This is a genomic window from Staphylococcus sp. MZ3 (assembly GCF_018622755.1).
Lineage (GTDB): Bacteria > Bacillota > Bacilli > Staphylococcales > Staphylococcaceae > Staphylococcus > Staphylococcus aureus.
Genome location: NZ_CP076026.1, coordinates 2,709,733 through 2,767,403, shown reverse-complemented (window position 1 = coordinate 2,767,403; position 57,671 = coordinate 2,709,733). Strand labels below are relative to the sequence as shown.

42 protein-coding genes and 2 pseudogenes (1 of these 44 running past the window's edge) are annotated in these 57,671 nt (G+C 33.5%); 33 read left to right on the top strand and 11 right to left on the bottom strand.

Annotation, left to right across the window (positions count from 1 at the left end):
- The 14 genes and pseudogenes from KI230_RS13575 to lip1 all read left to right on the top strand — a co-directional run.
- A protein-coding gene (locus KI230_RS13575) for an ECF-type riboflavin transporter substrate-binding protein (protein WP_000743714.1) crosses the window boundary here: on the top strand, positions 1-181 show its final stretch. 374 nt of this gene lie to the left of the window's left edge; only the last 181 of its 555 coding nucleotides appear in the window; the start codon falls outside the window, past its left edge; it ends in the stop codon at positions 179-181.
- Between the two features lie 52 nt (positions 182-233).
- A complete protein-coding gene (locus KI230_RS13570) occupies positions 234-1,946 on the top strand; it encodes an ABC transporter ATP-binding protein (protein ID WP_045177876.1) in 1,713 nt (570 codons plus the stop codon).
- Entirely contained in the window at positions 1,943-2,776 is an 834-nt protein-coding gene (locus KI230_RS13565) for an energy-coupling factor transporter transmembrane component T family protein (protein WP_001077829.1), read from the top strand. Before KI230_RS13570 ends, KI230_RS13565 begins: the two co-directional genes overlap by 4 nt.
- A gap of 46 nt (positions 2,777-2,822) precedes the next feature.
- Positions 2,823-3,320 carry a GNAT family N-acetyltransferase gene (locus KI230_RS13560; protein ID WP_000610979.1) on the top strand — a complete coding sequence of 166 codons (498 nt, stop codon included), beginning with the start codon at positions 2,823-2,825 and terminating at the stop codon, positions 3,318-3,320.
- Positions 3,321-3,437: 117 nt separating this feature from the next.
- Entirely contained in the window at positions 3,438-4,562 is a 1,125-nt protein-coding gene (locus tag KI230_RS13555; protein ID WP_000549232.1) for a polysaccharide deacetylase family protein, read from the top strand.
- A 303-nt stretch (positions 4,563-4,865) separates the two neighbouring features.
- The gene (locus tag KI230_RS13550) at positions 4,866-5,684 is read left to right on the top strand and encodes an ATP phosphoribosyltransferase regulatory subunit (protein WP_001065593.1); all 819 of its coding nucleotides are present in this window, start codon (positions 4,866-4,868) and stop codon (positions 5,682-5,684) included.
- 17 nt (positions 5,685-5,701) lie between these two features.
- Positions 5,702-6,316, top strand: a complete 615-nt coding sequence (hisG, locus tag KI230_RS13545; RefSeq protein WP_000944146.1) for an ATP phosphoribosyltransferase — start codon at positions 5,702-5,704, stop codon at positions 6,314-6,316.
- Positions 6,309-7,559: a histidinol dehydrogenase gene (hisD, locus tag KI230_RS13540; RefSeq protein ID WP_000930650.1), complete on the top strand. Its 1,251-nt coding sequence runs from the start codon at positions 6,309-6,311 to the stop codon at positions 7,557-7,559. Before hisG ends, hisD begins: the two co-directional genes overlap by 8 nt.
- 15 nt (positions 7,560-7,574) lie before the next feature.
- Entirely contained in the window at positions 7,575-8,588 is a 1,014-nt protein-coding gene (locus tag KI230_RS13535) for a pyridoxal phosphate-dependent aminotransferase (protein WP_000639186.1), read from the top strand.
- A complete protein-coding gene (gene hisB, locus KI230_RS13530) occupies positions 8,557-9,135 on the top strand; it encodes an imidazoleglycerol-phosphate dehydratase HisB (protein ID WP_000640266.1) in 579 nt (192 codons plus the stop codon). The genes KI230_RS13535 and hisB overlap by 32 nt, the downstream gene beginning before the upstream one ends.
- Positions 9,132-9,710: an imidazole glycerol phosphate synthase subunit HisH gene (gene hisH, locus KI230_RS13525; protein WP_000635623.1), complete on the top strand. Its 579-nt coding sequence runs from the start codon at positions 9,132-9,134 to the stop codon at positions 9,708-9,710. The genes hisB and hisH overlap by 4 nt, the downstream gene beginning before the upstream one ends.
- Complete coding sequence (gene hisA, locus KI230_RS13520) at positions 9,703-10,407, top strand: 1-(5-phosphoribosyl)-5-((5-phosphoribosylamino)methylideneamino)imidazole-4-carboxamide isomerase (protein WP_000571736.1); 705 nt, start codon at positions 9,703-9,705, stop codon at positions 10,405-10,407. The genes hisH and hisA overlap by 8 nt, the downstream gene beginning before the upstream one ends.
- A pseudogene (gene hisF, locus KI230_RS13815) lies at positions 10,404-11,791 on the top strand (imidazole glycerol phosphate synthase subunit HisF). Before hisA ends, hisF begins: the two are co-directional and overlap by 4 nt.
- A 1,083-nt stretch (positions 11,792-12,874) precedes the next feature.
- Entirely contained in the window at positions 12,875-14,917 is a 2,043-nt protein-coding gene (gene lip1 / locus KI230_RS13505; protein WP_214958287.1) for a YSIRK-targeted triacylglycerol lipase, read from the top strand.
- 250 nt (positions 14,918-15,167) lie between these two features.
- On the opposite strand, the gene icaC is transcribed toward lip1, so the two are convergent.
- From icaC to icaA, 4 genes are read right to left on the bottom strand one after another with little or no spacing between them, the layout of a single operon-like run.
- Complete coding sequence (gene icaC / locus KI230_RS13500) at positions 15,168-16,220, bottom strand: polysaccharide intercellular adhesin biosynthesis/export protein IcaC (protein WP_000723836.1); 1,053 nt, start codon at positions 16,218-16,220, stop codon at positions 15,168-15,170.
- Positions 16,207-17,079, bottom strand: a complete 873-nt coding sequence (icaB, locus tag KI230_RS13495) for an intercellular adhesin biosynthesis polysaccharide N-deacetylase (RefSeq protein ID WP_000877369.1) — start codon at positions 17,077-17,079, stop codon at positions 16,207-16,209. Before icaB ends, icaC begins: the two co-directional genes overlap by 14 nt.
- Positions 17,076-17,381, bottom strand: a complete 306-nt coding sequence (gene icaD, locus KI230_RS13490; RefSeq protein ID WP_000240580.1) for an intracellular adhesion protein IcaD — start codon at positions 17,379-17,381, stop codon at positions 17,076-17,078. The genes icaB and icaD overlap by 4 nt, the downstream gene beginning before the upstream one ends.
- On the bottom strand, positions 17,345-18,583 hold the full coding sequence (gene icaA, locus KI230_RS13485) for a poly-beta-1,6 N-acetyl-D-glucosamine synthase IcaA (protein ID WP_001159430.1): 1,239 nt from the start codon (positions 18,581-18,583) through the stop codon (positions 17,345-17,347). The genes icaD and icaA overlap by 37 nt, the downstream gene beginning before the upstream one ends.
- Before the next feature lie 163 nt (positions 18,584-18,746).
- Between icaA and icaR the strand changes: the two genes are divergently transcribed.
- The 7 genes from icaR (at position 18,747) to KI230_RS13450 (ending at position 24,195) form a co-directional block, all read left to right on the top strand.
- Positions 18,747-19,307 (top strand): ica operon transcriptional regulator IcaR, encoded by a 561-nt coding sequence (icaR, locus tag KI230_RS13480; protein ID WP_000653261.1) that lies wholly within the window; start codon positions 18,747-18,749, stop codon positions 19,305-19,307.
- 848 nt (positions 19,308-20,155) lie between these two features.
- The gene (locus KI230_RS13475) at positions 20,156-20,818 is read left to right on the top strand and encodes a YveK family protein (RefSeq protein WP_000659674.1); all 663 of its coding nucleotides are present in this window, start codon (positions 20,156-20,158) and stop codon (positions 20,816-20,818) included.
- 16 nt (positions 20,819-20,834) lie between these two features.
- A complete protein-coding gene (locus tag KI230_RS13470) occupies positions 20,835-21,527 on the top strand; it encodes a polysaccharide biosynthesis tyrosine autokinase (RefSeq protein ID WP_000185863.1) in 693 nt (230 codons plus the stop codon).
- Positions 21,524-22,291, top strand: a complete 768-nt coding sequence (locus KI230_RS13465; protein ID WP_000565310.1) for a tyrosine-protein phosphatase — start codon at positions 21,524-21,526, stop codon at positions 22,289-22,291. Before KI230_RS13470 ends, KI230_RS13465 begins: the two co-directional genes overlap by 4 nt.
- Before the next feature lie 234 nt (positions 22,292-22,525).
- Complete coding sequence (locus tag KI230_RS13460) at positions 22,526-23,026, top strand: GNAT family N-acetyltransferase (protein WP_000244278.1); 501 nt, start codon at positions 22,526-22,528, stop codon at positions 23,024-23,026.
- A 2-nt stretch (positions 23,027-23,028) separates the two neighbouring features.
- Positions 23,029-23,505 carry a peptide-methionine (S)-S-oxide reductase gene (locus KI230_RS13455; RefSeq protein WP_000301927.1) on the top strand — a complete coding sequence of 159 codons (477 nt, stop codon included), beginning with the start codon at positions 23,029-23,031 and terminating at the stop codon, positions 23,503-23,505.
- A gap of 78 nt (positions 23,506-23,583) precedes the next feature.
- Positions 23,584-24,195, top strand: a complete 612-nt coding sequence (locus tag KI230_RS13450; protein ID WP_000287923.1) for a flavin reductase family protein — start codon at positions 23,584-23,586, stop codon at positions 24,193-24,195.
- A gap of 84 nt (positions 24,196-24,279) precedes the next feature.
- On the opposite strand, the gene KI230_RS13445 is transcribed toward KI230_RS13450, so the two are convergent.
- The 3 genes and pseudogenes from KI230_RS13445 to KI230_RS13435 all read right to left on the bottom strand — a co-directional run.
- Complete coding sequence (locus KI230_RS13445; RefSeq protein WP_000603497.1) at positions 24,280-24,639, bottom strand: hypothetical protein; 360 nt, start codon at positions 24,637-24,639, stop codon at positions 24,280-24,282.
- A gap of 153 nt (positions 24,640-24,792) precedes the next feature.
- Complete coding sequence (locus tag KI230_RS13440) at positions 24,793-25,095, bottom strand: hypothetical protein (RefSeq protein ID WP_000856175.1); 303 nt, start codon at positions 25,093-25,095, stop codon at positions 24,793-24,795.
- A pseudogene (locus KI230_RS13435) lies at positions 25,082-25,539 on the bottom strand (hypothetical protein); the annotation flags it as partial. The pseudogene KI230_RS13435 and the gene KI230_RS13440, both read right to left, overlap by 14 nt.
- 235 nt (positions 25,540-25,774) lie before the next feature.
- On the opposite strand from KI230_RS13435, the gene KI230_RS13430 reads away from it, so the two are divergent.
- The 11 genes from KI230_RS13430 to KI230_RS13380 all read left to right on the top strand — a co-directional run bounded on the left by KI230_RS13430 (position 25,775) and on the right by KI230_RS13380 (position 47,199).
- Complete coding sequence (locus tag KI230_RS13430; protein WP_001109872.1) at positions 25,775-26,467, top strand: flavin reductase family protein; 693 nt, start codon at positions 25,775-25,777, stop codon at positions 26,465-26,467.
- 544 nt (positions 26,468-27,011) lie between these two features.
- The gene (gene sasA / locus KI230_RS13425; RefSeq protein ID WP_214958286.1) at positions 27,012-33,665 is read left to right on the top strand and encodes a serine-rich repeat glycoprotein adhesin SasA; all 6,654 of its coding nucleotides are present in this window, start codon (positions 27,012-27,014) and stop codon (positions 33,663-33,665) included.
- Between the two features lie 129 nt (positions 33,666-33,794).
- Positions 33,795-35,006 carry an accessory Sec system protein translocase subunit SecY2 gene (gene secY2 / locus KI230_RS13420; RefSeq protein WP_049296608.1) on the top strand — a complete coding sequence of 404 codons (1,212 nt, stop codon included), beginning with the start codon at positions 33,795-33,797 and terminating at the stop codon, positions 35,004-35,006.
- Between the two features lie 10 nt (positions 35,007-35,016).
- The gene (gene asp1 / locus KI230_RS13415; protein WP_000873198.1) at positions 35,017-36,570 is read left to right on the top strand and encodes an accessory Sec system protein Asp1; all 1,554 of its coding nucleotides are present in this window, start codon (positions 35,017-35,019) and stop codon (positions 36,568-36,570) included.
- A complete protein-coding gene (gene asp2, locus KI230_RS13410) occupies positions 36,560-38,128 on the top strand; it encodes an accessory Sec system protein Asp2 (RefSeq protein ID WP_045178222.1) in 1,569 nt (522 codons plus the stop codon). Before asp1 ends, asp2 begins: the two co-directional genes overlap by 11 nt.
- On the top strand, positions 38,106-39,065 hold the full coding sequence (gene asp3 / locus KI230_RS13405) for an accessory Sec system protein Asp3 (protein WP_045178220.1): 960 nt from the start codon (positions 38,106-38,108) through the stop codon (positions 39,063-39,065). Before asp2 ends, asp3 begins: the two co-directional genes overlap by 23 nt.
- Positions 39,055-41,445: an accessory Sec system translocase SecA2 gene (gene secA2, locus KI230_RS13400; RefSeq protein ID WP_000680947.1), complete on the top strand. Its 2,391-nt coding sequence runs from the start codon at positions 39,055-39,057 to the stop codon at positions 41,443-41,445. The genes asp3 and secA2 overlap by 11 nt, the downstream gene beginning before the upstream one ends.
- Before the next feature lie 17 nt (positions 41,446-41,462).
- Entirely contained in the window at positions 41,463-42,971 is a 1,509-nt protein-coding gene (gene gtfA, locus KI230_RS13395; RefSeq protein WP_000158427.1) for an accessory Sec system glycosyltransferase GtfA, read from the top strand.
- Positions 42,964-44,322, top strand: coding sequence for an accessory Sec system glycosylation chaperone GtfB (gene gtfB / locus KI230_RS13390; RefSeq protein WP_000593147.1), 1,359 nt, complete (start codon positions 42,964-42,966; stop codon positions 44,320-44,322). The genes gtfA and gtfB overlap by 8 nt, the downstream gene beginning before the upstream one ends.
- 240 nt (positions 44,323-44,562) lie before the next feature.
- On the top strand, positions 44,563-46,470 hold the full coding sequence (locus KI230_RS13385; protein WP_214958285.1) for a GA module-containing protein: 1,908 nt from the start codon (positions 44,563-44,565) through the stop codon (positions 46,468-46,470).
- A 168-nt stretch (positions 46,471-46,638) separates the two neighbouring features.
- The gene (locus KI230_RS13380; RefSeq protein WP_000088195.1) at positions 46,639-47,199 is read left to right on the top strand and encodes a cysteine hydrolase family protein; all 561 of its coding nucleotides are present in this window, start codon (positions 46,639-46,641) and stop codon (positions 47,197-47,199) included.
- Between the two features lie 264 nt (positions 47,200-47,463).
- Here KI230_RS13380 and KI230_RS13375 read toward each other — a convergent pair whose 3' ends face one another.
- Complete coding sequence (locus KI230_RS13375) at positions 47,464-49,323, bottom strand: amidase domain-containing protein (protein WP_001125614.1); 1,860 nt, start codon at positions 49,321-49,323, stop codon at positions 47,464-47,466.
- A 210-nt stretch (positions 49,324-49,533) separates the two neighbouring features.
- On the opposite strand from KI230_RS13375, the gene KI230_RS13370 reads away from it, so the two are divergent.
- Positions 49,534-52,515, top strand: coding sequence for a YhgE/Pip domain-containing protein (locus KI230_RS13370; RefSeq protein WP_000785094.1), 2,982 nt, complete (start codon positions 49,534-49,536; stop codon positions 52,513-52,515).
- A gap of 110 nt (positions 52,516-52,625) precedes the next feature.
- Here the strand turns inward: KI230_RS13370 and manA are convergent, their stop codons facing one another.
- The 3 genes from manA to KI230_RS13355 all read right to left on the bottom strand — a co-directional run bounded on the left by manA (position 52,626) and on the right by KI230_RS13355 (position 57,481).
- A complete protein-coding gene (gene manA, locus KI230_RS13365) occupies positions 52,626-53,564 on the bottom strand; it encodes a mannose-6-phosphate isomerase, class I (RefSeq protein ID WP_045178215.1) in 939 nt (312 codons plus the stop codon).
- Positions 53,565-53,577: 13 nt separating this feature from the next.
- Positions 53,578-55,530, bottom strand: a complete 1,953-nt coding sequence (locus tag KI230_RS13360; RefSeq protein WP_000706114.1) for a PTS fructose transporter subunit IIABC — start codon at positions 55,528-55,530, stop codon at positions 53,578-53,580.
- Positions 55,531-55,606: 76 nt separating this feature from the next.
- On the bottom strand, positions 55,607-57,481 hold the full coding sequence (locus tag KI230_RS13355; protein WP_214958284.1) for a BglG family transcription antiterminator: 1,875 nt from the start codon (positions 57,479-57,481) through the stop codon (positions 55,607-55,609).
- Positions 57,482-57,671: the final 190 nt, after the last annotated feature.

Below are 57,671 nucleotides of genomic sequence, written 5' to 3'. Positions count from 1 at the left end.
CTGGGCACTTATTGCACCAACATTAGATATTTTGATTTATAACGAACCGGCTAACAAGGTTTATACACAAGGTGTTATCTCTGCAGTATTAAATATTATTTCAGTTGGCATTATTGGGACAATATTATTAAAAGCATATGCTTCATCTCAAATAAAAAAAGGTAGTTTACGTAAAGAATAATCATTTTGTTGAATCAGATATGTAAATGAATGTAGAAAGGTAATGATATATCATGACTGAACCAATTATCTCGTTCAAAGACTTTAGTTTTCAATATCATAGTCAAGCAACACCTACATTACAGAATATAAATGTTGATATTTATCCAGGAGAAAAAGTGCTAGTAGTTGGTGCTTCAGGTAGTGGTAAATCGACTTTTGCAAATTGCATAAACGGATTAATTCCATTTAAAACTAAAGGTAACATAACCGGGGAACTATATATAAATAATCAAGATGCAACCGTTAGTTGTTTACATGATAGATCTAATGTTGTTGGTACAGTTTTACAAGATACAGATGGACAGTTCATAGGCTTAACAGCAGCTGAAGATATGGCCTTTTTATTAGAAAATAATTGTGTTGAACAAGATGATATGAAGAAAAATGTAAGTTATTGGGCTGAAAAAGTTGGCATGATAGAACATTTAAATCACCGACCGCAAGATTTATCTGGAGGTCAAAAACAACGCGTTTCATTAGGTGGTATATTAATCCATCGTACGCCTATTTTAATATTGGATGAGCCACTGGCCAATTTAGATCCTGCGACAGGACATGAAACGCTGAGATTGTTAAACAATATTCATGAAGAAACAAAGTCAACGATGATTATTGTCGAACATCGATTAGAAGAATCATTAGATGATACGTTTGATAGAGTTCTTCTTTTTAAAGATGGAAAAATCATCGCTAATACAACGCCTAGTGATTTGCTAAAATCATCTAAGCTTAAAGAAGCAGGCATACGTGAACCATTATACTGTACAGCGCTTAAATATGCAGAAGTAGATGTCGAATCCATTGATAACTTAGCGAATTTACGTGACGTTTGTATGAGTGAACATGTTAAATTTAAAGTGAAAAAATGGATAGATGAAACATCTGCAAATAATGATGATAAGTACAAATCTGAACCGCTATTAGAATTAAATGAGGTATGTGTTCAATATAGTGACTATAGTAATAGTGTACTTAATAATGTTCAATTAAATGTTTATAGAAGAGAAATGCTTAGTATAGTTGGTCACAATGGTGCCGGCAAATCAACACTTGCTAAAGCAATTTGTGGATTTTTAGATATAACAGGTAATATCCAATTTTGTAATAGGGGATTTAATCAATTGTCAATTAGCGAACGATCTGAATTCGTAGGTTATGTGATGCAAAATCCAAATCATATGATTTCCGAAAAAATGATTTACGATGAAGTAGCATTAGGGTTAAGAGCACGAGGTATGAAAGAATCAGATATAAAGATACGGGTAGAGAATGTGCTCAAAATATGCGGACTTTATGCATTTCGGAATTGGCCAATTGTAGCTTTAAGCTATGGTCAAAAAAAGAGGGTCACTATAGCATCTGTTTTAGTCTTAAATCCGGAAATAATCATATTGGATGAACCGACTGCTGGTCAAGATTTCTATCATTATAATGAGATAATGTCATTTTTAATTGAGCTAAACAGACAAGGGAAGACGATTATTATGATTACGCATGATATGCATTTATTGTCTGAGTATAGTTCAAGAACAGTTGTATTATCAAAAGGTCAAGTCGTTGCTGATACCACGCCAGTATTGGTTTTAAATGATAAAAAAATCTGTGAGATTGCATCATTGAGACAAACATCGCTATTTGAAATGGCCGAATATATAGGGATTAGCGAGCCACAGAAATTAGTACAATTATTTATTAACCATGATAGGAAGGTGAGACGCCAATGAATCAATATAATACTATAGGTTTTCACCCGGGAAATAGTCGTATTCATCAATTAAATGCGACTGTTAAACTTTTATTCTTATTAGTTGTTTCTATTTCTGCAATGGTGACTTATGACACAAGATATTTAATTTTAATTAGTGTTTCATCTATTTTATTGTTCAAATATGCTCATATTGAATGGAAACAAGTTCGTTTTGTTGTTAAATTCATTCTGTTTTTCACAATATTAAATATTATTGCCGTATACATATTTGATCCTGAATATGGTGTGAAGATTTATAATCAGCGTACAGAGTTAATCAATGGTATTGGTCGATTTACGCTAACATCACAGGAATTATTCTATCTTTTTAATCTAATATTAAAATATATTAGTACAGTTCCTTTAGCGTTAATATTTTTATTCACAACGAATCCGAGTCATTTTGCTGCAAGTTTAAATCAGCTAGGTGTGAATTATAAAATCAGTTACGCAGTCTCACTAGCATTAAGGTATATTCCAGATATTCAAGAAACATATTTTAATATTTCACAAGCGCAACAAGCAAGAGGATATGATAATTCGAAAAAGGCGAAATTTACTAGCCGTGTTAAAGGTATCAAACGCATTGTGTTACCTTTAATATTTTCTAGTATCGAAAGAATTGACACTATTAGTACTGCTATGGAGTTAAGACAATTCGGACAGTATAAAAGGAGAACCTGGTACGTCAAAAAACAATTAAAAAAAGATGATTATGTTGTTTTGTGTTTGACGTTAATACTTCTGATGTTAGTAGTTACATTATTCTTTTTAAATAATAGTCGATATTTCAACCCGTGGTATTAGCATTCATATAAATAGTCTTTAAATAGAAATAGGAGGGAGACATTTAATGATAAATACTGAAAGATTAAATTTAATGATTCCAAGTTCCTCGCATTTAATTGAACTTTATAATATTTGTAGTCATCCACAAGCAAATATATACACTCCCAAAGGTTTACATAATTCCAAATTAGACACACAACGGTGGATTGAAAAATGGCGAAACCATTGGCAACAATATCAATTTGGTTACTTTGTATTGGTAAAAAAAATAGATTGTAGTGTTATTGGTATTTGTGGATATGAATATCGACAATTAAAGCAAGAAACAGTATTAAATTTATTTTATAAATTACATCCAAGTTTTGAAGGACAAGGGTACGCATGTGAGGCTATTACAGCAATCACAAATTTTGTGAATTATATCGATCAAGAAACAGTAAAAGTTATCAGGACAAATAAGTGTAACCAACGTTCAATAAATTTAGCAGAAAGGCTTAAATTCAAGCGAGACAAAGCTATGGACGACATTATCAATCAAGGAGATATTGTGTTTTATAAATAAAATACTATGACATTATCTAAAAAATAAAATTAAAATCCCAACAGTTTCTTAAAAAGTTATGAGCCACATAATAAAAATGTTATAATTGTGCATAATAAAACATAGGGAGAATGTTTAATGCATAAAAAATATTTATTGCTATTTTTTCTGTTATTATCAGTTGCATTGCTATATAGCTGTTCCAAGCAAAATGAGAAAGCTCAAAATAAATCTGTTAATCCAAATGAGTATGCAAAGCATAAATCGAAAATGGATGAACATTGGGAAACATATCACGGACAAGTTTATCATGTGTTTTATCACCCATTAATTACAGAACCAAAAGTTGCGTTTACAGGAGATACACACCAAGCTAAGGGCAACAATGATTGGATGATTACTGTAAGTGAATTTAAAAAATCATTGAACGAATTATATAAAAATAATTACATCATCGTTAATCCACATGATGTATACGACTTATCATCTCATCATGTAAAAGCCAAAAAAATAAAATTGCCGAAAGGTAAAAAGCCACTAATCATCTCAATTGATGATATGAATTACTATAGTTACATGAGACACCATGGTTATGCTGACCGTTTAGTACTCGATAAAAATAAACATGTTGTATCTGAAACGACAGACTCAAAAGGCCATGCTACTTATTCTGATGACAATGATATCGTGCCAATTTTAAATAAATTTGTAAAAGAGCATCCAGATTTTTCTTTAAATGGTGAAAAGGGTGTTGTTGCTTTAACCGGTTATGAGGGCGTATTAGGTTATCGCACGAATGAATTAACGAGTAAAGATTATACAAAGAATAAAAAGGCAGCTGAGGAAGTTGTTCGCGCAATGAAACGGGATGGATGGTCATTTGCGAGTCATTCATATGGTCACATTAATTTTGAAAAAACATCTTTAGAAGGTATTAAACGTGATACTAAAAGATGGAAAGATGAAGTTGAACCAATTGTAGGTAAAACAGATATGTTTGTATTTCCACATGGCGCACAGGATAGACATACACAAGCGTATGATTATTTGGTAGATGAAGCAGAGTTTAAGTTTATTGCAGGTGTCGGTCCAAACAATTTTACAGATATATCAGCAACGAACGTTTACCAAGATAGGGTTGCGATTGATGGTCTAAACTTATTTGAATTTAAATATAAACTCAAACCGTTTTTTAATCCTGAAAATGTATATAGTAAACAAGATAGACAATTCTTTAAAGGTAATCGGGATTATGAAGAATAGTTAAATTTAATAAAAAGATAGAAAGAAAATAACTTTACATAATAAGGCAAGGACAATATGTGCAAGAAGTACAACTTCAATATAAAAATCTTGGTTAAGCATTTTTATAGGCACAAATGTCTTGCCTTTTTCTTTTGTAAAAATTTAAAACCAATACACCGAATTTTCTGAAAAAGGTTGTAATGTATTGCTAAAAATGATAAGTTATTAATCATATTACACTTTAGCATGGTAGAGAAGTAAAGTGAACAACGAAAATACCAAGTGATTTTAAATACAGTATTGAAAGTAAAGGGTGGTCGAGTGAATAATTCAGAACAATTAATTGCGTTAAAAGAATCGGAAACAGCATTTTTAAAATATTTTAATAAAGCGGATTATGAGTTAGTTGATTTTAGTGTGGTTGAAAAGTTGGACTGGAAACAATTGAACCATGAGGATTTGCAGCAGATGGGTGAGCGAAATTTTTGGCAACATGAGCATCAAATTTATGCACTTCGAAATGATTTTACAGATCAATTATTGCGTTATTACTCAATGTATCCAACTGCAGCAACAAAAGTGGCATACACAGGTTTAATCATTCGGAATAATGAAGCGGCTGTACAAGTGGGTTTGGAAAACTATGCACCATCATTAGCGAATGTACAACAGAGCTTAAAGCTATTTATTCAGTTTATTCAACAGCAGTTGAGAGACAACGTGCATTTTGTTGTATTGGGACATTATCAATTGCTTGATGCCTTACTCGATAAATCATTACAAACACCAGACATACTATCAATGATTGAGGAACGTAATTTATCGGGACTGGTTACATATTTGTCGACTGAACATCCAATCGTGCAAATCTTGAAAGAGAATACGCAACAACAATTAAATGTATTGGAACACTATATTCCAAATGACCATCCAGCACTCGTTGAATTAAAAATATGGAAACGTTGGTTACATACACAAGGTTATAAAGACATCCATTTAGATATTACTGCGCAGCCACCTAGATCCTATTACACAGGTTTATTTATTCAATGTCATTTTGCTGAAAATGAATCTCGAGTTTTAACAGGTGGTTATTACAAAGGAAGCATCGAAGGGTTTGGATTAGGATTAACACTTTAAGTAAGGGAGTATGCACAATGTTAAGAATCGCCATAGCCAAAGGACGTCTAATGGATAGTTTAATTAACTATTTAGATGTAATTGAATATACGAAATTATCAGAAACATTAAAAAATAGAGAACGCCAATTATTATTAAGTGTAGATAATATTGAATGCATTTTAGTAAAAGGAAGTGACGTGCCAATTTATGTGGAACAAGGAATGGCCGACATAGGCATTGTTGGTAGCGACATATTAGATGAGCGCCAATATAATGTTAATAATTTGTTGAATATGCCTTTTGGAGTATGTCATTTTGCGGTTGCAGCGAAACCTGAAACGACCAATTATCGTAAAATCGCAACGAGTTATGTTCATACTGCTGAAACATATTTTAAATCAAAAGGTATTGATGTCGAATTGATTAAATTGAATGGTTCTGTTGAATTAGCTTGTGTCGTAGATATGGTAGACGGAATTGTCGACATCGTTCAAACAGGTACTACGCTAAAAGCGAACGGACTGGTTGAAAAGCAACATATTAGTGATATCAATGCAAGATTAATAACTAATAAAGCAGCTTATTTTAAAAAATCACAATTAATAGAGCAATTTATTCGCTCTTTGGAGGTGTCTATTGCCAATGCTTAATGCACAACAATTTTTAAATCAATTTTCATTAGAAGCACCATTAGATGAGTCATTGTATCCAATTATTCGCGATATTTGTCAGGAAGTTAAAGTTCATGGAGATAAGGCTTTGAAAATGTATAATCTAACATTCGATCATACGAAAACAGATCATTTAGAAATTAGTCATGAACAAATTAAAGCAGCATTTGACACATTAGATGAAAAAACAAAACAAGCATTACAACAAAGTTATGAAAGAATTAAAGCATATCAAGAAAGTATTAAACAGACGAATCAACAGTTAGAAGAATCAGTGGAGTGTTATGAAATATACCATCCACTAGAAAGTGTGGGTATTTATGTGCCTGGTGGCAAAGCAAGTTATCCATCAACGGTTCTAATGACAGCGACTTTAGCACAAGTAGCAGGTGTAGAAAATATTGTTGTTGTGACACCACCTCAACCTAACGGAGTATCCCAAGAGGTATTAGCTGCATGTTATATTACGCAAGTTAATCAAGTGTTTCAAGTTGGTGGTGCTCAAAGTATTGCTGCATTGACTTATGGCACAGAAACGATACCTAAAGTTGATAAGATTGTAGGTCCAGGTAACCAATTTGTTGCATATGCCAAAAAATATTTATTTGGACAGGTAGGTATTGATCAAATTGCAGGACCAACAGAAATAGCACTGATTATTGACGACACCGCAGATTTAGATGCCATCGTATATGATGTATTTGCGCAAGCAGAACATGATGAATTAGCACGTACATATGTCATTAGTGAAGATGCGCAAGTCCTTAAAGATTTAGAATCACGTATTGCTAAAGCATTGCCTAATGTGGACAGATACGACATTGTTTCTAAAAGTATCGCTAATCAACACTATCTTATCCATGCTAGTAATTTTGATGAAGCATGCCATGTCATGAATACAATCGCGCCTGAACATGCGTCGATTCAAACAGTAAATCCTCAACCATATATTGAAAAAGTGAAATATGTGGGTGCATTGTTTATTGGACATTATTCGCCAGAGGTCATAGGAGATTACGTTGCAGGTCCAAGTCATGTATTACCTACAAATAGAACAGCTAGATTTACCAATGGGTTATCGGTCAATGATTTCTTAACACGGAACACGGTCATCCATTTATCAAAAGATACGTTTGAACAAATTGCTGATTCAGCACAACATATTGCTCATGTTGAAGCATTATACAATCACCAGCAGTCTATTTTAATACGTCAGTCTTAGGGGAGTGTAATTGAAATGATTTATATTGATAAAAATGAAAGTCCAGTTACGCCGTTGGATGAAAAAACAATGACGTCTATTATTAGTGCAACGCCATATAATTTATATCCTGATGCAGCATATGAACAATTCAAGGAAGCTTATGCTAAGTTTTACGGATTATCGCCTGAACAAATTATTGCAGGAAATGGATCTGATGAATTGATTCAAAAGTTAATGCTGATCATGCCAGAAGGTCCGGCATTAACGCTAAATCCTGATTTTTTTATGTATCAAGCATATGCGGCACAAGTAAATCGTGAAATTGCATTTGTAGATGCAGGATCAGATTTAACGTTTGATTTGGAAACCATTTTAACGAAAATCGATGAAGTACAACCATCATTTTTTATTATGAGTAATCCACATAACCCTTCAGGCAAGCAATTTGATACGGCATTTTTAACAGCTATTGCAGATAAGATGAAAGCATTAAACGGATACTTTGTCATTGATGAAGCATATTTAGATTATGGTACGGCATATGACGTGGAACTGGCACCACACATCTTAAGAATGCGTACATTATCAAAGGCGTTTGGAATTGCCGGCTTAAGATTAGGTGTCTTAATTAGTACTGCTGGAACGATAAAGCATATTCAAAAAATAGAACATCCATATCCATTAAATGTATTTACGCTAAATATTGCGACTTATATTTTTAGACATAGAGAAGAGACAAGAGTATTTTTAACGATGCAACGACAGTTAGCTGAGCAGTTAAAACAAATATTTGATACACATGTTGCAGATAAAATGTCAGTATTCCCATCAAATGCCAATTTTGTACTTACTAAAGGTTCAGCAGCGCAACAATTAGGACAATACGTATATGAACAAGGATTTAAACCTCGCTTTTATGGTGAGCCGGTGATGAAGGGCTATGTAAGATACTCAATTGCAACAGCATCGCAGTTAAAGCAATTAGAAGAAATTGTTAAAGAATGGAGTGCAAAATATGATTTATCAAAAACAACGAAACACAGCTGAAACACAACTAAATATTTCAATATCAGATGACCAGTCACCATCGCATATTAATACAGGTGTGGGCTTTTTAAATCATATGTTAACATTGTTTACATTTCATAGCGGTCTGTCATTAAACATTGAGGCACAAGGTGATATTGACGTAGATGATCACCATGTAACTGAAGATATCGGCATTGTCATTGGCCAATTGTTACTTGAAATGATTAAAGATAAAAAGCATTTCGTTCGTTATGGAACGATGTACATTCCAATGGATGAAACATTAGCACGTGTCGTTGTGGATATAAGTGGGCGCCCATACCTATCATTCAATGCATCATTAAGTAAAGAAAAAGTTGGTACGTTTGATACGGAGTTAGTAGAAGAATTTTTTAGAGCGGTCGTAATCAATGCAAGATTAACAACGCATATTGATTTAATTCGTGGAGGTAATACACACCATGAAATTGAAGCTATATTCAAAGCGTTTTCCCGTGCATTAGGCATAGCGCTAACTGCAACTGATGATCAGCGTGTGCCGTCATCGAAAGGTGTGATTGAATGATTGTCATCGTTGATTATGGATTAGGGAATATTAGTAATGTAAAACGCGCTATTGAACATTTAGGGTATGAGGTGGTTGTCTCAAATACCTCAAAAATAATCGATCAAGCAGAAACAATCATATTGCCCGGTGTCGGCCATTTTAAAGATGCGATGTCAGAGATAAAACGATTAAATCTCAATGCAATATTGGCTAAGAATACTGATAAGAAGATGATTGGTATTTGTTTAGGCATGCAATTAATGTATGAGCATAGTGATGAAGGCGATGCATCTGGATTAGGGTTTATCCCAGGAAATATTTCGCGTATCCAAACAGAATACCCAGTGCCACACTTAGGCTGGAATAATTTAGTGAGTAAGCACCCTATGTTAAATCAAGATGTTTATTTCGTACATTCTTATCAAGCGCCGATGTCAGAAAATGTCATTGCATATGCGCAGTATGGGGCTGATATTCCGGCAATTGTTCAATTTAACAATTATATTGGTATTCAATTCCATCCTGAAAAAAGCGGTACATATGGGTTACAAATTTTGCGTCAGGCAATACAAGGGGGATTTATAAATGATTGAATTATGGCCAGCGATTGATTTGATTGGGTCAACAAGTGTGAGGTTAACAGAGGGTAAATATGATAGTGAAGAAAAAATGTCACGCTCGGCTGAGGAAAGTATCGCTTACTATAGTCAATTTGAATGTGTGAATCGTATTCATATCGTTGACTTGATAGGTGCTAAGGCACAGCATGCCCGAGAGTTTGATTATATTAAGTCATTGAGGAGATTAACAACCAAAGATATTGAAGTAGGTGGTGGCATTCGTACGAAGTCACAAATCATGGACTACTTTGCTGCAGGAATTAATTATTGCATAGTTGGAACGAAAGGTATTCAAGATACTGATTGGCTTAAAGAGATGGCACATACATTTCCAGGTCGCATTTATTTATCTGTTGATGCCTATGGAGAAGATATTAAAGTGAACGGATGGGAAGAGGACACAGAGTTAAATTTATTTAGTTTTGTGAGACGGTTATCGGATATACCTCTTGGCGGCATTATATATACTGATATTGCTAAAGATGGCAAAATGTCCGGACCTAACTTTGAATTAACTGGTCAATTAGTAAAGGCAACGACGATTCCTGTCATTGCTTCCGGTGGTATTAGACATCAGCAAGATATTCAACGATTAGCGTCGCTAAATGTTCACGCTGCTATTATAGGAAAGGCTGCACATCAAGCATCTTTTTGGGAGGGGCTAAAATGATTAAAAAACGTATCATTCCATGTTTAGATGTCAAAGATGGTCGTGTCGTTAAAGGGATTCAATTTAAAGGATTAAGGGATATAGGGAATCCTGTTGATTTAGCAATGTATTACAATGAAGCGGGTGCTGATGAATTAGTATTTTTAGACATCTCTAAGACGGAAGAGGGTCATAGCTTAATGCTAGAAGTGATTGAACAGACAGCGTCACGCTTGTTTATCCCTCTTACTGTAGGAGGTGGGATTCAAAGTCTCGATGATATTACCCAATTGTTAAATCATGGTGCAGATAAAGTATCTTTAAATTCAAGTGCTTTAAAAAATCCACAGCTCATTAAACAAGCGAGTGATAAATTCGGTAGACAATGCATCTGTATAGCAATTGATAGCTATTATGATCCTGAAAGAAAAGCACATTATTGTTGTACGCATGGTGGTAAAAAGATGACAAATATTAAAGTATATGACTGGGTACAGCAAGTAGAACAGTTAGGTGCAGGTGAGCTCCTCGTTACAAGTATGGGACATGATGGTATGAAGCAAGGATTTGATATTGAACACCTAGCAAATATTAAGTCTCTTGTAAATATTCCAATCATTGCTTCTGGTGGTGGTGGCAATGCACAACACTTTGTAGAATTATTTGATCAGACGGATGTTTCTGCAGGTTTAGCTGCAAGTATATTACATGATCGAGAAACGACGGTTCAATCTATTAAAGAAGTGATACGGCAAGGGGGTATAGCAGTAAGATGACCAATTACAAAATTGATTTTAGCAAAGGTTTAGTGCCAGCAATTTTACAAGATAATCAAACAAAACAAGTATTGATGTTGGGTTATATGAACCAAGAAGCTTTTGATAAAACGATAGAAGATGGTGTGGTATGTTTCTATTCGCGGTCGAAACAACGGCTATGGACAAAAGGTGAAACATCTGGTCATACGCAACGTGTTAAAGATATTCATGTAGATTGCGACAATGACACTATTTTAATTGATGTCATACCAAATGGACCAACATGTCATACAGGCAGTCAAAGTTGTTTCAACACAGAAGTTCCATTTTCAGTGCAAACATTAGCGCAGACAGTTCAAGATAGTGCCCAATCCAATAATGAAAAGTCATATACAAAATATTTATTAACAGAAGGTATAGAAAAGATTACAAAAAAATACGGTGAAGAAGCTTTTGAAGTCGTAATTGAAGCAATTAAAGGTGACAAAAAAGCATTTGTAAGTGAAGTAGCAGATGAACTTTATCATTTATTTGTCTTGATGCATGCGCTAGGCGTCGATTTTTCAGAAATTGAGGCGGAATTAGCGCGTAGACATCATAAGCGCAATAACTTTAAAGGTGAACGACAAAATATCGAACAGTGGTAAAGCAAGTATGGGCTGAGATATAGAGAAAAGGATCATGGCTTATACACTTACAAATATTGTGGAAAACGTGACATTTTCAAGTTTAAAATACGACACCAACATATTTTAACTATGAATGCTGTGATGGTACTAAAGTTGCAAACGCGTTATAGATAAGTAGTGGATAATCACAATACGAAACCAAAAATAATTATGAAAAGTGAATTGAGCAACTCAGGAATAGATGTCACTGTTAAAGATGTTGAAAAGTATATGAATCGATATAATGAAGTTATGAAGGGAAAAAATGGCGAAAAAGCTAAAGAGAATTTAGTAACCTTTAATATCATAGTTGTCTTTACATTCTTTGTATTTATACTGTGAATAAAAATATATCTAGCCTGAAATAGAAATGTCATAGCCTATTTAAAAGACAATCTCCATTAGAACTAAGATGTGCATCCCGAAAGTTGGACTAAAAAACTAACTTTATGGGATGTATTTTTATGCTAATCATCATAAATTCGAGATTAAGTTAAAGGTAGTTCAAGAGTAATTAAACAATAAATTAAAAATAGTAGGATACTTACTTTGAGGGAAGAAAATTAACTGTATATATTTAGTTTAGGAACAAGTATTACGGTTTATCCTGATACAATTATTGTGGATGGGATGATATTTTTAGGTTTAAAATACGACACCAGCAAACATAATAACTGTAATAGCTCATAAATCTCCCCATATAGCTAATCTAAAAAAATAATACATCATTGGAATTAAGCCCCAAGCATGTAAATATTAAAAATCAAAAAAGATATATGTAAAAAAGTTACAATTTGCATAATTAAATTGTGTCTAATTATTGACTAATTAAATTTTGCCAAATATAATATTAATTAATAATTTGAAATGATTAGCGTATACACTTTAAATTCTCTTTGGAGAATATATTTTTTAAATACAAATGTAAACGCTTTCTCGTCAAATTAAACAATAGAAAGGATGGTCATTATGAGTGCTTGGTTAAGTAAATTATTTGAGTTTATTCCTCGAATAATTATCAATTTGTTTATCTAAAATAAAAAAATAGAGGTGCTGACAATGATGAAAAGTCAAAATAAGTATAGTATTCGTAAATTTAGTGTAGGTGCATCTTCCATTTTAATAGCTACATTACTATTTTTAAGTGGTGGACAAGCACAAGCAGCTGAGAAGCAAGTGAATATGGGAAATTCACAGGAGGATACAGTTACAGCACAATCTATTGGGGATCAACAAACTAGGGAAAATGCTAATTATCAACGTGAAAACGGTGTTGACGAACAGCAACATACTGAAAATTTAACTAAGAACTTGCATAATGATAAAACAATATCAGAAGAAAATCATCGTAAAACAGATGATTTGAATAAAGATCAACTAAAGGATGATAAAAAATCATCGCTTAATAATAAAAATATTCAACGTGATACAACAAAAAATAACAATGCTAATCCTAGCGATGTAAATCAAGGGTTAGAACAGGCTATTAATGATGGTAAACAAAGTAAAGTGGCGTCACAGCAACAGTCAAAAGAGGCAGATAATAGTCAAGATTCAAACGCTAATAACAATCTACCTTCACAAAGTCGAATAAAGGAAGCACCATCATTAAATAAGTTAGATCAAACAAGTCAACGAGAAATTGTTAATGAGACAGAAATAGAGAAAGTACAACCACAACAAAATAATCAAGCGAATGATAAAATTACTAACTACAATTTTAACAATGAACAAGAAGTGAAACCTCAAAAAGACGAAAAAACACTATCAGTTTCAGATTTAAAAAACAATCAAAAATCACCAGTAGAACCAACAAAGGACAATGACAAGAAAAATGGATTAAATTTATTAAAAAGTAGTGCAGTAGCAACGTTACCAAACAAAGGGACAAAGGAACTTACTGCAAAAGCGAAAGATGATCAAACGAATAAAGTTGCCAAACAAGGGCAGTATAAAAATCAGGATCCTATCGTTTTAGTGCATGGTTTCAATGGGTTTACAGATGATATTAATCCTTCAGTGTTAGCTCATTATTGGGGCGGTAATAAAATGAACATTCGCCAAGATTTAGAAGAAAATGGTTACAAAGCTTATGAAGCAAGTATAAGTGCTTTTGGAAGTAACTATGACCGCGCAGTTGAACTTTATTATTATATCAAAGGCGGTCGTGTAGATTATGGTGCAGCACATGCAGCAAAATATGGACATGAACGTTATGGAAAAACATACGAAGGAATTTACAAAGACTGGAAACCAGGACAGAAGGTACACCTAGTTGGACATAGTATGGGCGGTCAAACGATACGTCAACTAGAAGAATTACTGCGTAATGGTAATCGTGAAGAAATAGAGTATCAAAAGAAACATGGTGGCGAAATTTCTCCACTATCCAAAGGTAATCATGACAATATGATTTCATCAATTACTACTTTAGGAACACCACATAATGGTACACACGCATCAGATTTAGCTGGTAATGAAGCTTTAGTGAGACAAATCGTATTTGATATCGGTAAAATGTTTGGTAATAAAAATTCAAGAGTAGACTTCGGGTTGGCTCAATGGGGTCTAAAACAGAAGCCAAATGAATCATATATTGATTATGTCAAACGCGTTAAACAATCTAATTTATGGAAATCAAAAGATAATGGATTTTACGATCTGACGCGTGAGGGTGCAACAGATTTAAATCGTAAAACGTCGTTGAACCCTAACATTGTGTATAAAACATACACTGGTGAAGCAACGCACAAAGCATTAAATAGCGATAGACAAAAAGCAGACTTAAATATGTTTTTCCCATTTGTGATTACTGGTAACTTAATCGGTAAAGCTACTGAAAAAGAATGGCGAGAAAACGATGGTTTAGTATCCGTTATTTCTTCTCAACATCCATTTAATCAAGCTTATACAAAAGCGACAGATAAAATTCAAAAAGGCATTTGGCAAGTGACGCCTACAAAACATGATTGGGATCATGTTGACTTTGTAGGACAAGACAGTTCTGATACAGTGCGCACAAGAGAAGAATTACAAGATTTTTGGCATCATTTAGCAGACGATTTAGTGAAAACTGAAAAGGTGACTGATACTAAGCAAGCATAAGTTAAAAAGTAAAGGGAGGAATTAACAATGACTGCAGACTTCTTTCAATTAATCGGATCATTATTTAGAATTCTAAAAGAATTATTCAAGTAAAACATTGGCGGGGGCCCAACATAAAAGCTGGCGGAAAGTCAGCTTACAATAATGTGCAATTAGAATATATGTATAACATTATTAAACACGCGGTAAAACGAAGTCAGTCAATTCAAACTGATTTCGCCCACCGCGTGTTTTTAACATAGCTTAATAATTAATAAGCATTAATGTTCAATTTATATGGTTGTTTTCCAATAATAAACCTAAAGATATAGAATTCACGCAATATCATACCGACACCTATACATAACCCTAAAATGAATAGTAGTGATATCGCTAGAAAGACCATTGTATTATCCTCAAATATATTTGTATATGCAAACAATGAGTCTAGAATGATTGGATGTAATAAATAAATAAAGAATGAGAAAGCACTAATCATTTGAATCGTATTAAATAACATTGTTTTAAAATGCGTGCAAATACCCAAGATAACAATAAACATAATACTATTATATGGTGTTAATGAATATGAAAAGCTGGTAACGTTCCAATAGTCTCCATTTGCTAACGCAATAAACACAAAATAAGTAGCTACAGCTAATACAATCATAATAACTAAATAACGTTCTAAGAAATTTAATACACGTTCGTAGTTATAACCCATATATGCACCTAAAAAGAAATAAAAAATCCATCCGAATATTATAGTGTTTTCACTTAATGGATAATAGTGTAGCACGGTATCGTGAAACGCTGTGTTGTTCGTAAAGTAATATAAAAATGATTGCTGTAAAATAAAAGATAACAATAATAATATTTTACTGTTGAATAGGTTATAGTTAATTTTAAAAATGATATAACTCAAAATAAAGAATTGCATGATAACAACGATAAAATAGCCATACCATTGACCTAATAGGACATTTTCAATGAATTGTTTATTGAAACTTGAATCTGTTAATAATGATTCACTATAACTGTAAAACAATCCCATTAATATGTAAGGAATAAGTATATATTTTACGCGTGTAGTTAAGTATCTATAGGTGACTTTTTGGTAATTCAAGGTTGTCAGTAACTGTGACAAGATAATAAAGCAAGGTGTACCAAAAATCACAATATTACGAATGTAAAATTGTAATACTAAGGATCCTCCCTCCATATTTTCATGTTTTAAAGTAATTTGTGTAAGTAAATGTGTGATAATAATAATTGCACATATAATAGCGCGTAAATATACGAGTTCAAGTCTAATCTTTTTCATGGAATCCGTCCCATCTCTTAATTAAATGCTCAAAAGCATCATCACTAATTAATATTCTAGGGATGTAATAATCATTGGAGTTCGGAGTGACTGCTTTTTCCTCTAATGAAAAACCGTATTTTAACCCAGCTTTTTTGATTACCGGTAATTTATCGTCATTCATCAAGCCATAAGGATAGGCTATAGTTTTCTGCGACTTTTTAAAGTTTTTAGTTAGATATTTTTCACTTTTGTTTAAATCTTTTATGATTGTAGCTTCAGAAGCTTTCATTAATTTTGACTTATTATTTTTAGATAAGTTATGCAAATCGTGGGTATGTGTTTCAAATTCCCATAACCCAGTTTTATACATTTCTTTTAGTTCTTTTTTACTAATCATATCGAGGTTGTGAAAGTTTTCTTCCCCAACATGACCTGTGATAATAAACCCAGTTGCCGGTATTTTATATTTTTTTAAGATTGGATAAGCATTTTCATAAATAGTTTCATCCATATCATCAAAGTTAATCCATACACTTCGTTTTGGAAACTTACCTTTTTTCTTGTAATATAAAAATTCTTTCAAGGTTAAAAATTTAGCATCATGTGATTTTAGCCATTTTATTTGAGATTCAAATTGTGATTGACTAACACTATAATTTTTAATTTCTTTACTACTAGAAAAGAAGTAAATAAAATTATTCAGAAAATTCGCTTTTCTTACACGGTGATAATTTAATGCCAGAGCACTATTTTCTTTATATTTCAGTTTTTTAGGTGAATCGTCATCTGCATTTGCAATATGATGACCATCCAGTGTGCTTACAGGCAATATGATCAAGATACTCAACACTAAAATTATTAATTTTCTATACTTCACGATTCTCTTCCTCTCTGCCATTTTTGAATCAATATGCTAATTGTAAAAAATACAAAAATGATAATCGCGAAAATGCCCATAGTTTCAAATATATCTAAAATTTCAGTATTTTCAATGTTTAAAGCAACACGTATTGTATTGATACTTTCGTCATGAATTTCAAATATAGTACCAATATAAACGAGTAGAACAACTAAACAATATATCCAAAAGACACACGATATAGCGATAAGTGCTGTTTCTCTTACAATATTTAGCGATGATTTTAGCGTTGGGTATTCCCTCTGTCTGGGCTTGACCATGTTGCGTAACCACCTTTCTTACGTTTTAATGCTTTTGGAAATGCGACAAGAACTACTGCTGCGTTAATAATCCAGTATACTGTCGGATACCAACTTACAAATATGAGTCCAGCCATATTCTTTTTCTCGTAGCGACTATCAATAAAGAGTGCGACTGTAAATTGAATAACGTTTATAAAAGTCATAGTAAATGATGATAGTAGAAATATTGAAAAACTATATGTCATAAATGTATAGTCTAAGAAGTTTGCTGTTATGAACAAATAGCCTAAATATAGAAGCACTATATATACCCATAAAATTGAGATGATTTGCTCAAACATCAAAATATATAAAGGAAACCTTTTCGTTTTCATTGTGCTAAAAAAGTCTCGTAGTAATACTTCGTGTCCCCCTTGAGCCCATCTCACGCGTTGCTTCCAAAGACCTCCCAATGTTTCTGGAACCAACATCCAACACATGGCAAGCGGTTCATACTTAATACGATATCCACGTAAATGCAATTTCCAAGAAACTGCAATATCTTCGGTAATCATATCAGTATCCCAGTAGCCAACGTCGACAACTGCACTTTTTTTAAATAGAGTGAAGACACCCGAAATAGTATTGACTGCGCCAGCAAGTGTCTGACTTCGCTTAATACAGCCAATTAAACTTGCATATTCTATCGTTTGAATTTTACCTAAAATAGAACTCTTATTTCGAATTCTAGGATTACCTGTAACTGCACCAAGTTTTGGATCATGTTTGAAATTCTCAATCATATAATATGGTGCATCTTGATCAACGATAGTATCTGCATCCAAGCACATTACATAATCATATGAAGCCTGTTTAATGCCTTGATTGAGTGCGTTGGCTTTACCTCTGTTTTCTTGTAAATCGACGAAAATAAAGTCATTATTTTCTTTGATTTTATAGATGAGTTCTGCTGTATTATCTGAACTTCCATCATTAATGATAATAATTTCTTTCTTCTCGTATTTGAGTGCAAGAACATTAGACAACGTATCTTCAATCGTTTCACTTTCGTTATAACAGGCAAGTAAAAATGTAATGCCTTCTAATTCATCCACATTTATGTCAGGCTTCTTGTTCAATGAATATCTAATTTCTCTGGTAAAATAGAAATAAATTGAACCGACAATCCAGTAAATAGACATAAATACAGGATAAAAAAGCAAAAAGTTAAAAAATTGCAATTTCTTTACCTACCTTTCGTTAGTTAGGTTGTAAGCCATATGGTAATTGATAGTATTTTAATTTGCAATAGATTGTTGTTATAATTAAACGGAAATATTTGTAATTGCAACTTAATTTTCCTGTAACATAGTGTGATTAATTTTCAGTAGGGGGTTATAAAAATTGAAGGATAAGATTATTGATAACGCAATAACCTTATTTTCAGAGAAGGGGTATGACGGTACAACACTTGATGATATAGCTAAAAGTGTAAATATAAAGAAAGCGAGTTTATATTACCATTTTGACTCGAAAAAAAGTATTTACGAACAAAGTGTTAAATGCTGTTTTGATTACCTTAATAATATTATTATGATGAATCAAAATAAATCGAACTATTCAATTGATGCTTTATATCAATTCTTATTTGAGTTTATTTTCGACATCGAAGAAAGGTATATTAGAATGTACGTTCAATTATCTAATACGCCTGAGGAATTTTCTGGAAATATTTACGGACAAATACAAGATTTAAATCAATCATTAAGTAAAGAGATAGCAAAATTCTATGATGAATCAAAGATAAAGATGACAAAAGAAGACTTTCAGAATTTAATATTGCTGTTTCTTGAAAGTTGGTATTTGAAAGCATCCTTTTCGCAAAAATTTGGAGCAGTGGAAGAAAGTAAAAGTCAATTCAAAGATGAAGTGTATTCGCTACTAAATATATTTTTGAAGAAATAATTTTTGTTACTAGTTTGTAATAATTAACTTACTTTTGTAAAAAAAGACATGAGATTATTTTTTTAAATCTATATAAAGTTGACAATACAAATCGATATTGAGAATATTAAGATGTATATGAATTTTATAAATTAAATGCAATACATTAATATAAATATCAATTGTTGCAAAATACGATTTGTTCAATGATTTGATAATATTATTCTTTATATTTGTGAATGGTTAAGTTTGTCTTTGAACATATTATAAAAGTGTAATGTTCCCCTGAAAAGAATAAGTTGTCATCTAATTACAGGAAATCCGCATAAATTAGATGAAATGGAAAGTAATAAGTAATAATTTATTGATAAGCGCCTATGTGATGGTAAATCATGACATAGGCGCTTTTTTTTATAAGTTAAAAATGTAAATAAAAATTATATAAATTACCCACATCTTTTTAAAAGGTGTGGGCTTTATTATCATTAACCCAACTCACAGTGACGGGTTAGGCAAGGTATTGAATTACCGAGTACGGGCACGCTCGGTGTTGTAAAGAGCAAATAATCAAGTAATGATGATGCTTCTACTCGATTATAAGAAAGCCATGATAGAGTACGATGGTATCTAGTTTTATTATTAATAGGTTTGGATATTTGAAGTTGGACAATATTATACCTTATACAAAAATATAAATAAGTTATACATAACGGTAGAGAATCATGATATAATTTTAAACGATAAAATATTTATATAAATAATTAGAGAAAATGTAGTTGTGTATGTTTTGTGGTCGTTAAACTAGATATAATTGTCCGATTTATAAAACATACATAATGAATACAATGATTGATTATGTGGAGGAAACCATGAAAGAAAAGTTTGATTTAGTAAAACTATTAAATATTCTAAAGAAGAATATTAAATTATTGCTTATTTTACCGGCAATATGTCTTGTAGTAAGTGCGGCATTAACCTTTTTTGTTATGCCTGACAAATATACTGCTTCTACTCAAATACTAGTGAACATGAAAAAGTCCTCAAGTGATTTAGCGTTCCAAAATGTTCAAAGTAGTTTGCAGTCTGTTAATACATATACGGAAATTATCAAAAGTCCAAGAATTCTAGATAAAGTATCTAGAGAGTTTGATGGTCAGTATTCAACAGCTGAGTTGAATTCGTTTTTAAAAGTAACCAATCAAACAAACTCTCAGATTATTACTGTATCAGTTACAACTGAGAATAAATCTGAATCTGACAAAATTGTTAATAGAATATCTAAAGTTTTTGCTCATGACATGCCTAAAATTATGAGTGTTGATAATGTTACGATACTTTCCTCAGCACATGATAATGCTGTAAAAGTATCTCCAATAGTATCTGTCAACTTAGTGATCAGCATTATTGTTGGTATTGTTTTAGCAATATTGATTATTTTCTTAAAAGAATTATTAGATAAGCGTATTAAGACAGAAGAAGATGTTGAATCGCAACTAGGATTACCTATTTTAGGTTCAATACAAAAATTTTAATTTACGAGGAATTACCATGACGAATACACGAAGAAGTACATCAAGTTTAATTGTCCATGAACAACCAAAGTCACCTATTAGCGAGAAATTTCGAGGCATAAGATCAAATATTATGTTTGCAAATCCTGACAGTGCAGTTCAAAGCATTGTAATCACTTCAGAGGCACCAGGCGCAGGTAAGTCTACAATTGCAGCAAATTTAGCAGTTGCATATGCGCAAGCAGGTTATAAAACACTAATCGTAGACGGGGATATGCGTAAACCTACGCAGCATTATATTTTTAATTTGCCAAACAATGAAGGCCTATCAAGTTTATTGCTAAATTGGTCAACTTATCAAGACAGTATTATCTCAACTGAAATTCAAGATTTAGACGTCTTGACGTCTGGGCCAATCCCACCGAATCCGTCAGAGTTAATTACATCAAGAGCATTTGCAAATTTGTATGACACATTATTGATGAATTATAACTTTGTAATTATCGATACGCCACCAGTGAACACAGTTACAGATGCGCAATTATTTTCAAAGTTTACCGGCAATGTTGTCTACGTAGTTAATTCGGAAAATAATAATAAAGATGAAGTTAAAAAAGGAAAAGAACTTATTGAAGCAACAGGTGCTAAATTATTAGGTGTAGTCTTAAATAGAATGCCTAAAGATAAAAGTGCTAGTTACTATGCATATTATGGGACTGATGAATCATGATTGATATTCATAACCATATATTAGTTGATATAGATGATGGTCCTAAAACAATTGAAAAGAGTATTGCACTATTAAAGCAAGCTAAGGATGAAGGTGTAACAAGTATTGTAGCGACACCTCATCATTTGCATCCGAGATATGATAATACATTTCAACAAGTGCTTGTGAAATTGGCGGAGTTAAGAACGCATCCAGAAGTTCAAGCATTGGATATTAAATTATTTCCCGGGCAAGAAATTAGAATTACAGATTCGATTCTGAAAGGCTTAGATAATGGTAGTATTCAAGGTATTAATCGTTCGAAATATTTATTAATTGAATTTCCAACGGGCGAAGTACCACATTATACAAAACAATTGTTTTTTGAAATACAATCGAGAGGCTACATACCAATCATTGCACATCCTGAAAGAAATAGAAGTATCGCCAAAAATCCAGAAATATTATATGAATTGGTTGCAAATGGGGCATTGAGTCAATTAACATCGAGTTCTTTAGTTGGTGGATTTGGTAAAAACATTCAAAAGTTATCATTACAATTTATAGAATGTAATTTGGCTCATTTTGTAGCTTCAGATGCACATTCATGTGACCAAAGACCATTTTTGATGCAAGAATTATTTCACAATCATAAATTGAAGAAATATTCGAATGATATTGAAGCATTACTTCGAAATGCCAGTTCAGTAATCAATGATAATTTTGTTTATTTAGACAGACCGACTAAGCCAGGAAAAGTGAAGTCGTTTTTGAAATGGTTTTAACTAAATATATTTTTTCGAATTAGACTGGTATACATGTACCAGTCTTTTTGAGTATGCTTAAAATGAATTATAATCATGATTATTTACTAATTCGTATAATACAACTTGTCTAATTGATTAAGGCGAATGGCTTTCAATAAAAAGACTCGTTTTTTATAGTGAAGGTAGTTTGAAAATAATGAATATAAAGATGAAGGTATTACTTTTGATATATAGGGCTAAGGAAGTGTTTTTATGGTATTAAGAAAAGTAATCATGCAGGACTTAGATCAAATTATTGCACTTGAAAATATTGGTTTTTCACCGGAAGAAGCTGCAACACGAGAGGCATTGAAATTGAGAATTGAACAAATTCAAGAAACTTTTATTGTAGCTGAAAAGAATGATGAAGTAATTGGATACATCAACGGTCCAGTCATAAAAGAGCGTTACATTAGCGATGATTTATTTAAAAATGTCTCCACAAATAATAGTGAAGGTGGCTATATTAGTGTGTTAGGTCTTGTTGTAGCACCAAATTATCAAGGTCAGGGTATTGCAGGTCGCTTACTAAACTATTTTGAAACTCTTGCTAAGAATCATCATCGACATGGTGTAACGTTAACATGTCGAGAATCATTAATTTCATTTTATGAAAAATATGGGTATCGTAATGAAGGTGTATCAGAATCATGTCATGGCGGTATTAAATGGTATAACCTTGTTAAAAATATAAAAAAGGATGATGAGGTGTAAATATGGCAGTTGTTTATGTAGCAGGAGGATGTTTATGGGGTGTTGAAGCATTTTTTGCAACAATACCTGGAATTATACATACAGAAGCAGGAAGAGCAAATGGAAGAAGTTCTAAATTAGACGGTCCGTATGATGGTTATGCTGAATGTGTCAAACTTCATATCGATGATCGTATGTTAACAATTACAGACATCATGAATTATTTATTTGAAATTATTGATCCATACAGTGTGAATCGACAAGGAAATGATATTGGAGAAAAGTATCGAACGGGTTTATATAGTTGTTTAGATGACCACTTAATTGAAGCTCGTCAGTTCATTGAACGACGTAAAGACAGAGATCAAATTGCAGTGGAAGTCTTACCGCTGTCTAATTACATTAAAAGTGCTGAAGAACATCAGCAACATTTAGAAAAATATCCAGAAGATATGCATATGTGTCATATTTCAAAAGATTTGCTAAATAAATACAAGTGATTTTCAGCGGAGAATAGATGTTTAAATTAACCAAAATCGGAGAAATACCTAGATATACTAAGAAAAGAGGTAGGTATTATGTATACGTTTGATGCACAATCATTAACTGCTAGAGAAAACTATAAATTATTAATTGGTTCAATTATTCCACGACCTATAGCTTTTGTTACAACATTAAATCAAGATGCATCAGTAAATGCAGCACCATTTAGCTTTTTTAATATTGTTAATAACCATCCGCCAATGGTTGCTATTGCAGTTCAACGTGCAGGAGGTAAGAGAAAAGATACTGCCTTGAATATAGAGCGGACTGGAGACTTTGTTGTGCATATTACAGACGAAGATAACGTTCAAGATATTAATGAGACTGCAGCGCCGTTAGCATATGGTGACAGTGAGTTGAGTCGTACAGAATTATCACTTTTAACATCTACAACGATTAAGACGCCAGGAATTAAAGACGCGAAAATGAGATTCGAATGTAAACTATCGCAAATGATATTGCTTGGAGATGTATTAGATGGGGCTGATTTAATAATAGGTGAAATTGTAACTTATCATATTGATGACAGTATTTATGAGGGTGATTTTAAAATCAATCCACACGCATTACAGGCTGTTTCTCGTTTAGCCGGAAATGATTATGCTAAATTAGGGGGAATATTTACGATAAAGAGACCAGAAAAATAATAAAACACATGCTATAGCGGTGTACCGTTTATGAATTGAATCAAAAGTACACAGGTGCTAAAGTATGTGCTTCTAAAATGAAGACTATTTTTTATTACAAGAAAATGTATCTAGTAAACTTAAAGTAGCAAGACCTAATAAATCTAATGCATGTTGTGCACCTTTTTTACCTTGGCCAGCTTCAAAATGTTTGTAAACAGCTACACTTAAAATGCCTATCGTTGATAGTGAAGCAAGGCGAGAAATGTTTTTATTGATAAAGCTAGCTGAGTATAAAGCAGCAGTAGTTGCTTCTGCAATGCCGACGTATTTTACAAGTTCTTTTTGCAAGCCAAAAGTATGTTCAAACAGTTCAATCATACCCTTATCTTCTTGCAATTTAGGTTTACTGGCTTGGTATAGCTCTTTCGCAAGTTTTAAATTGGTCACGTAACGTAAAATCATATTTTATTCCTCCCAATATTTGATTTTTTGTGAAAGATGATTACTTTATCATTTTTACCCGTTTCTATAAAAATGAATCAATTATGTAACGTATGTGTAGTTTAGGAATGTTTGCTATGGAAATATAATTCTGTTCACTCAAAATGTATGAAATTAATGTGTAGTTTTGTCGAGTTGCTCTTTTAATTTGGTTAGATTGTTTTTTAGAGAAGCGGTACTATTTTTAAGTGCATCAACAGATTTACCTTCGTTTTGAGACATTGCGTTTATTACAGCACGAAGTTCTATTTCTAGCATGTCAGCGTCGCCTTTAACATTAGAACTTAATACTTTAATATCTCTTAAAAGGCTATCTGATAGTAGTGCATTTTTGCCAGTCACCAATTTCGAATTGTAATTCCAACCGCTACTTAACTCAATAGCATCTAAATCAGTTATAAGTTTATTTGTTTTCATTATACTTTCCTCCTTCGATGGAAATTACATTAGTATCCGATTTTAAACGGCCATTTCCATCTACCATTGACGGGGAAACATCATCTTTATAAAACTGTACAAATTTTGTGCTAGGATATGATTGCATAATGTCATTTATAGATTTTTGAAGGTTCCAAGCATAGTTTTTTACTGTTTCTCTATTTTTTCTTTATCATAATAAGCAATGAACTCTGATTTCATATTTTTTTGTATTTGTGGATATTTGTTAATCAAAGATTGTAACTGTTGATTGAATGCATCACCTTTTAAGTGCATAACAGGTTTGAATTCTTTTTTGAACTTATCCAGATCATCGATACTATCTGTTCTGAAATTCAAGTATTGCCTTGTAACGCCGTTAAATTCTTGTTTTACTTGAAGTTTTTCGCTCATCGCATAATAGCTGTCTTTTTCAATTTCACTTTATTATTATAAACTAATCATGATTGAAGTAACTATAATTAATTAAATTTACAAAAGATATCATAAATATTAATTGTATAAATCCTTATCTGAATTTTTCGAATCAAGAACGCAAATTATAAGCAACCACGTCATATATAGTTTCTACTTATAAATAAATTGTTTATTTATATTAGACGCTTATGTAAAGAGGGCGTAACCTTAAATGTAATTACTTATAAGGGGTGAAGATAGTATGAATTATTCGCCAAAACAAGGTGTAAGAAGTCATGGTTTACCGCACGACCCATTTAAAAGTAGTACAGTACCACGTCCAATAGGGTGGATCTCTACTGTATCGAAAGATGGGAAAGATAATTTAGCGCCTTATAGTCAGTATCAAAACTTAACTTGGGATCCGCCTATGGTTATGTTCGCAGCAAATCAATCTGTTCTTGGTGATCATGAGCGTAAAGATACAGTAAAAAATGCAGAAGAGACAGGGTGGTTTGTATGGAACATGGCCACGTATGATTTAAGAGAAGCTGTTAATTTATCGTCGAAGGCACTACCACCTGAAGAGGATGAATTTGAATATGCAGGTGTGACGAAAGAAGCATGTATAGAAGCACCAGGTTATCGAGTCAAAGAATCGCCAGTACATTTTGAATGTGAGTACGTTCAAACGATTCGTATTCCGACAGGAGACCCAGTATCTACCGTAGATATTGTTATAGGAAGAGTTGCCCAAGTTCATATTGACGATAAGGTTATTCTTGATAATGGTAAATTGGACATTAAGTCGATTAAACCTATTGCCAGATTAGGATATTACGATTACACAGTAGTGAATGAGATATTTGAAATGAAAGCACCTGCAGCTTCTAAAGAAGAGTTAGCAGGTTTAGAAGGAAGAAATTTCGATAATCAATCAGATGAAAAGATATAAGTAATTTAATCATTTTAGTGAATTCAATGCATCCTTACTAAACATTCAACTTAGTAGCGATGCATTTTTTCGCTTTATAAATGAAAATGTTAAAGCAATATGTCGTGGTATTTATATTTTTAAAGAAGAATCTTTTAGAATTACACATATATTACACTAGGTTTATTGAAAAAATATTGGTATTACTTTAATATTAAAGATGTATTTTGCATATAATATTTATCGTTTAGTTGTAAATTAACTATTTATAAATAAAAGGTGGATGATATAGATATATTAATACAATAATTATTTTAAAAACGAAACAATTATAATGATTAAACATAAAGCCAATTAGCCAAATTTATATAAAAAAAGATTATACGCATAAACGAGAAAAAGTAATTTCAAAAATATGAAAACGATTACATATAGACGAATAAAAATGAATTTTTACAAATTTTAACAGAATGAGTATTTTTGTATCAAAAAAGAGTTGTATTAAATTGAATAGTGGCATATATTATAATCTAATGAATGTAAAGATAATACAAGGAGTTATTACATGAGTAAAAGACAGAAAGAATTTCATGACAGCTTAGCAAACGAAAAAACAAGAGTAAGACTTTATAAATCTGGAAAAAATTGGGTAAAATCCGGAATTAAAGAAATAGAAATGTTCAAAATTATGGGGCTACCATTTATTAGTCATAGTTTAGTGAGTCAAGATAATCAAAGCATTAGTAAAAAAATGACGGGATACGGACTGAAAACTACGGCGGTTATTGGTGGTGCATTCACGGTAAATATGTTGCATGACCAGCAAGCTTTTGCGGCTTCTGATGCACCATTAACTTCTGAATTAAACACACAAAGTGAAACAGTAGGTAATCAAAACTCAACGACAATCGAAGCATCAACATCAACAGCCGATTCCACAAGCGTAACAAAAAATAGCAGTTCGGTACAAACGTCGAATAGTGACACAGTCTCAAGTGAAAAGTCTGAAAAGGTCACTTCGACAACTAATAGTACAAGCAATCAACAAGAAAAATTGACATCTACATCAGAATCAATATCCTCAAAGAATACTACATCAAGTTCTGATACTAAATCTGTAGCTTCAACTTCAAGTACAGAACAACCAATTAATACATCAACAAATCAAAGTACTGCATCAAATAACACTTCACAAAGCACAACGCCATCTTCGGTCAACTTAAACAAAACTAGCACAACGTCAACTAGCACCGCACCAGTAAAACTTCGAACTTTCAGTCGCTTAGCTATGTCAACATTTGCGTCAGCAGCGACGACAACCGCAGTAACTGCTAATACAATTACAGTTAATAAAGATAACTTAAAACAATATATGACAACGTCAGGTAATGCTACCTATGATCAAAGTACCGGTATTGTGACGTTAACACAGGATGCATACAGCCAAAAAGGTGCTATTACATTAGGAACACGTATTGACTCTAATAAGAGTTTTCATTTTTCTGGAAAAGTAAATTTAGGTAACAAATATGAAGGGCATGGAAATGGTGGAGATGGTATCGGTTTTGCCTTTTCACCAGGTGTATTAGGTGAAACAGGGTTAAACGGTGCCGCAGTAGGTATTGGTGGCTTAAGTAACGCATTTGGCTTCAAATTGGATACGTATCACAATACATCTAAACCAAATTCAGCTGCAAAGGCGAATGCTGACCCATCTAATGTAGCTGGTGGAGGTGCGTTTGGTGCATTTGTAACAACAGATAGTTATGGTGTTGCGACAACGTATACATCAAGTTCAACAGCTGATAATGCTGCGAAGTTAAATGTTCAACCTACAAATAACACGTTCCAAGATTTTGATATTAACTATAATGGTGATACAAAGGTTATGACTGTCAAATATGCAGGTCAAACATGGACACGTAATATTTCAGATTGGATTGCGAAAAGTGGTACGACCAACTTTTCATTATCAATGACAGCCTCAACAGGTGGCGCGACAAATTTACAACAAGTACAATTTGGAACATTCGAATATACAGAGTCTGCTGTTACACAAGTGAGATACGTTGATGTAACAACAGGTAAAGATATTATTCCACCAAAAACATATTCAGGAAATGTTGATCAAGTCGTGACAATCGATAATCAGCAATCTGCATTGACTGCTAAAGGATATAACTACACGTCCGTCGATAGTTCATATGCGTCAACTTATAATGATACAAATAAAACTGTAAAAATGACGAATGCTGGACAATCAGTGACATATTATTTTACTGATGTAAAAGCACCAACTGTAACTGTAGGCAATCAAACCATAGAAGTGGGTAAAACAATGAATCCTATTGTATTGACTACAACGGATAATGGTACTGGGACTGTGACAAATACAGTTACAGGATTACCAAGCGGATTAAGTTACGATAGTGCAACGAATTCAATCATTGGGACACCAACAAAAATTGGTCAATCAACAGTGACAGTTGTGTCTACTGACCAAGCAAATAACAAATCGACGACAACTTTTACAATAAATGTTGTGGATACGACAGCACCAACAGTGACACCAATAGGAGATCAATCATCAGAAGTGTATTCACCAATATCCCCGATTAAAATTGCTACGCAAGATAACAGTGGAAATGCGGTGACGAATACAGTGACTGGATTGCCATCCGGACTAACATTTGATAGTACAAATAATACTATTAGTGGTACACCAACAAACATTGGTACAAGTACTATAACAATCGTTTCTACAGATGCGAGCGGTAACAAAACGACAACAACTTTTAAATATGAAGTAACAAGAAATAGCATGAGTGATTCCGTATCAACATCAGGAAGTACACAACAATCTCAAAGTGTGTCAACAAGTAAAGCTGACTCACAAAGTGCATCAACGAGTACATCAGGATCGATTGTGGTATCTACATCAGCTAGTACCTCGAAATCGACAAGTGTAAGCCTATCTGATTCTGTGAGTGCATCTAAGTCATTAAGCACATCTGAAAGTAATAGTGTATCAAGCTCAACAAGCACAAGTTTAGTGAATTCACAAAGTGTATCATCAAGCATGTCGGATTCAGCTAGTAAATCAACATCATTAAGCGATTCTATTTCAAACTCTAGCAGTACTGAAAAATCCGAAAGTCTATCAACAAGTACATCTGATTCATTGCGTACATCAACGTCACTCAGTGGCTCATTAAGTATGAGTACATCGGGGAGCTTGTCTAAGTCACAAAGTCTATCAACAAGTACATCAGAATCGTCTAGTACGTCACAATCATTAAGTGACAGCACATCGAATGCAATCAGCACATCAGAATCATTGAGCGAGTCAGCTAGCACCTCGGACTCTATCAGTATTTCAAATAGCATAGCCAACTCTCAAAGTGCGTCAACAAGCAAATCAGATTCACAAAGTACATCAATATCATTAAGTACAAGTGATTCAAAATCGATGAGTACATCAGAATCATTGAGCGATTCGACGAGCACAAGTGGTTCTGTTTCTGGATCACTAAGCATAGCAGCATCACAAAGTGTCTCAACAAGTACATCAGACTCGATGAGTACTTCAGAGATAGTAAGTGACTCTATCAGTACAAGTGGGTCATTATCTGCATCAGACAGTAAATCAATGTCTGTAAGTAGTTCAATGAGCACGTCTCAGTCAGGTAGTACATCAGAATCATTAAGTGATTCACAAAGTACATCTGATTCTGATAGTAAGTCATTATCACTAAGTACTAGTCAATCAGGTTCAACAAGTACATCAACGTCGACAAGTGCTTCAGTACGTACTTCGGAATCACAAAGTACGTCTGGTTCAATGAGTGCAAGTCAATCCGATTCAATGAGCATATCAACGTCGTTTAGTGATTCAACGAGTGATAGCAAATCAGCTTCAACTGCATCAAGTGAATCAATATCACAAAGTGCTTCTACGAGCACATCTGGTTCGGTAAGTACTTCGACATCGTTAAGTACAAGTAATTCAGAACGTACATCAACATCTATGAGTGATTCCACAAGCTTAAGTACATCAGAGTCTGATTCAATAAGTGAATCAATGTCAACGAGCGACTCTATAAGTGAAGCAATATCTGCTTCAGAGAGCACGTCTATATCATTAAGTGAATCAAATAGTACTAGCGATTCAGAATCACAAAGTGCATCTGCCTTTTTAAGTGAATCATTAAGTGAAAGTACGTCTGAATCAACATCAGAGTCAGTGAGTAGTTCGACAAGTGCGAGTACGTCATTATCAGACAGTACATCAGAATCTGGTAGCACTTCAACATCATTAAGTAATTCAACAAGTGGTAGTGCGTCCATTTCAACATCGACAAGTAACAGTGAATCAACGTCAACGTTTAAGAGCGAGAGTGTTTCAACATCACTGAGTACGTCAACGAGTACAAGTTTGTCTGACTCTACAAGTTTGTCAACATCAATAAGTGATTCCACAAGTGATAGTAAGTCTGATTCATTAAGTACATCAATGTCGACAAGTGATTCAATCAGTACAAGTAAATCTGATTCCATTAGTACATCCACATCATTAAGTGGTTCTACAAGTGAAAGTGAATCCGACTCAACATCATCAAGTGAAAGTAAATCCGATTCAACATCAATGAGCATAAGTATGTCTCAATCAACATCAGGAAGTACAAGTACGTCAACGAGTACAAGTTTGTCTGACTCAACGAGTACGTCATTGTCACTAAGTGCATCAATGAATCAAAGCGGAGTAGACTCAAACTCAGCAAGCCAAAGTGCCTCAAACTCAACAAGTACAAGCACGAGCGAATCCGATTCACAAAGCACATCATCATATACAAGTCAGTCAACAAGCCAAAGTGAATCCACATCGACATCAACGTCACTAAGCGATTCAACAAGTATATCTAAAAGTACGAGTCAATCAGGTTCGGTAAGCACATCAGCGTCATTAAGTGGTTCAGAGAGTGAATCTGATTCACAAAGTATCTCAACAAGTGCAAGTGAATCAACATCAGAAAGTGCGTCAACATCACTCAGTGACTCAACAAGTACAAGTAACTCAGGATCAGCAAGTACGTCAACATCGCTCAGTAACTCAGCAAGCGCAAGTGAATCCGATTCGTCGTCAACATCTTTAAGTGATTCAACATCTGCGTCAATGCAAAGCAGTGAATCCGATTCACAAAGCACATCAGCATCATTAAGTGATTCGCTAAGTACATCAACTTCAAACCGCATGTCGACCATTGCAAGTTTATCTACATCGGTAAGTACATCAGAATCTGGCTCAACATCAGAAAGTACAAGTGAATCCGATTCAACATCAACATCATTAAGCGATTCACAAAGCACATCAAGAAGTACAAGTGCATCAGGATCAGCAAGTACATCAACATCAACAAGTGACTCTCGTAGTACATCAGCTTCAACTAGTACTTCGATGCGTACAAGTACTAGTGATTCACAAAGTATGTCGCTTTCGACAAGTACATCAACAAGTGTGAGTGACTCAACGTCATTATCTGATAGTGTTAGTGATTCAACATCAGACTCAACAAGTATGAGTATATCCGATTCAATGAGTGTATCTGTATCATTAAGTGATTCGACAAGCACATCAACATCGGCTAGTGAAGTAATGAGCGCAAGCATATCTGATTCACAAAGTATGTCAGAATCTGTAAATGATTCAGAAAGTGAAAGTGAATCTAATTCTGAAAGTGACTCTAAATCGATGAGTGGCTCAACAAGTGTCAGTGATTCTGGCTCATTGAGCGTCTCAACGTCATTAAGAAAATCAGAAAGTGTAAGCGAGTCAAGTTCATTGAGTGGCTCACAATCGATGAGCGATTCAGTAAGCACAAGCGATTCGTCATCATTAAGTGTATCGACGTCACTAAGAAGTTCGGAAAGCGTGAGTGAATCTGATTCATTAAGTGGATCAATATCTTTAAGTGGTTCCACAAGTCTTAGCACTTCGGATTCATTAAGTGATTCAAAATCATTGAGTAGCTCGCAAAGTATGAGTGGATCAGAATCAACGTCAACAAGTGTGAGCGATTCGCAGTCAAGCTCAACAAGTAATAGTCAATTTGACTCTATGAGCATCAGTGCATCAGAAAGTGACTCAATGTCTACAAGTGATTCGTCTAGCATCAGTGGATCAAATTCAACGAGTACATCACTTTCAACATCTGACTCAATGAGCGGAAGCGTATCAGTTTCAACATCGACAAGTTTAAGTGACTCAATATCAGGTTCAACAAGTGTAAGTGACTCAAGCTCAACAAGCACATCTACATCATTAAGTGATTCAATGTCACAAAGCCAGTCAACAAGTACAAGTGCATCTGGTTCCTTAAGTACATCGATATCAACATCAATGTCAATGAGTGCAAGTACATCGACATCACAAAGCACATCGGTGTCGACATCATTATCAACATCAGACAGTATCAGTGATTCTACTTCAATAAGTATCAGTGGTTCACAAAGTACAGTAGAATCAGAATCTACAAGTGATTCAACTTCTATCAGTGACTCAGAATCATTGAGTACATCAGATTCAGACTCGACATCGACAAGTACATCGGACTCAACAAGTGGTTCAACTTCAACAAGCATATCTGAATCATTAAGTACGTCTGGTTCAGGTTCAACGAGCGTATCTGACTCAGCATCAATGAGTGAATCTAATTCATCGAGTATTTCAATGTCACAAGACAAATCCGACTCAACATCAATTAGCGACTCAGAATCAGTGTCAACAAGCACATCAACGTCATTGAGCACATCCGATTCGACAAGCACATCCGAATCACTGAGTACATCTATATCTGGTTCACAAAGCATTTCTGACTCAACATCAACAAGTATGTCCGGCTCAACAAGTACATCTGAATCTAACTCAATGCATCCGTCAGACTCAATGAGTATGCATCATACTCACAGCACGAGCACATCTCGCTTATCAAGTGAAGCAACAACGAGCACGAGTGAATCTCAGTCTACATTAAGTGCAACATCTGAAGTGACTAAACATAATGGCACGCCAGCACAAAGTGAAAAAAGATTGCCAGATACAGGTGACTCAATAAAACAAAATGGATTACTAGGTGGCGTTATGACATTATTAGTTGGTTTAGGTTTAATGAAGAGAAAGAAAAAGAAAGATGAAAATGATCAAGATGATTCTCAAGCATAAATTGAATTTATAGCTGGCTAAAATTAAAAAGACTGAGGCACCAATCACTAGAAAAATCGATATAGGATTTTAATAATTAGTGATGAACCCTTAGTCTTTTTAATGTTTTTGATATAAAAGAGGTGCAACATGTTAAAACTTTTACAACAATACGAATATAAAATTATATATAAACGTATGCTATACACATGTTTTATCTTGTTTATTTATATATTAGGCACAAACATTTCCATCGTTTCCTATAACGATATGCAAGTAAAACATGAGTCATTTTTTAAAATAGCTATTTCTAATATGGGTGGAGACGTTAATACTTTAAACATTTTCACTTTAGGATTAGGTCCGTGGTTAACATCAATGATTATCTTGATGCTGATTTCTTATCGGAATATGGATAAATACATGAAACAAACAAGTCTTGAGAAGCATTATAAAGAGCGCATCTTAACATTAATTTTAAGTGTTATTCAAAGTTATTTTGTGATTCATGAATATGTTTCGAAAGAACGTGTTCATCAAGACAATATTTACTTAACAATATTGATTTTGGTTACTGGAACGATGTTATTAGTTTGGTTAGCTGACAAAAATAGTCGCTACGGCATCGCAGGACCAATGCCGATTGTAATGGTTAGTATTATTAAATCAATGATGCATCAAAAAATGGAATATATAGATGCAAGTCATATTGTGATTGCGTTGTTAATCATCCTTGTGATAATCACATTGTTTATCCTATTATTTATTGAATTAGTAGAAGTGAGAATACCATTTATCGATTTAATGAACGTTTCCGCAACAAATATGAAATCTTATTTATCTTGGAAAGTTAACCCTGCAGGCAGTATTACTTTAATGATGAGCATTTCAGCTTTTGTTTTCTTAAAAAGTGGCATTCATTTTATTTTATCTATGTTTAATAAAAGCATATCAGATGACATGCCAATGCTGACATTTGATAGTCCAATTGGTATTTCGGTGTATTTAGTGATTCAAATGTTATTGGGTTATTTTTTATCGAGATTTTTAATCAATACTAAACAAAAATCCAAAGATTTCTTAAAGAGTGGCAATTATTTTTCAGGAGTTAAACCTGGTAAGGATACAGAACGTTATTTAAATTATCAAGCAAGACGCGTATGTTGGTTTGGATCGGCATTAGTTACAATCATTATTGGTATACCGCTTTATTTCACATTGTTTGTACCGCATTTATCTACTGAAATTTATTTCTCAGTACAACTGATTGTATTAGTTTACATCAGTATTAATATTGCAGAAACAATTCGTACATATTTATATTTTGATAAATATAAGCCATTTTTAAACCAGTATTGGTAAGGAGGTAATTATGAAATACTTTATTCCAGCTTGGTACGATGACCAACGATGGTGGCAAGACACGACTGTGCCGTATTATCAACTACAAAATAAGACGGAATTTGACGATATGATTAGTTTAATGGGAATGCACCTTGAAAATGACTTAGATTATCAACTGATTGTTCTCAATCATGCACCAAATTTAAGAACATTTTTACATCGATATGACTTATATGAGACAAAGTATTCGTCTGTGTTTGATGAAATTCAAGGATTCAGTCACCATGCGCCACAAGCGATTAATTATCATCACTTAAAATGGCCGGATGATGTTGAGTTTGTGTACACACCGTATTTATTAAAATGTGTGACGAGTGAACAGACCTATACAAATATTTATTTTAGTCAAGAAGGGTATTCAATTTGGTTTGAAGAATTTGAAAGAGATCAGTTACAACGGCGTTATATTTTTGATGACAGAGGTTATTTATCAGCGATACGTTATTTTGATGATCAGGGAGAGGCTTCTTACCAAGAATATTTAACGATTAATGGAGATTGTGTACTTCATGAAGATTTGAAAAATGGCAGAGTCACTGTTTCAAAAAGATATCAACATCACTATCAACAAACAGAATATAACAATATGGCTCAACTAATTGAAGAGAAATTTCAAGAGATGATTGCACAACAAATACATGAAGATGATCATGTGATTGTGGCTTCAGATGCTAGGCACAATCGACAAATAGCCAATCATATTCCAGCGAAATCATTAAGTTATTCATTTTTTAAAAATAGAAATGAAACTGTGTCAGATGAGGAATATCAATCTATCGTAAAGAATGCCCATTTAATTGTTGATAGTGTGCAACTAGAACGTGATTTAATTAGTCATCAAGAGAAGTATCAGCGAGAGAATACAATGATTCGAATCACGCCATTTGAAACGAGACAATCACCTAATATAAGTAGTCAATTGATGGAAACATTTATAGGTGTATGGATAGATGGTATGAGTGACGCTGATTTGCAACAAATGATGCAACGACTTGTGGATTATATCGCACAAGAAGATAATTACCGTTTAATTTTATTAACGCGCCATCAAAATGACATACCGATGTGGCTTCGTGAATGTATTACGTCGGTAAATGAGGAATACCAAGCTAAACAGAATGCGGATGTTAATGTTTCAGCATTAATGACACCTGAAGATCAAGATGACATCATTGCTGTTAAGACGATACATGCTGAACATGATGTTGTAGAAGCATTGCGGACGTTGCGACTTGTGATAGATATGTCAAAAGAACCTGATTTGTATTTACAAATTAGTGCAATTAGCGCTGGGATTCCACAAATTAATGGTCAACAAACAGATTACGTCTCTGATTATGACAATGGCCGTATTATAAATACAGTTGATGAATTAGATGATGCGTTAAATTATTATTTATTTTATTTGAAAAATTGGAATTATGCGTACGCCTATTCTTTAAAATTAATAGATGCATATGCTTCTAAGAATATTATTAATCAGCTCGATGAGTTAATAGAAGGTGAAAATGATGCCACGTAAATTTAGAGTTTTGCAAATTGGAGGAGACGATTTAGAACCTATTTTTCAACACAAAAAAGGTGTGAGTTGGGATTACTTCGATATTGGATTGTTTGAATTTGATAGTGGTTATGTAGAGGCTATTGAAGCGATTGTTGAAGCAGAAGGGCGCTTTGATTTTATCTATATTCAAGCACCGTACTCGGAGACATTAATGAATTTATTACAAATGATAAGCGAACCATACAATACGTATGTTGATGAATCATTTTGGTCTGTTGAATATGAACAAGACGAAAATGTCCAAAAATACGTTGTTCAACCATTACATTACCGGAATATTGAAGAACGTAATAATAAATTAGAGGCAGTTAGCTTCTCAGGACAGTATGGAGATAAAGTTTCCCCTAAGTTAGCACTTGTGCATCCGAATTTTAAAGGAGATGTCGTATACCAAGGTAATTCAGAGCTCACGTTGAGTGGAGAATTTGGAAAAGAATTTAAACCTATCGCATCTTGGCAAAATAATCTCGTTTACGATAAAGATAAAGTCATTCAAATATGGCCAGAATTTGATATTGATGGTGCGGTCGAGTTGCAATATACATTTAGATTGATTCAGACTGGCGCTGATGGTGCATTAATTGAACAAATCGTATTGACTGATGATATGTTAGACAGTCCTTTAGAGATACCTGCGAAACCATTTGATGCTTATATAAGTGTAACTGTTAAGGCGCGTGGCAACGGAACGGTACATTTAGGACCTATACACAAACGATGGTCTAGATTAGATATGGGTCAATTTTTACTCGGTGGTAGTCGTTTCGTAGATAGTCAACGACAGGAATTTATTTATTATTTCCACCCTGGTGATATGAAACCACCACTAAACGTATATTTTAGTGGTTATCGAACAGCGGAAGGTTTCGAAGGATATTATATGATGAAACGTATGAATGCACCGTTTTTACTTATCGGCGATCCTCGTGTTGAAGGTGGTAGTTTTTATATCGGTTCATCTGAATATGAACAAGGTATTATCAATGTTATTGACGAGACATTAGAAAAGCTGAATTTTAAATCACATGAATTAATATTATCTGGTTTATCTATGGGTTCATTTGGTGCCTTGTATTATGGTGCTCAGTTAAATCCTCAGGCAATTATTGTTGGTAAACCACTTGTTAATATTGGAACGATTGCTGAACATATGCGATTACTTAGACCAGAAGAGTTCGGTACAGCATTAGACGTCCTGGTGTCTAATGAAGGTGATACATCTCAAGCGTCGATAAAGGCATTAAATCAAAAATTTTGGCAAACATTTCAAAAGAAATCATTGTCACAAACTGTTTTTGCCATAGCATATATGCAACATGATGATTATGATCCACATGCATTTCAAGAGCTATTACCTGTATTGACAGCACACCAAGCAAGAGTGATGAATCGCAGTATTCCTGGGCGACATAATGATGATTCACCTACCATTGCAAGTTGGTTTGTTAATTTTTACAACATTATTTTGGAAGACAAGTTTGGGAGAGTTCAACATGCTGAAAAACAAAACATTTAAAGTTACTTGGAATTATATTTCACAAACTACATTTATGTATGGCTCTAAAGTATCATTTTCAAATGGTGAAGTGACTTTTATAAATCCTTTGATGCCCTCTGGATTACCGATTCATGAGTGGTTGATGTTAAAACAATTTTCAAAATATAAAAGTGCGCCAAGTTTACCAATTTTGCGTAGAGGACAGCATTATAAATTGCATTTTGATTTTGATGCAACGCCTGCTGGTTCAGTGTATTTTATCATCATTTTTTATAATAAAAATGGCACAAAACTAAGTACTGAGATTGTAAAGTCAAATAGTATTACGATTCAATATCCTGATGAAGCCTATGCTTATAAAATAAAAATGATGAATGCAGCATCGACGAGTCTTATATTTAGATGTTTAACAATCACAGAGATGACGCATCAAGATGATTTAGAGTATAAAAGCATGCGGGTGACGAAGATAGGCAATAACCAATATGGAAATGATATGATCAATGTCATTATTGCAGAACCATCTGACACCTATCCAACTATTTCGAATGATTTTTTGAAACTGTTTGGTCATGTTTGGCTCGTTGAACGTTGGATGGACGACAATATCGAGGGAAATATTAAGCAACTAAAGGATGATTTGCAAAGTCAAGATACCCTAACGGCTATTAATTTGATTAGTTATGGGTCAAAGTCAAATGTTTTTGCAACTTATGTCGCTCAGCATTTGGATTGCAAAGTGTATCGTACAAGCCATGAAGATGATGATTTAAAAGGATGGCTTACAGAACATGTCCCAGGAAATCATGAACTAAAAGATACAAATGTCGAGGTTTATTTTAAAGAAGAGCAAGACAAACATCTAAATTATATGTCACGTTTAATGAATCCAGTACGATTTTTAGATTACTTAGATGTATCGAAACTGAATGGTGGGGAAGTAAATGAAACATAAACTAGATGTTACGATAAACGAATTAAGACTAAAGTCGATTAGAAAAATAGTGAAACGCATCAATACATGGAGCGATGAAGTTAAATCATATTCTGATGATGCGTTAAAACAAAAGACAATAGAATTTAAAGAACGTTTAGCATCAGGAGTTGATACACTAGATACATTGTTACCTGAAGCTTATGCAGTGGCACGTGAAGCGAGCTGGAGAGTATTAGGTATGTATCCTAAAGAAGTTCAGTTAATCGGAGCGATTGTATTGCATGAAGGTAACATTGCGGAGATGCAAACAGGCGAAGGTAAAACATTAACGGCAACGATGCCTTTATATTTAAATGCTCTTTCGGGAAAAGGAACATATTTAATTACAACGAATGATTATTTAGCGAAGCGAGATTTTGAAGAGATGCAACCATTATATGAATGGTTAGGTTTAACTGCTTCATTAGGTTTTGTTGATATTGTGGATTATGAGTATCAAAAAGGGGAAAAACGTAATATATATGAACATGATATTATATATACAACTAATGGACGTCTCGGTTTTGATTATTTAATTGATAATTTGGCTGATAGTGCGGAAGGGAAATTTTTACCACAATTAAATTACGGTATTATTGATGAAGTGGATTCAATCATTTTAGATGCTGCTCAAACACCATTAGTTATTTCGGGTGCACCAAGATTACAATCAAATCTATTTCATATTGTGAAAGAGTTTGTAGATACATTGATTGAAGACGTGCATTTTAAAATGAAGAAGACCAAAAAAGAAATATGGCTGTTAAATCAAGGTATTGAAGCGGCACAATCATACTTTAATGTTGAAGATTTATATAGCGAACAAGCGATGGTCCTAGTGCGTAATATTAATTTAGCACTGCGCGCACAATATTTGTTTGAATCTAATGTCGATTACTTTGTATATAATGGTGATATTGTTTTAATTGACCGTATTACAGGTCGTATGTTACCGGGAACTAAGTTGCAAGCTGGACTTCACCAAGCTATTGAAGCGAAAGAAGGTATGGAGGTTTCAACAGATAAAAGTGTTATGGCAACAATTACCTTCCAGAATTTATTTAAACTTTTTGAATCATTTTCAGGTATGACAGCTACAGGAAAATTAGGCGAATCAGAGTTCTTTGATTTGTATTCAAAAATAGTCGTACAAGTACCAACTGATAAAGCGATTCAACGTATCGATGAACCAGATAAAGTGTTTCGTTCAGTTGATGAGAAAAACATCGCGATGATTCATGATATAGTTGAACTTCATGAAACGGGGCGACCGGTTTTACTCATAACGAGAACTGCTGAAGCGGCTGAATACTTTTCGAAAGTATTATTCCAAATGGATATTCCTAATAATTTACTCATTGCGCAAAATGTTGCAAAAGAAGCGCAGATGATAGCTGAAGCAGGGCAAATTGGTTCCATGACTGTTGCGACTAGTATGGCAGGTCGAGGCACAGATATTAAACTTGGTGAAGGTGTCGAAGCATTAGGTGGATTAGCTGTTATTATTCATGAACATATGGAAAATAGCCGTGTAGACAGGCAATTACGTGGTCGTTCTGGTAGACAAGGGGATCCGGGATCATCTTGTATATATATTTCACTAGATGATTATTTAGTTAAGCGATGGAGCGATAGTAATTTAGCGGAAAATAATCAATTATATTCATTAGATGCACAACGATTATCGCAAAGTAATTTGTTTAATCGCAAAGTTAAGCAAATTGTAGTTAAAGCGCAGCGTATCTCGGAAGAACAAGGGGTTAAAGCTCGTGAAATGGCTAATGAATTTGAAAAAAGCATTAGTATACAGCGAGATCTTGTATACGAGGAACGCAATCGAGTTTTAGAAATAGATGATGCTGAGAATCAAGATTTTAAAGCGTTAGCTAAAGATGTATTTGAAATGTTTGTAAATGAGGAAAAGGTGCTAACAAAATCGCGTGTTGTCGAGTATATTTATCAAAATTTAAGTTTCCAATTTAATAAAGATGTGGCTTGTGTTAATTTTAAAGATAAGCAAGCAGTAGTGACATTTTTATTAGAGCAATTTGAAAAGCAATTAGCTTTGAATCGTAAAAACATGCAAAGTGCATATTATTATAATATTTTCGTTCAAAAAGTCTTTTTGAAAGCAATTGATTCATGTTGGTTAGAACAAGTCGACTATTTACAACAATTAAAAGCAAGCGTTAATCAACGACAAAATGGGCAACGTAACGCTATTTTTGAATACCATAGAGTTGCATTAGATTCATTTGAAGTTATGACACGAAATATCAAAAAAAGAATGGTGAAAAATATTTGTCAAAGCATGATTACATTTGATAAAGAGGGTATGCCAGTTATACATTTTCCATAAATGAAAAGGGGTAGCGCATGACAATATATAATATAAACTTTGGTATAGGCTGGGCGAGTAGCGGTGTTGAATATGCACAAGCTTACCGTGCTAAATTATTGAGACGTACAAATCAAGACACTAAATTTGTGTTTTTAGATTTTATACAGTCAGAGAACATACAGACATTAACGCAAAACATTGGGTTTAAAGATCAAGAAGTTATTTGGTTGTATCAGTATTTTAGTGATATTTCTATAGCACCAACAACGTACACGTTAGATGACATTGAACGTGAGCTTGGTCATGAAATTAGTTTTAGAGAAAGAAATGGTAAGATAGTCCGTCTATATTTTAATGGGAAATCATCATTTGTAACATGTTATCTACAAAATGAACAAAAAGATGTTGTGGATCGTGCAGAATTTGTAATTAATAGTATGTTAGTACGTAAAGATTTTTATAGTTATACGCGTATATTTTCTGAGTATTATGCACCAGCTGATAATAAAGCGAAATTATATATGCGACAATTCTATAATGAAGATGGTTCCATCGCTTATAACGAATATATTGATGGAGACAGCTCTATATATGTGTTTGAAGATGCGGTGTTGTATAACAAAACGGAATTTATTGCATACTTTTTACAACGATTGAATTTAACCCGAGACGATATTGTCATATTAGACCGCGCTTCTGATATTGGTCAGGCTGTTTTGCAGCATAAAGGTGATAGTAAAGTTGGTGTTGTGATTCATGCTGATCATTATAGTAATAATATGATGAGTGAGCAGCATATACTATGGAACAATTATTATGAATATCAATTTTCAAAAGCTAAATACATTGATTTCTTTATTACAGCAACAGATATTCAAAATCATATGGTTTGTCGACAATTTGAGCAATATCAAGGTTATCGCCCACGTGTTTATACTATTCCTGTGGGAAGCATTGATGCATTATCATATCCAACATTATCAAGAAAGCCATATGCGATGATTAGTGCATCTCGTTTAGCGAATGAGAAACATATTGATTGGCTTGTCAAAGCGGTTATCGTGGCTAAACGACAAGTGCCAGAATTAACATTTGATATTTATGGAGAAGGTAGCGAGAAGACGCGACTGCGTAAAATTATTGATACACACCGCGCACAAGATTATATTCGTTTACTAGGGCATGTTAAACTTGATGAAATTTATAATGATTATGAGTTATTTCTTTCTGCATCAACTAGCGAAGGTTTTGGGTTAACACTAATGGAAGCGGTAGGCTCAGGACTAGGTATGATTGGATTAAATGTGAATTATGGTAACCCAACCTTTATTCGAGATGGGGAAAATGGCTACTTGGTACCTTTTGATACCGATGAAGATAGTGTGGATGATGTTGTCGCAAAACTAGCTCATGCCATTGTAATGTATTTTAACAATGGTCCCCAGACACCACATGACATCTCTTATGAAGTGGCACAGCAATTTATGACTCAAGATATTATTTTAAAATGGGAAACATTAGTTCAAGAGGTGCTGCATGATTAAATTATTTGATTACTTTAACGATCATTCACGAAAGTTATATGAGTCTTTTAAAGCCAGTAAGTTGGAGGAAGATTTAACAATTGTACTCAATGACAACGGCTTTTTACCGGACGATGTTATATCACCGTATCAATTTTTTGCAGATAATCATAATTCAGAAAATATGAAACCACGATTTTTTAATCAGGTTACTGTACCAGCTTTTTGGGAAATTAAAGGTAACAACAATTCGGCTACAATTAATGATATGGGACGTCTACGAGGCAAAATATTTTATCAAAGTGGAGAGCGCCCTAGAATTGTTAGTCGTGTCGAATGGTTTGATGACCAACAACGTGTCCGATTTGTCGATTATTATTCTAAGAATGGTATTAAATTTGCACAAACTGTTTACGATTTAAATCGTAAAGCGATCTTGAAGAAATATATGACAGCAGAAGGTAAAGAAGTGATTTATGAAAATTTTGTAACATCGGATGTCATATTGGATTGGCAAGGGAAGTCTTACTTTTTCCCTTCAAAGCTCGCATTCGTATTATTTTTTATCAAGCAACTTGAAATTACGGAACATCATTTCGTTATTAACTCACTAGCCCTACCATTTTCAGTGTTATATAATTTGCCATCAAAAGGTAGTGATGTTTTGGTATGGCAAGAACACTGTAATGGTAATGTCCCGGGAAATATGCAATTGATGTGTAAAGGTGATATGAAACGACATTGTAATATTATTATTCCAGATAAAAACGAATATGAAACGATGCTCAATATAGCAGACGCAAAGGTTCAATCTCGTATTTTACAAGGCGGATATCTATATAACTATCGTAGTAGTAATAGATATACTAAAGAAATTGTAATATTAACTAACTCGGATCAACTTCGTAACATCAAGGTATTGGTTGAAACTTTACCAGATTTTAATTTTCACATCGCTGCTATTACAGAGATGTCTGATAAGCTAATGCAACTTGATCAATATGCTAATGTGCATTTATACCCATCTATTAATATAGATAGGGTAAATGAACTATACCAGTTATGTGATATTTATCTTGATATTAATGAGGGTAATGAAATTTTAAATGCGGTGGAACAAGCGTTTGACTATGAGTTGTTGATTTTAGGTTATCGTCAAACAGCACACCATGCTAAAGTAACACTATCAGAGCACTTATTTGAGCATAATGATGAGATAACAATGGAAAGTAAAGACCAATTAATACAAATGTTAGAGAGTTTGAAAGATCAACAACAGTTTCGAGATGCTTTATTAGCACAAAAAGCACATGCACACGAAATCTCGCGTGAACAATTCGAGCAAGTTTTTAAACAGGCGCTCGAAAGCTAAAAAGAAAAAGCAGTCTAAAATAAAACATCATTTAATATAAAAGATTTGACGTAATATGATGTTAGCGACATGGACAATATGATATTACGTCATGCTTTTTTGTTTACTTAAATATAAGCTAAGTAATAAGTGGATAATTACTAACAACAATAACTAGATAGATAAGTGTAAATTTCTTGTGAACAGGTATATAATAGTATGTAATTCTTTGAAGGAAGTAAGTGAGGAAGGAGTATGTTGATGGCTAAATATCGAGGGAAACCGTTTCAATTATATGTAAAGTTATCGTGTTCGACAATGATGGCGACAAGTATCATTTTAACGAATATCTTGCCGTACGATGCCCAAGCTGCATCTGAAAAGGATACTGAAATTTCAAAAGAGATATTATCTAAGCAAGATTTATTAGACAAAGTTGACAAAGCAATTCGTCAAATTGAGCAATTAAAACAGTTATCGGCTTCATCTAAAGCACATTATAAAGCACAACTAAATGAAGCGAAAACAGCATCGCAAATAGATGAAATCATAAAACGAGCTAATGAGTTGGATAGCAAAGACAATAAAAGTTCTCACACTGAAATGAACGGTCAAAGTGATATAGACAGTAAATTAGATCAATTGCTTAAAGATTTAAATGAGGTTTCTTCAAATGTTGATAGGGGTCAACAAAGTGGTGAGGACAATCTTAATGCAATGAAAAATGATATGTCACAAACGGCTACAACAAAACATGGAGAAAAAGATGATAAAAATGATGAAGCAATGGTAAATAAGGCGTTAGAAGAACTAGACCATTTGAATCAGCAAATACACAAATCGAAAGATGCATTGAAAGATACATCCGAAGATCCAGCAGTGTCTACAACAGATAATAATCATGAAGTAGCTAAAACGCCAAATAATGATGGTTCTGGACATGTTGTGTTAAATAAATTTCTTTCAAATGAAGAGAATCAAAGCCATAGTAATCGACTCACTGATAAATTACAAGGAAGCGATAAAATTAATCATGCTATGATTGAAAAATTGGCTAAAAGTAATGCCTCAACGCAACATTACACATATCATAAACTAAATACGTTACAATCTTTAGATCAACGTATTGCAAATACGCAACTTCCTAAAAATCAAAAATCAGACTTAATGAGCGAAGTAAATAAGACGAAAGAGCGTATAAAAAGTCAACGAAATATTATTTTGGAAGAACTTGCACGTACTGATGATAAAAAGTATGCTACACAAAGCATTTTAGAAAGTATATTTAATAAAGACGAGGCAGATAAAATTCTAAAAGATATACGTGTTGATGGTAAAACGGATAAACAAATTGCAGATCAAATTACTCGTCATATTGATCAACTATCTCTGACAACGAGTGATGATTTATTAACGTCATTGATTGATCAATCACAAGATAAGTCGCTATTGATTTCTCAAATTTTACAAACGAAATTAGGAAAATCTGAAGCAGATAAATTGGCTAAAGATTGGACGAATAAAGGATTATCAAATCGCCAAATCGTTGACCAATTGAAGAAACATTTTGCATCAACTGGCGACACGTCTTCAGATGATATATTAAAAGCAATTTTGAATAATGCCAAAGATAAAAAACAAGCAATTGAAACGATTTTAGCAACACGTATAGAAAGACAAAAGGCAAAATTACTGGCAGATTTAATTACTAAAATAGAAACAGATCAAAATAAAATTTTTAATTTAGTTAAATCGGCATTGAATGGTAAAGCGGATGATTTATTGAATTTACAAAAGAGACTCAATCAAACGAAAAAAGATATAGACTATATTTTATCACCAATAGTAAATCGTCCAAGTTTACTAGATCGATTGAATAAAAATGGGAAAACGACAGATTTAAATAAGTTAGCAAATTTAATGAATCAAGGATCAAATTTATTAGACAGTATTCCAGATATACCCACACCAAAGCCAGAAAAGACGTTAACACTTGGTAAAGGTAATGGATTGTTAAGTGGATTATTAAATGCTGATGGTAATGTATCTTTGCCTAAAGCGGGGGAAACGATAAAAGAACATTGGTTGCCGATATCTGTAATTGTTGGTGCAATGGGTGTACTAATGATTTGGTTATCACGACGCAATAAGTTGAAAAATAAAGCATAATTATATTGGGGGAAGAGCATCTATATATTTTTTTTAAGTATATAAGACGTCTTATTTCCCCTTAAATTATTGTGAAGTATATGCAAAATGCAATGAATAGATTGTCCATCATTTTAACGTTATAATGAATTTAACGACTTAGAACTACACAAGTAAAGGAGAATGAAGATGTCTCGAAAAACGGCGCTATTAGTTTTGGATATGCAAGAAGGTATAGCGAGTAGTGTACCTAGAATAAAAAATATTATTAAAGCGAATCAGAGAGCAATTGAAGCAGCAAGACAACATCGAATACCAGTCATTTTCATACGTTTAGTGTTAGATAAGCATTTTAATGATGTCTCCTCGAGTAATAAAGTGTTTTCAACAATTAAAGCTCAAGGATATGCGATTACTGAAGCAGATGCATCTACACGAATACTTGAAGATTTAGCACCACTAGAAGATGAGCCGATTATTTCTAAGCGACGCTTTAGCGCATTTACAGGTAGTTACTTGGAAGTTTATTTACGTGCAAATGATATTAATCATTTAGTATTAACGGGTGTCTCTACAAGTGGAGCTGTATTGAGCACGGCATTAGAAAGTGTAGATAAAGACTATTATATTACTGTTTTAGAAGATGCTGTTGGTGATAGATCAGATGATAAACATGACTTTATTATTGAACAAATTTTATCACGCTCATGTGACATTGAATCCGTAGAGTCATGGAAAAGTAGTTTATAGTTAATATAACGTCAATTAAAGCTCGGCAGTAATGTTTGAGAATAAGTACATTTGCTCATATTTATAAAATGTGTGAGATGGCAATTGAAACGGATATGATGAGGAACATTTGAACATAAAATAATATATTTATATAAAATGACCCGAGGCGTTCGAACTGAATGCCTCGGGTTTAATTGAATAAGAAATCGGACTTATGAACAGAAATATGTTTAAGTCCGAACTCCTTGTTTATACTTATAAATTTTACGGGTTTAATAATACTTATTTACCTGTAATATATGATAATTCTTCAGCGGCAGCTGCATTGATAGTTCTATGAGAAATGATACCTAATCCTTTAACATTGGATTCTGAAATAACGATAGAACCATCACTGTTAACTTTTTCAACAAATGCTACATGACCGTAATGTTGATCTGCACCAAATTGTCCAGCCTCAAATACAACAGCAGCATGACGTTTTGGTGTATGACTTACTTGATAATCACGGTATTGAGCTCGATTATTCCAATTATGTGCATCACCTAAATCACCTGAGATAGATGTACCAAATTGTTTCATACGGTTATATACGTACCAAGTACATTGGCCATGTGGATATGGCATACTATCAGATACCTCGCGGAAAGGTTTGAATTCATCTGATGAATCATCATAATCGTTGATAGAACGTTCATATTTATCTAAATCTGGCATGCGTTCATCGTCAAACTGAGTTAATTGATAGTGTTTAATAATACTGTTTAATTTCTTAGCATAGTTTGGATCTGTAGCATATGTTTTAGATAAGTGTGATGTTGCATCTTTATAAGAATCGGCTTCCGATTTCCATGTTGGTTTATAAATTGTTCGATTGCCATCAATACCATTTTTAATAAGGTCAGAGTAATCTTTTAGTGATTCTTTCGTGCTTGGATATTTTCGGAATCCAGCATTAATACTATACAATTGATTACCATCAGCTTCTAATGTGTTAAAAGGAACAGAATTCCCTTCAAAAGCACCTTTGATACCGAATAAATTATGGTTTGGTGACTTAGCTAAAGCACTACGACCTGAGTCAGATTCTAAGATTGCTTGGGCAATCATGACAGACGCATAAATATCGTTATCTTGACCAATGCGATGTGCATCTTTAGCAATTGATTTGACAAATTGACGTGTATCTTTTGAGTCAACAACGTTAAATTGTCCACTATCATCATTGTTAGATATACTAGGATCTGTTTCGAATAATGATGTTGCACGTGTATCCTTTTGATTAATATCGTTATTGAATGATTGAGCAGGTTTAGATTTATGTTTCAATTCATCTTGTGTTGGTAACTGTGGATTCTTTGTATTAGATTTTTCATTTTTGTCTTTTTTAGATTGAGATGCATAATCTTTTTGTGTTTTCTTTGCATCTTCACTGTATTGATCCAAAATAGAGTCTAAAGCCGAATCTGACATTGATTGATTATCTTTCGATGAAGATTTTTGATTTGCTTTATCGTCACTTGCTGGTTGACTATTTGATTGATTAGGTTGTGTTGGCTTTGGCGAATTTGGTTGCTTATTAGATGTACTTGGTTTTGTATTGTTTGATTTAGGTGCTTTTTGATTGTCTGCTTTATCTTGTTTAGGTGATTGCGTATCAGTGTCATTTTTGATGCTATTGTCACTGTTTTTATTCGAATCATTTGTTGACTTTTCACCATTACGAGGTTGTTCGTAATCAGAAATATCCGAATTTAAATTGAATAAGTTTTGGATTAAAGTTGTTAATGAGTAATTATCATCGTATTTATTTTTGGTTAGCAATTGGTTTATATTGGTTTGTGGTAAATTCTTATAAATAAAATCAATGATATTGTTAGAGTCTGAAGTGCTGTCGTCTATAGTTTTAAATTTTTTGTCGTTATTGTCTTGGTTACTTGTATTATTGTTGTCTGCTTTATCAATATCTTTACTTGTAGTATCCTTAGAAGTTTCATCGTCATTAGATTTTTTTGAATCATGAGATGTTGTCTTAGCTGTAGTATCTTTTTGAGGTGTATCAGCATAAGCGGTAGGTGAAACTAAAGTAGGTAATACGAGCGTAGTTGATAGCAAATAAATTAAAATTTTATTTTTAGGCATATTTCGTATTCTCCCTTGAAAAATATAATAATTAAGTGTGATAATAAACTATGATTTGTTATAATTTATCGTATGCTGAAAATAGTTGATAGGTATCAATCGACTAAATATCTTCCAGTAAATTGATTATACTAATTCACAACGCAAAAATAAATTAATTTACAAAAAATATATAAAAAATATGAATAATTCCTACATAGGAGTGTGACAATGAAGAACGCATTTAAATTATTTAAAATGGATCTGAAGAAAGTAGCTAAGACGCCAGCTGTGTGGATTATCTTAGCAGGCTTAGCTATTTTGCCATCGTTCTACGCTTGGTTTAACTTATGGGCAATGTGGGATCCATATGGCAACACGGGACACATCAAGGTCGCAGTCGTTAATGAAGATAAAGGCGACACAATCAGAGGGAAAAAAGTTAATGTCGGTAATACGATGGTTAATACACTCAAGAAAAATAAAAGTTTTGATTGGCAGTTTGTAAGTAGAGAGAAAGCTGATCATGAGATAAAAATGGGTAAATATTTTGCAGGTATTTACATCCCATCTAAGTTTACACATGAAATTACAGGGACACTACGTAAGCAGCCTCAAAAAGCAGATGTAGAATTTAAGGTGAATCAGAAGATTAACGCTGTTGCGTCTAAGCTAACAGATACTGGTTCGTCAGTTGTCGTTGAAAAAGCGAATGAACAATTTAATAAAACAGTAACTCGAGCATTATTAGAAGAAGCTAACAAAGCAGGTTTAACTATTGAAGAAAATGTGCCGACAATTAACAAGATAAAAAATGCGGTATATTCAGCAGATAAAGCTTTACCTAAGATTAATGACTTTGCGAATAAAATTGTATATTTGAATAACCACCAAGCGGATTTAGATAAATATGCCAATGATTTTAGAAAACTAGGAAATTATAAAGGTGATATTTTAGATGCTCAGAAAAAATTAAACGAAGTCAATGGTGCTATTCCGCAACTTAATGAAAAGGCTAAGTTGATATTAGCTTTAAATAATTATATGCCGAAAATTGAAAAAGCGTTAAATTTTGCAGCTGATGACGTGCCAGCGCAGTTCCCTAAAATTAATCAAGGACTTAACATTGCGAGTCAAGGTATTGATCAAGCTAATGGACAGTTAAATGATGCCAAAGGCTTCGTCACACAAATTAGAAGTAGAGTCGGTGATTATCAAGATGCAATTCGACGCGCGCAAGATTTAAATCGAAGAAACCAGCAACAGATTCCTCAAAATAGCGCGGCGAACAACGAAACATCAAATAGTGCACCTGCAGCTGGTAATGGTGTAGCATCAACGCCACCAAGTGCACCAAGTGGCGATACTGCACCAAATAATAATGTTACGCAAAATACCGCACCAAATAGTAATAATGCGCCTGTATCGACTACACCACAAAGTACAAGCGGGAAAAAAGATGGTCAAAGTTTTGCAGATATAACAACAACACAAGTCAGCACAGCTAACGAGAACACACAAAACATTACAGATAAAGATGTTAAATCAATGGAAGCGGCATTAACGGGCTCTTTATTATCATTATCAAATAATTTAGATACCCAAGCGAAAGCCGCACAAAAAGATAGTCAGGCATTACGTAATATTTCGTATGGCATTTTAGCATCGGACAAGCCTTCTGATTTTAGAGAGTCTTTAGATAATGTTAAGTCCGGTTTAGAATACACAACGCAATATAATCAACAATTTATCGATACATTAAAAGAGATTGAGAAGAATGAAAATGTTGATTTATCAAAAGAAATTGATAAGGTAAAAGCAGCTAATAATCGAATTAATGAATCATTAAGGTTAGTTAATCAATTAAGCAATGCATTAAAGAATGGTAGTTCAGGAACTGCTGAAGCTACTAAATTACTAGATCAACTTTCAAAACTAGATTCATCATTATCATCATTTAGAGATTATGTTAAAAAAGATCTTAACAGCTCTTTAGTATCAATATCACAACGTATTATGGATGAATTGAACAAAGGGCAAACTGCATTATCCAATGTTCAGTCTAAATTAAATACAATTGATCAAGTCATTAACAGTGGACAAGCTATTTTAAAAAATGGTAAAACACGTATTGATCGCTTACAAACAGTATTACCAAGTATTGAACAACAATACATTAGTGCTGTTAAAAATGCTCAAGCAAACTTCCCGAAAGTGAAAAGTGATGTAGCTAAAGCTGCTAACTTTGTGCGCAATGACTTACCACAGTTGGAACAGCGATTAACTAATGCGACAGCAAGTGTGAATAAAAATTTACCAACGTTATTAAATGGTTATGATCAAGCGGTAGGATTACTAAATAAAAATCAGCCACAAGCGAAAAAGGCTTTATCAGATTTAGCTGATTTTTCTCAAAATAAATTGCCTGATGTTGAAAAAGATTTGAAAAAAGCGAATAAAATTTTCAAGAAATTAGACAAAGATGATGCAGTCGACAAATTAATCGACACACTTAAGAATGATTTGAAAAAGCAAGCGGGTATTATTGCAAATCCTATTAATAAGAAGACTGTTGATGTTTTCCCAGTTAAGGATTATGGTTCAGGTATGACACCATTCTATACTGCACTGTCAGTATGGGTAGGTGCACTCTTGATGGTAAGTTTATTAACGGTTGATAATAAACATAAGAGTCTAGAGTCAGTCTTAACGACAAGACAAGTGTTCTTAGGTAAGGCAGGATTCTTTATAATGCTTGGTATGTTGCAAGCACTCATTGTATCGGTTGGAGATTTGTTAATCCTAAAAGCAGGAGTTGAGTCACCTGTATTATTTGTACTTATAACGATTTTCTGTTCGATTATTTTCAACTCAATCGTATATACGTGCGTATCATTACTTGGTAACCCAGGTAAAGCCATTGCAATCGTATTGCTTGTATTACAAATTGCAGGTGGTGGGGGAACATTCCCAATTCAAACTACGCCACAATTTTTCCAAAACATTTCGCCATACTTACCATTTACGTATGCAATTGATTCATTACGTGAAACAGTAGGCGGTATTGTTCCGGAAATCCTAATTACAAAATTAATTATATTAACGTTATTTGGTATAGGATTCTTCGTTGTAGGTTTAATTTTAAAACCTGTAACAGATCCATTGATGAAGCGCGTATCTGAAAAAGTTGACCAAAGTAACGTTACAGAATAAAAATTAAATCCACACATTAGGTTATAGCTCCTTAATGTGTGGATTTTTATGTTTTTAGACAGAAGAGATAGTAATTTCTGTCTTTTATGGGACGGTTGTTATCATTGCTATTATCCAGGATGACTTACTATAGCACTAATATTACCGACAAAGTGAATATCCTCGTCTTCCGTAGTTAAAATAAAGCTAGAACCTTTTTGGATGTCATAGTGCTTATCGTTTACTGTTAAAGTACCAGTACCATCGATAATAGTAACTAAGCAATAAGCATGTGGTTTATTGAATTTTAAATCTCCATGAATATCCCATTTATATACTGCAAAATATTGATTATCTACAAATTGAGTTACAGTGTGTGTGTCGATGTGAGTTGTTATAGGAGTAGTATTTGGTTCATGATTGCCTAATTCAATCACATCTTTACTTTGTTCTAAGTGCAAATCACGCAATTGACCATTTTGATCTCGTCTATCATAGTCATAAATACGGTATGTCGTATCGGATGATTGTTGTGTCTCTAAAATTAAAATACCCGATCCAATGGCATGGACAGTGCCAGCAGGAACATAATAAAAGTCACCGGGCTTAACAGGTATACGTTTGAAAAGGTTGTCAAATTCATGATTATCAATCATGTCGATTAACGTCTGTTTATTATGTGCATGTACGCCATATATAATTTCAGCACCTGGGGCTGCATCTAAAATATACCAACATTCTGTTTTACCTAGTTCGCCTTCGTGTTTTAAAGCGTAATCATCATCCGGGTGAACTTGAACAGATAATTTATCATTGGCATCTAATACTTTAGTTAGCAGAGGGAAACTATCTCGTGAATCATTATCGAATAATTCACGATGTTGTGACCAAAGTTGATCTAGGGTCATATCCTTGTATGGACCATTGATAATTGTATTAGGACCATTTGGATGTGCAGAAATTGCCCAGCATTCACCAGTTGTTTCATTAGGGATATCATAGTTAAATGCTTTTAATGCATGACCGCCCCAAATTCTGTCTTTAAAAACGGGTTGTAAAAATAATGCCATAGTTAAAACTCCTCTATATTTTCATTAATAAGTTATAAATTTCTGTAGTACTGTTTGCATTAATTAGTGATTGGCGTGTCTCATCATTCATTAACGCTTTAGATAAGCGCTGAAGTATTTTTAAATGTGTATCCTGACTGTTGTTTGGTACGGCAATTAAGAATATCAATTGAGGTAGACTACCATCTAGACTCTCCCATTTAACACCATGATTATTTTTCATAACAGCTACAATCGGTTGTTTTACAACATCAGACTTTGCATGTGGAATGGCCACGTTCATGCCAATAGCTGTCGTAGACTCCATTTCACGTTCTAGGATTGCATTTTTTAAATGCGATGTGTGTTCTACATAACGGCAAATTTTAAGTTTATGAATCAACATATCAATTGCTTCGTTTCGAGACATGTCGTGATCAGTAATTATCATAGTTTGTTGATCAAAAACATGAGAAGGTTTATTGAGATGTGAATGTTTCGCGGTGTTATCTACATTGTCAACCTCTGTATCATGTTGTGTAATATCTGTATCATGAAGTTGCGTGTGTTGCGCTGGTGCATCTACTGCTATAACTGGTGTATTGCGTTTTAATAATAGTACAGTAGTCATTGTGACAAGACTACCTACTATCACTGCAAAGATAAACCATAATACATGATCAATACCACCTAATACAGCCACGATTGGACCTCCATGTGCGACTCTATCGCCGACACCACCAATGGCTGCAATGACTGATGCAATCATTGCACCAATGATGTTTGCAGGTATAATGCGCAATGGATCTTGGGCTGCGAAAGGAATAGCACCTTCAGTAATACCAAATAGTCCCATAGTGAAGGAAGCCTTACCCATTTCTCTTTCGGAATGATTGAATTTATACTTTTGAACAAACGTTGCTAAACCTAAACCGATTGGTGGTGTACATACAGCAACTGCGACCATACCCATAACGGCGTAATTACCTTCAGCAATAAGTGCTGAGCCAAATAAAAATGCTACTTTGTTTACTGGACCGCCCATATCGAAGGCAATCATCGCACCTATAATCATCGCAAGTATAATAATATTAGCACCTTGCATACTTTTTAACCAGGTTGTTAATGCCTCAAAAATATTAGAAATTGGTGCACCGATTAAAAATATAAATATCAATCCTACAACGACCGATGAAATAATGGGAATAATAATGATAGGCATAATTGGTGCCATTGCTTTTGGAACTTTAATATCTTTAATCCACTTTGCGATATAACCTGCTAAGAAACCAGCAACAATACCACCTAAAAATCCTGCGCCTGCATCACTGCCATAAAAACTACCGTCAGCAGCGATAGCGCCGCCAATCATACCAGGAACAAGACCGGGCTTGTCAGCGATACTAACAGCGATATATCCAGCTAGTATTGGAACCATAAATTTAAAGGCTAAACTACCAATGTTTTCAATGGATTTCCAAAATGAATCATCTGGGATGACTAATCCTTTTGATGTCGTTTCACCGCCTAGAGTCAGCGCGATGGCGATAAGGAGTCCACCAACTACGATAAAAGGAACCATAAACGATACACCGTTCATTAAATGTTGATACACCATTTGAATACCACTTTTAGACTTACCGCGATCTTTCGAATGATAATTTGTTTCAGATTGATAAATAGGCGCATCTTGATTAATGATACGTTGAATTAGACCTCTCGGATTATGAATCCCTTCGCGAACATTTTCATTAATCAACCGTTTACCAACAAATCGGGACAGATCAACTTGTTTATCAGCTGCAATTATGACACCGTCAGCTTCTTCGATGTCTTGCGTAGTTAAAACATTTTCAGCACCAACACCGCCCTGTGTCTCTACTTTAATATCCACACCCATTTCTTTTGCTACCTGCTCAAGCTTTTCTTGAGCCATATATGTATGTGCAATGCCATTTGGGCATGAGGTAATAGCTACAATTTTCATAAAATCATCTCCTTTTCTATATTGTAAGCGTATTCTCGATACTAAAAAAAAGAATAATTACCGTTACTAGTGGCAATTATTCTTGTAAGTATTCAAATAACTGTTGCTTTAAACTATGATCATCTAAACTACATAAATGGTTCACTGAATCATCATCCAAGTTAGCAATTAATTGCATCATTTGTTTTGTAAAAGCTTTGTCTTTATGCGAAATCGCTAAGAAAAAGACAAGTTTGACATCGTGTTGTCGCCAAGGAAAAACATCTTTTGTGCGAAAAATAAGCACATGTGATTGTAAAACTTTTTCAGGATCTCCATGAGGAATCGCCATAAAATTACCTATGTATGTAGAAGATGATTTCTCACGCTCTAAAGCTGATTCGATATATCCTTCTACAATCGCATGATGTGCTTGTAATATTTTTTGAGCTTCTTCAAAAATTTGCACAGTATGCCGTGATTTTTGTTCAGTATTTACGACAAGGAAATTGACAGTGTCCATATGATGATGTGCTTGAACCGGATTTTGCTTTTGCTTCACAACGTGTCTGATTTTGTGACGATCATCTTCAGAAAATAATGGTGCAACCTTGATAGTCGTCAGGTGCTTAGGAAGTATGTTTAGCGTTTGTTTTGGAATATCATGGGTCGTTATTAATAAATCTACATTGTCAAAGTGATAGTGTGTTATATTTTCTAGTTTAATCGTATTTATCACTGACAACTCTTCGGATAAGTTATTTATTTTAGTTTCTAAAAAATTCGACACACCTAGACCATAATAACAAGCAATGACTACATTTAATTGTGTTTTGGTACGACGCTCGATGGCAGCTTGAAAATGAATTGTTAAAAATGCAATTTCATCTTCGCTCATCTCTATATCAGTATCAATTGCTAATTTATCAATCGCTTCAAAAAGTGTGTTAAACACAAAGGGATAGAGTTTTTTAATCTCTATAACTAAAGGATTGTTTAAATAAATGTTTTGAGTGATACGTAAATATGCTTTACTAAAATGATTATATAAATTTTGTTGTAAAATCGAATCTTCATTGAAAGGTACATGAATACGTTGCTGCATCAATTCGATTAAGCGATCAATATAACTTTGTATAAATATACGTTCTATGCCAATATCGAGTTTATTAAAATGATAAGCAATAAAGAATGAAAACATATTGATTACTTTTTCGTTCAAGTCATAACCTAATCTTTCGTTGATTTGCTTAATGCAAGATTGAGATATCAATTTTGCATCATGGTTTAACGTGTCTAGCTCACTTAAAGATTGCTTACGTTTAATGATTAAAATGAGATGAATTAAAAGCTGTTGTATTTGAATATCAGTTGTTTCAATACTATGTTGTTGAAGTGTCTCTTGTATAATATGCGAAATCATCCTTTGGTGTGAATCAGGTAATTCATTTAAAATTAGGTCTTCAACATGTACATGCCCTGATGATAATTGATTTAAATGGATGATGGCATTAGTGATATCATTATCTGTTCCATCGACCACAATACCTTGTTTTTTCTTGATTGTTAAAGCGATATTAAATTTTTGACACCATTGTTGAATTCGAACGAAATAGTCGTTGAGCACAGTTTTAGATAATAGATAATCTTGCTCTAGTTGTTGCAATGTCTGCGATTTATTGTACATTAGCAGTTGATACGCCATAGATAATAATAGTTTTTCTTTATATGATTGAATATGCGTGTAACGTTCAGTTATCGTTTCTAAGGTATACTGCGATGTATTTAATTGATATCCTTTAGATTTAATACTTACGATGATATCATCCATAAAATTGCTATTGATAACATGGATATCATTGCGAACTGTGCGGTTTGAAACATTGACATGTTCAGCAATTTCATTAGAACTAATGTGCTTTGATGGATTTTTAATAAAAAACTGGAGTAGTTTTAAGTGTCTAACAAGCATTTAACATGTACCTCCTTTCTAAAATTTTCGTGTAAGCGTTTTTAAAGGTGTATTAATATTATTAAACATGAGAGCTTATACATACGTCAATGACATTAAAGCGAACTTTTATATGAATTTAACAGAGTGCGAATTATGCAAATAAAGAACAGCAGTAAGATATTTCAAATAGAAAAATATCTCACTGCTG

What these genes read in the sequence shown, in the direction of transcription:
- KI230_RS13570 (WP_045177876.1), top strand. Translation starts at nt 234, where the DNA reads ATGACTGAACCAATTATCTCGTTCAAAGACTTTAGTTTTCAATATCAT.
- KI230_RS13565 (WP_001077829.1), top strand. Translation starts at nt 1,943, where the DNA reads ATGAATCAATATAATACTATAGGTTTTCACCCGGGAAATAGTCGTATT.
- KI230_RS13560 (WP_000610979.1), top strand. Translation starts at nt 2,823, where the DNA reads ATGATAAATACTGAAAGATTAAATTTAATGATTCCAAGTTCCTCGCAT.
- KI230_RS13555 (WP_000549232.1), top strand. Translation starts at nt 3,438, where the DNA reads ATGCATAAAAAATATTTATTGCTATTTTTTCTGTTATTATCAGTTGCA.
- hisG (WP_000944146.1), top strand. Translation starts at nt 5,702, where the DNA reads ATGTTAAGAATCGCCATAGCCAAAGGACGTCTAATGGATAGTTTAATT.
- hisD (WP_000930650.1), top strand. Translation starts at nt 6,309, where the DNA reads ATGCTTAATGCACAACAATTTTTAAATCAATTTTCATTAGAAGCACCA.
- KI230_RS13535 (WP_000639186.1), top strand. Translation starts at nt 7,575, where the DNA reads ATGATTTATATTGATAAAAATGAAAGTCCAGTTACGCCGTTGGATGAA.
- hisB (WP_000640266.1), top strand. Translation starts at nt 8,557, where the DNA reads ATGATTTATCAAAAACAACGAAACACAGCTGAAACACAACTAAATATT.
- hisH (WP_000635623.1), top strand. Translation starts at nt 9,132, where the DNA reads ATGATTGTCATCGTTGATTATGGATTAGGGAATATTAGTAATGTAAAA.
- hisA (WP_000571736.1), top strand. Translation starts at nt 9,703, where the DNA reads ATGATTGAATTATGGCCAGCGATTGATTTGATTGGGTCAACAAGTGTG.
- lip1 (WP_214958287.1), top strand. Translation starts at nt 12,875, where the DNA reads ATGAAAAGTCAAAATAAGTATAGTATTCGTAAATTTAGTGTAGGTGCA.
- icaC (WP_000723836.1), bottom strand. Translation starts at nt 16,220, where the DNA reads ATGAAAAAGATTAGACTTGAACTCGTATATTTACGCGCTATTATATGT.
- icaD (WP_000240580.1), bottom strand. Translation starts at nt 17,381, where the DNA reads ATGGTCAAGCCCAGACAGAGGGAATACCCAACGCTAAAATCATCGCTA.
- KI230_RS13475 (WP_000659674.1), top strand. Translation starts at nt 20,156, where the DNA reads ATGAAAGAAAAGTTTGATTTAGTAAAACTATTAAATATTCTAAAGAAG.
- KI230_RS13470 (WP_000185863.1), top strand. Translation starts at nt 20,835, where the DNA reads ATGACGAATACACGAAGAAGTACATCAAGTTTAATTGTCCATGAACAA.
- KI230_RS13465 (WP_000565310.1), top strand. Translation starts at nt 21,524, where the DNA reads ATGATTGATATTCATAACCATATATTAGTTGATATAGATGATGGTCCT.
- KI230_RS13460 (WP_000244278.1), top strand. Translation starts at nt 22,526, where the DNA reads ATGGTATTAAGAAAAGTAATCATGCAGGACTTAGATCAAATTATTGCA.
- KI230_RS13455 (WP_000301927.1), top strand. Translation starts at nt 23,029, where the DNA reads ATGGCAGTTGTTTATGTAGCAGGAGGATGTTTATGGGGTGTTGAAGCA.
- KI230_RS13450 (WP_000287923.1), top strand. Translation starts at nt 23,584, where the DNA reads ATGTATACGTTTGATGCACAATCATTAACTGCTAGAGAAAACTATAAA.
- KI230_RS13445 (WP_000603497.1), bottom strand. Translation starts at nt 24,639, where the DNA reads ATGATTTTACGTTACGTGACCAATTTAAAACTTGCGAAAGAGCTATAC.
- KI230_RS13440 (WP_000856175.1), bottom strand. Translation starts at nt 25,095, where the DNA reads ATGAAAACAAATAAACTTATAACTGATTTAGATGCTATTGAGTTAAGT.
- KI230_RS13430 (WP_001109872.1), top strand. Translation starts at nt 25,775, where the DNA reads ATGAATTATTCGCCAAAACAAGGTGTAAGAAGTCATGGTTTACCGCAC.
- sasA (WP_214958286.1), top strand. Translation starts at nt 27,012, where the DNA reads ATGAGTAAAAGACAGAAAGAATTTCATGACAGCTTAGCAAACGAAAAA.
- secY2 (WP_049296608.1), top strand. Translation starts at nt 33,795, where the DNA reads ATGTTAAAACTTTTACAACAATACGAATATAAAATTATATATAAACGT.
- asp1 (WP_000873198.1), top strand. Translation starts at nt 35,017, where the DNA reads ATGAAATACTTTATTCCAGCTTGGTACGATGACCAACGATGGTGGCAA.
- asp2 (WP_045178222.1), top strand. Translation starts at nt 36,560, where the DNA reads ATGCCACGTAAATTTAGAGTTTTGCAAATTGGAGGAGACGATTTAGAA.
- asp3 (WP_045178220.1), top strand. Translation starts at nt 38,106, where the DNA reads ATGCTGAAAAACAAAACATTTAAAGTTACTTGGAATTATATTTCACAA.
- secA2 (WP_000680947.1), top strand. Translation starts at nt 39,055, where the DNA reads ATGAAACATAAACTAGATGTTACGATAAACGAATTAAGACTAAAGTCG.
- gtfA (WP_000158427.1), top strand. Translation starts at nt 41,463, where the DNA reads ATGACAATATATAATATAAACTTTGGTATAGGCTGGGCGAGTAGCGGT.
- gtfB (WP_000593147.1), top strand. Translation starts at nt 42,964, where the DNA reads ATGATTAAATTATTTGATTACTTTAACGATCATTCACGAAAGTTATAT.
- KI230_RS13385 (WP_214958285.1), top strand. Translation starts at nt 44,563, where the DNA reads ATGGCTAAATATCGAGGGAAACCGTTTCAATTATATGTAAAGTTATCG.
- KI230_RS13380 (WP_000088195.1), top strand. Translation starts at nt 46,639, where the DNA reads ATGTCTCGAAAAACGGCGCTATTAGTTTTGGATATGCAAGAAGGTATA.
- KI230_RS13375 (WP_001125614.1), bottom strand. Translation starts at nt 49,323, where the DNA reads ATGCCTAAAAATAAAATTTTAATTTATTTGCTATCAACTACGCTCGTA.
- KI230_RS13370 (WP_000785094.1), top strand. Translation starts at nt 49,534, where the DNA reads ATGAAGAACGCATTTAAATTATTTAAAATGGATCTGAAGAAAGTAGCT.
- manA (WP_045178215.1), bottom strand. Translation starts at nt 53,564, where the DNA reads ATGGCATTATTTTTACAACCCGTTTTTAAAGACAGAATTTGGGGCGGT.
- KI230_RS13360 (WP_000706114.1), bottom strand. Translation starts at nt 55,530, where the DNA reads ATGAAAATTGTAGCTATTACCTCATGCCCAAATGGCATTGCACATACA.
- KI230_RS13355 (WP_214958284.1), bottom strand. Translation starts at nt 57,481, where the DNA reads ATGCTTGTTAGACACTTAAAACTACTCCAGTTTTTTATTAAAAATCCA.